Genomic DNA, 55,279 nt, shown 5'->3' on the forward strand with positions numbered 1-55,279 from the left:
GCATCGCCGGCTCCGAGGGCGACCACGAGGAGGGCGGCCTCGGCGAAATCCGGGATCTCAAGGCGGGGCTCACCTACCTCCGCTCCGAGCACCCGGATCTTCCGCTGGGTGTGTGGGGCACGTCCATGGGCGGCTTCGTCACCCTCGCGAGCCTCGACTATCTCGACGCGGACACCATGCCCGCCGCCGTGGTCGCCACGAGTTCGTATACCGATTTTCCTTCCATTTTCGCTGATACCGCGATTGCCTACGGCCTCACCGAGAGCCAGCGCACCGCCGTGGAAGAAGGAATCACCGAAGAACTCGGCGAGCGCTACGGCGAGTACACCACCGCCAGCGCCCTGCACGCCGTCCAGCACACGGACACCAAGCTCATGCTCGCCTACGCCGAAGGCGACGTCCAAGTCCCCTCGCGCCACTCCAAGGAACTCATCGCCGCCGCCCGCGCCGCGGGCAAGGACCCTGAAGTCTTCGCCGTCGAAGGCAAGGAACACTTCATCGTCCCCGCCAACGAAGAAGGTCTCACCGAGTACGTCGGCGACACCTCCTACGGCCGCGCCGTCGCTGACTTCTTTGCACGCAACCTGCGCCGATAACGCACCTTCCTTAAACCTAAACTCATCCCGCGCACCAACGAGGGCCGCACAGCGCAACGAAGATATGCCGAGCTACAGCAGCGGGTTGTACCGCAGACTGTTGCGCCGCGGCTCGCATTCCGTTGCAATGCGAATAGACCGCGCCACGCGTCCCTCATCGCGCGCCTTATAGAGCGGATCCACAATCCGGTCCCGCAGATTCCACGGGGAAATCGTATTGATGTAAATCTTCGTGCCGCCCTCAAAGCCCGCGAGCGTGGACACGCGCAGCTTGATCATCACGCGCCACGGCGCCGGCGTCGCGGTGGACGGCGGACGGTGGTGCCACTCCTCGTTACACGCGACCTGCGGCCCCACAGCCACGTGCGCGGCATGGATGAGGTCGCTCATCGCGTCGCGTTCCTCGCTCGACTGCAGCCACGGCTCACACGTCGCGGACTTGGAGTAGATCTCCAGCGTCGGATAGCGGTGGCCAAAACCGGCAAAGAGCACGGCGTGGTCGTTCTCAGCGATGATGAGGTTGTGCTGCATCGCGTAGTCCACGGCCCACTCGTTGTACATGTTGGGATGCGCACGCAGAATCTCGAGCTCATGGCCTGCCGCCATGCCGCGGTCATCGATGGCCACGAGCTGCTTGTGCAGGTGGTCAAAGGACGCACCCGCCGGCGCCAACCAGTTCTGGAACGCAACGACATACGACGCATACCGATTGTGCTCATACAGGTCGCGCATACTATCGGCCGTAAACTGCACGAACAACCGGTGTTCTTCCGGCGTAAGCGTGCCCGAAGACGCCAGCCGGTCATCCGTCGTCGCACCCGGCACATAGTGATTGCGTCCCACGATGACGTCGTGTCCGCCGCCAAAGAAACAGTGCGACTGCGCCAGCAACGCCTCGTCGTCCGCGTCCGGCTGTCCGGAGGCCGCGCGCTTCGTCCGCACCGTGCGAAGAACATGCTCGCGCCCCGCCGGATCTGCGAGATAGGCATCCATGCGCGCCTGTGTCGCCGCGTCGAGCTGGTAGCCGTAGTTCTGCTCCCAGTAGTCGAAGGAGACAATCTCAAAAAGGTTCGGCACGCGCCGGAACAGCGGCTCCGTCGCATCGAGCGCCCCCGCCGACGCACCGCGCAGAATCTCCCCAGTAGCCAGAATGCGGGATTTCTCCGGCGGCGTCTCCAGCCGGCGCTCCGCACAAAACGCACACGTTGCCACGTGCGCCTGCGCGTCAATATCGTGTACGGCAGACGCAGGCGTCGAGAAAGGCCGGTTTCCACGGCCCGGCACGGTCCATACCTCGGTGCCGGAGAAGGGATTGAGTTGTTTGACGGTGCCGTCCGCCATGCGCAGAATGGGCTCGGGGCGGCTGTAGAGGGACTGGGTCATACCGTTTAGACTATCGCGCCTCTACACTGGTGTCCCATGCAGCACGAGTATTTTGAGGTCGACGTTTTCGCCACTGCACCTTTCAGCGGTAACCCCCTGGGCGTCATCACGGGCGCAGATTCGCTCACCACCGCGCAGATGCAGAAAATCGCCAACTGGACGAATTTTTCAGAGACCACCTTCTTGCTCGAGCCCCACCATCCAGAGGCTGACTACCGCGTGCGCATTTTCACTCCCACAGAGGAGTTCGACTTCGCCGGCCACCCCACGCTAGGCACCGCCCGCGTCTTCAGCGAACTCACCGGCACACGCCGCGCCCTTGTCCAGGAATGCGGCGTGGGCTTGGTCCACCTGCGCGAGGAGGGCGGCGTCTATTCCTTCGCCACCCCGCCTCTGCGCCGCGAAGGCGCTCTGAGCCCCGAAGAGCTCGAGGAGACGTGCCGCTTCCTTAACATCACTCCCGCCGACGTCGTCGATTCCGGCTGGGTCGACAACGGCCCCGGCTGGCGGCTCATCCAGCTTGCCGATGCAGCCTCCGTCCGCGCCCTGCAGCCGTCCCCCATCCCCGGGGTCAAGGTCGGCGTCGTGGGCCTCGAAGCTCCCGGAAGCGAGACCGCCTATGAGGTTCGCGCATTCACGTCCGCATTCGAAGACCCCGTCACCGGCTCGTTCAACGGCGGCGCCGCGCAGTTCCTCCGCGGCCGCGGCCTCGTGCCCAATACCTATGTCGCGGCGCAAGGCTCGCAGCTCGGTCGCGCCGGCCGCGTCCACATCCATGACGACGGCACCGATATCTGGGTCGGCGGCGCAGTCGCCATCCGCGTGCGCGGCACGCTGGAATCCTAAGGAGCACCATGCACCCCTCCATCGAGCACAGCTACGCCAGAGCACTTCCGGACCTCGTCGCGGCCGCGCGCGGCGAAAGCCATCCCGACGCCCGTCTCGTGCTGCTCAACGAGGAACTCGCCACCGAGCTCGGCTTCGACGCGGAGTGGCTGCGTTCGCCCGAGGGCATCGAGTTTCTCCTCGGCCACGGCGAAGAGTCCTACGCCATGGCGTACGCGGGCTACCAATTCGGCCAGTTCAATCCCCGCATGGGCGATGGCCGCGCACTGCTTCTCGGCGAGGTCGTCGACGGCGACGGCGCCCGTTGGGATCTCCACGCCAAAGGCACCGGTCGCACGCCGTTTTCTCGTCCGGGCTCGGACGGCCGCGGCACGCTGCGTTCCATGCTGCGCGAATACCTCGTCTCCTCGGCGCTTCACGCACTTGGCGTGCCTACCACCCGACCGCTGGCGGTACTCTCCACCGGTCGCAAGATTCAACGCCAGATGGTCGAGCCCGCCGGCGTCATCGTGCGCGTCGCCGCCAGCCATATCCGTGTGGGCACGGTCCACTACGCGCAGATGGTCGGTGAAGACACGCTGCGCGCCCTCGCCAACGTTGCTATCGAGCGCCACTATCCCGACCTTGCCGCAGGCGACTACACGGGACTCTACGAATCAGTCATGGCATCCCAAATCCGTACCGTCGCCGCGTGGCAGCGCCTCGGCTTCCTCCACGGCGTCATGAACACGGATAACACGACGCTTACCGGCGAGACCATCGACTTCGGCCCTTGCGCCTTCGTCGAAACCTTCGATCACGACACGGTGTACTCCTCCATCGACACGCAGGGCCGCTACCGCTTCGGCCACCAGCCCGGCATCCTCGGATGGAACCTCGCGCGCCTCGCCGAGTCCATGCTGCCGCTCTTCGACGCCGATCCCAACGAGGCCGTCTCCTTCGCGCAGGAGACCATCAACGGTTTCTACAACGCCTTCGAGACCGAACACCACGCTCAACTCGCCCAGGCGCTCGGTCTCAAACCGGAGACCTCCCGCGAGTTCACCACGGATCTCCTCGCCGCGCTCCCCGGTCACGACCTCACGCAGACTCTCGCCGCACTCCGCTACGGCCGCGATGTTCCGGCCGGAGCCTTGGCAGAATGGCAGCAGCGCTACGCCGCGGCAGCCCCCGCCGCGCCCTCGGAGACCGGACCACGCGTCCCGGTTGTTATTCCCCGCAACCTCGCCGTCGAAGCCGCGCTGCGCGACGCGCCTACCGACATGAGCCAGTTTCTCCGATTGCTCGATGCCGTCACGCATCCATTCACGCCGAACGACGAGTTCGAGGCGCCCAGCGCCCCCGCACAGCTGGAGATGTACCGCACCTACTGCGGAACCTAAACGGGCTCCAGCAGAAGACGCACGTATCGTCCCCGAACCTCCGGCGACGCCTACACGACGATACCCCGTATCTCATAAGATTTTCTTCCTCTATTACCGCGAATCGGCGAGAACAACTACGCGAATCGGCGAAGGAATAGTCGCAAAACGGCGAAAGCGGTACCGCGAATCGGCGAAGGAATAGTCGCAAAACGGCGAAGACTATCACTTTGAATCGCATTTTGCACTAAAATACGAGCTCATGAGCGGTTACGTCATCCAACGCAATATCATGCCCCGGGCGAAGGAAATCCTCGCTTTTAGCCCCGTGACTGTTATCTCGGGCGGACGTCAGACGGGCAAGAGCACCCTCGCCCAAGAGCTCGTACGAGATACCGATGCAGTCGTCGCCAATCTCGACGTTGAGGCGTACCGCGAGGCCGCAGATGCTGATCCTGACGGATTCATTCGCCAGTTCAGCGACCGGCCCCTCGTCATCGACGAGATCCAACGCGTTCCGAAGCTCTTTCTCGCCATCAAGGCGGCCGTCGACGCTGACCGTCGGCCGGGACGCTTCGTCGTGACTGGGTCGTCCAACTTCTTTAGCCTGTCCGGGACCGAGGAAAGCCTCGCAGGACGAGCCATCACCATCCCCATGCGCGGACTCAGCCAAGGCGAGCTACGCGGTATCACTGACGATTTTGCAGCATGGGCATGGAAGCTGCCGGAGAATCCGTCGCCACAGCTCGACCTCCCGGAACTCAGCCGTCGTGACTATCTCACTACCGTCGTGCAGAGCAGCTTCCCGGAGATCCACAATGCACCCGCCGCCCTGGCTGAGGCCTGGCTCGACGCCTATGTCGAGAGGGTGACCAACCTTGATGCACGCCTGGTCCGCCGAGTTCAGCACCCCGACCGTTTGGGGCGATTGTTGCGACTGCTCGCCGCGGAACCAGCCATGGAGTTTGTCGCAGCCAAAGCCGGTCGCAGTCTCGGCGTTCCGGCACGCAGCATCCCCGCGTACTTAGACACGCTTCGCGATGTCTATCTCATCGACGAACTGGATCCCTGGGGACGCAACCTCTCGTCACGCGTGGCGGGGCGAAAGAAGGTGATGTTTAACGACACCGCGATCGCGAGCATCCTGACCGGCACGGACGTGGAAAGCCTTGAATACGACATCGCGGGGCAGCTCACCGGCGGCCTCGTTGAGAATTTCGTTGCCACCGAATTAGCGAAACAACGCGCCTGGTCTTCGGTGAAATTCAATATCATGCACTACCGACATCGCGATGGCGAAGAGGTCGACCTCATCCTGGAAAACCGCCGCCACCAGATCGTCGCCATCGAAGTGAAGACGACCACCACCGTTCGTGCCCAGCATGTACGCAACCTTCGTTCGGTGAGGGACAAGGTAGGTGACGCATTTATCGCAGGAATTGTGCTCTACACGGGCACAAAAACACTGCCGTTCGGCGACAATATCTGGGCCGTGCCGATCAATGCTCTCTGGGAAACCGGAGAGGCCCACTCCCCGACCGAGGGTTAAAGCTCGGCCGCGGTTTAGAGTCCCTCGCGCGCGTTGGACTCGGCAGTCATCTCCGCGAGCACGCCCTCGATGTTGAGATTGACTACCGGATGAGTGGCCGGGTCTTCGGCTGCCAAGTCGCCTTGGATACGGCGGACGTAGTCCACGTCCTTATCGCCGCGACCGGAGAGAGCGACCAAGATGTTCATCTCCTCGCCGGTCTCCTCGCACTGCTGGGCGAGCTTGAGAGTATACGCCAGCGCGTGCGAGGACTCGAGCGCCGGGATGATGCCCTCGTAGCGTGAGAACATGCGGAAGGCATCGAGGGCCTCCGCGTCCGTGACGGCCGGGTACGCCGCGCGGCCGGTGTCCTTGAGGTAGGAGTGTTCCGGGCCGATACCCGGGTAGTCCAGGCCCGCAGACACCGAATGCGGATGCAGGATCTCGCCGTCCTTGAGCAACGCATACGAGCAAGATCCGTGCAGGATGCCCACCACACCCTTGTTGAGCGGCGCGCCGTGCTTGTCCGTGTCAAGGCCCTCGCCTGCCGGCTCGACACCGATGAGGCGGACATTGTCGTTGCCTGCATACTGCTCGCCGTCCTCCATGCCGAGCAGGTACTCGGCGAAGGTGCCAATGGCGTTGGAGCCGCCTCCGGCGCAGGCCACGACGGCATCGGGAAGCGCGCCGGTGCGCTCAAGCATCTGCGGACGCGACTCGCGGGACCAGGCGGGGTGAAGAAAAATGACCAACGGCCCCCTCGCCGAAGCGAAAAGGGCCGTGTATCCAGCGCGAGGATTTACTGCTCGAGCTTGAGGGTCTTCTGGGTGTACTCCCACATCTCGTCGTAAAGCTTGACGTTCTTGGCGAGCGTCTCACCGTAGGACGGGATCATCTCCTGCAGCTTCGGGCCCCACTGGATCATGTGCTCACCGAAGCAACGCTCGATGAGTTCGACCATGACGGCCGGGGCGATGGAAGCTCCCGGGGAAGCGCCGAGCAGGCCGGCGATGTTGCCCTCCGGGTTGTTGATGAGCGTCGTGCCGAACTCGAGGGAACCGAAGCGCGGTGCAGCGGCCGGCTTGATGACCTGGACGCGCTGGCCAGCGATGACGGTCTCCCAGTCAGCCGAGTCTGCAGACGGGACGTACTCCTTAAGGGTCTCAACGCGCTGCTCGAAGTCCTTGAGGACCTCGGAAACCAGGTACTTGGTAAGGCCGAACTCCTGGGCGGCAACGCCGAGGTAGGACGGGATGTTGTCCGGACGTATGGACTTGAACAGGTCGAGGTAGGAACCCTTCTTCAGGAACTTCGGCGACCAACCACCGTACGGACCGAACAGCAGGCCCTTCTCGCCGTCGATGACGCGGGTGTCGAGGTGCGGCACGGACATCGGCGGAGCGCCCACAGCAGCCTTGCCGTAGACCTTGGCCTGGTGCTGGGAGATGAGCTCCGAGTTCTTGGCGCGCAGCCACAGACCAGAGACCGGGAAGCCAGCGTAGCCAGCAACTTCCTTGACGCCTGCCTTGCGCAGCAGGTCGAGGGCGTAGCCGCCTGCGCCGACGAAGACGAACTTCGCACGGATGACGGAGTAATCACCGGTGTGCACGTTCTTGGCGTACACCTTCCAGTTCGCACCATCGCGCTTGATGTCGATGACCTCGGAACCGTAGCGGATTTCGGTGCCGGATGCCTTGGCAGCAGTAAAGAACTGCTTCGCCAGGGCACCGAAGTTCACGTCGGTACCGGCATCGGTCCAGGAGATGGCGACCTTCTTAGAGTTGAAGTCGCGGCCCTTTGACATGAGCGGCAGCTTCTCCTGGAAGACTGCGTCATCGTCGGAGAACTCCAGGCCCGGGAACATGTGGTTGTCCTTGAGCAGCTCGTAGCGGCGCTTCAGGTAATCGACCTGAATGGAGCCCTGAGCGAAGGACACGTGCGGAACCTGGTTGATGAAGGCCTTGGGATCCGTGAGGATGCCGTTGTTGAGCTGGTGTGCCCAGAACTGGCGGGAAACCTGGAACTTCTCGTTGACGCCGAAGGCCTTGGTCGCGTCAATGCGGCCGTTCTTCTCCGGGGTGTAGTTGAGCTCGCAGAGCGCGGAGTGGCCGGTACCGGCGTTGTTCCACGGAGAGGAGGACTCCAGAGCCGGACCGTCGAGGCGCTCGAACACCATCTGCGTCCAGCTCGGCTCTAGCTCACGGAGCATGGCGCCGAGGGTAGCGGACATGATGCCGCCGCCGACGAGGGCTACATCAACTTCTTCAGTGACCTGTGCGGTCTTCTTTGCGGAGGACACGGTGTTAAACCTCTTTGACTTTCGCTTGATCGTGCACGTCTTATAAAGCTGTGCGCTCATACCGCGCCGCGTGCAGGACCTAAGCTCTCCGATCAACCTGCGGTGTACGCATGTAAAGGCAGTCTCCTCGCGACTACCCAAGCCCACCAAAGACCTCAGTCACATCCGCGGCGCAAGCACTCAACGCATTACTTATCAACCTTACGCCTTTACCCACTCGCACAAATATCAGCCCAGCAGAACGCACGTACTGCCCATTTTGCGCACCATTCCCTACCCCCGTTCGTGCTCTCCAGCTCACGGCGTACCCTCAAGCGGCCCCACTCGGCTATGGATAAGCTGGTCCACATGAGCACTGAACTTCATTGGACCGAGGATATGCTGGGCCCCGACTTCACCCAGGCAACGCTTCCGCTGGGGCCGGACCCTGACGGCCAAGGCGATGTCTCCGCCACCCTCGTCGCCTACAAGCGTGACACCCCCGATTTCTCGCAGCGCCCTGCCCTCCTTTGGGTCCACGGCATGACGGACTATTTCTTTGATGCTCATGTCGCGCAGCATTATCAGGAGCTGGGCTACGCTTTCTATGCCGTCGACCTCCGCAAGTGTGGCCGCTCGCGCCGCGAGGGCCACACCTGGCACTACATTTCGGATCTCACGCTCTATTACCAGGATCTTGATGCCGCTCTCGCGGCCATCCCTAACTCCCGCGTCGTCCCCATGGGTCACTCCACGGGTGGGCTCATTTGCGCGCTGTGGCTCGACGCCGAACACCCTGAGCAGGTTCCTGGTCTTATCCTCAACGGTCCCTGGCTCGACATGATGAGCGTGCCCCGCCCGGTGGTCAAGGCGCTCTCCCCTGTCATCGACCGCGCTGGCAAACGCTTTCCGATGCTCGCCTTCCCCGGCGGTAACCTCACAGCCTTCGGCGATTCCATGCATGCCAGCAAGTATGGCGAGTGGGACTACGACCTCACCCTCAAGCCGCTGGGCGGTCACCGCAAGTACGTAGGCTGGCTGCGCGCCATCTTCGGTGGCTTTGCAAAGCTGCACCGCGGCGTCGACGTAGGCGTTCCCTACCTCACTATCTGCTCGACTCGCTCCATCCTGGGCAAGCCCTACTCGGAGGAAATCAACTACGTCGACTGCGTCGTCGACGTCACCCAAACCATGCACTGGGCACCCACCCTCGGCAAGGAGTGCACGCTGCGTCCCATCCATGGCGCACGCCACGAGGCTTTCGCCTCCCGCCCCGAAATCCGTCCCGAAGTCTTCCGCACGGTCGATGATTGGCTCGCCACCCATCTCCCGGCCGAGCCGACGCCCAGTCACTAGCCATCCATCGCCGACGTCCGCATCCGGCACAACCCAATCAGAAATAAAGATGTAGTCTGGGCTGTTTCCGCGAATATGCACGCCACGTAACAGCAGCGACAGTCTCCATTGCCGTTCAGCGGTCACATAGTTACTTCCGCGAATCCGGCCAGCAGGCTTAGGTAAAATACACAACTTATTCCTATATATATTAAAGGAGAATACATTGAACACCTCGAATACCAGCTCCCCCGCAACTCCGTCGGCGCATTACGACCTCATCATCATCGGTACGGGCTCGGGAAATTCCATCCCCACCCCGGAGTACGACGATGTCTCCATCGCCATTATCGAGGAAGGCACGTTCGGCGGTACCTGCCTCAACGTCGGCTGCATCCCCACCAAGATGTATGTCTATGCCGCAGACGTCGCCCTTGCTGCACGCGAGGCAGGTCGTCTCGGACTCGATGCTCAGGTCAATAGCGTGGACTGGGACTCCATCGTTGACCGCGTCTTTACCAACCGCATCGACCGCATCGCGCAGGGCGGCGAAGCCTACCGCCGCGGCGACGAGACCCCGAACATCACGGTCTATGACCAGCACGCCCGTTTCGTCGGCCCGAAGACCATCGAGGTCGGCGGCGAAGTCATCACCGGCGACCAGATCGTCATCGCCGCGGGCTCTCGCCCCACCATTCCGCCGGTCTACCGCAACTCTGGCGTGAAGTTCTACACCAACGAAGATGTCATGCGCATGCCCACACAGCCAAAGAGCCTCATCATCGTCGGCGGCGGCTACATCGCGATGGAGTTTGCCCACGTCTTCGACGGCCTGGGCACCAAGGTCACCATCGTCAACCGCTCAGAAAAGCTCTTGCGCTTCCTCGATGAAGACCTTGTCACCCGTTTCAACGCCATCGCCCGGGAGCGCTTCGATATCCGCATCGGCAACGGCACTCTCCTCGAACAAACCGAGAACGGCGTCAAGCTCACCCTCGACAACGGCGAGACCGTTGAGGCCGACGCCATCCTCGTCGCCACCGGTCGCACCCCCAACGGCGATCTCATGGACGTGGACACCGCCGGCATTGAAATGCACGAGGACGGTCGCATCAAGGTCGACGAGTACGGACGCACTACCGCCGAGGGCGTGTGGGCCCTGGGCGACGTCTCGTCGCCTTATATGCTCAAGCACGTCGCTAACGCTGAGACCCGTGCCATCTCGCACAACCTCCTGCACCACGACGACCTTCGCCCGATGCCGCACGAGCACGTCCCGTCTGCAATCTTCACTCACCCGCAAATCGCCACCGTAGGCATGACCGAGGCTCAGGCTCGCGAGGCTGGCTACGACGTCACCGTCAAGGTCCAGAACTACGGCGACGTTGCCTACGGCTGGGCAATGGAGGACCACACCGGAATTGTGAAGCTCATCGCAGAACGCACCACCGGCAAACTCCTTGGCGCGCACTACTTCGGCCCTCAGGCATCCACGCTCATCCAGCAAATGATTACTGTGATGACATATGACCTCGATCTTCGCGACTTCGCGCGTAACCAGTACTGGATCCATCCGGCCCTTGCCGAGGTGACCGAGAACGCGATTTTAAGCCTCGAATTTGCCTAATTAGCGTTACGTGACATAAATCACCCCCACCCCCTCTTGCCTAGTCACATGAGTAACATTCGTTACCTAACCTTGGGATTTAGAGAACGTCGCTGCCATGAACTTGACAGGATTATGGGGTGGATTTTTGCTTAACAGGCACTTAAACGCGCCGCCCGACGTGCATATTCAGAATCGAACAGCTAGAGTTCCCCAATGACACCGGCTCAAGCCGTAACACCGGCGACCGCGTGTTTCTGGAATTCCCCTGGGAATCCAATAACACTTAGGTTTCCACCTGGAAGCCTTGCAAGTACGACATTTAAGGACATTTGATATGCGTATCCGCAATGCAGCCATCGCCGGCGCAACCGCTCTCGCAGTCGCTTTCGGCGGCACCACCGTTGCTTCCGCTGAGGACACCGCCGCTCCGAAGCAGGAGCAGTCCTCCACCGCTAACGGCTCCTCCACCTCGGACAACAAGGGTGAGTCCACCCCGGACGAGAAGGATGCCGCAAAGGGCGCTTCCCTCTCCTCCAAGATCAACACCGGCCTGAAGCTCGAGGGCGACAAGGAAGCTGACGGCCAGAAGATCTTCGGCTCCTCCAAGGACCTGTCTGAGCAGCCGAAGTGGGCCAAGGTCCTGTACGGCACCACCATCGCCACCGCTATTGCCACCCTCATCGGCATGGTTGTCGGCCCGCTGGCTAACTTCGTTCAGTTCGGTCCCTTCTCCCGCTAAACGCAGCTCACCGGCTCACACCACTTTCGAAAGGTAAAACACACAATGCGTAACTTCCGCACCGCAGCCGTTGCTGCTGCCACCGCCGTCACCGTCGCTTTCGGCGGCACCGCTATCGCTTCCGCTGAGACGGGCGAGAAGCCGGCCAACAACGAGACCATCACCGAGAACCAGGACGTCACCAAGGACGCTACCGCCTCCGAGATTTTTGATGCTCTCTCCTCCAAGGACGAGAACTACCCGACTGGGTCCTCTAAGGTTGGCGCTGTCACCGACAACAAGGTAAAAGCCAAGGGTACTGACCTCTTCGGCAAAGAGGTTAATGACGAGGCTAACCCGCAGTGGTCCAAGATCTGGCGCGACGGCACCTACGCCCTCATCGGCACCACCATTGCTGGCGCCCTGATCGCTGCCTACAACTTCGCTGTGTACAACCACATCCTGCCGAACCACATCCTTGACCCGATCTTCAACCGCTAAGCCACTCGCTTAGACGAAGACGTCTGGATGAAGACCCGCACATTGTGCGGGTCTTCTTTTTGTCTTGATTCACCCAAATTTCATTCAGGCAGATAAATGGGGCTAACGCAGTAAATATTTATCTACCTGTAGGCGAATTGTTACCCCCATGCCCCTTTGCTGTGCGTAATGCTCTATACTTGCTAGCGCAACATCGACCGTCCGTTACATTTCCGTAATCGGACTCGAGATGCTCGAGAATCTCTTCGTGAGATTCACACATGGGTTTCCTTCCCCCGGAAGCCGCGCACAGACAACTCTTAAGGATTTTTGATATGCGTATTCGCAAGGCCGCCATCGCTGGCGCAACCGCCCTCGCCGTCGCTTTCTCCGGCGCTTCCATCGCCACTGCGGCTGAGGCTCCTTCTGACCAGAACACCACCTCCTCCAACCAGACCGAGAACAAGGGTGGCTCCTCCAAGATCGGCGACGCTCTGGACGCCGACACGAACGCCGATGGCCGTAAAATCTTCGGCCAGGACGCCGACGTTTCGTCCCAGCCGGCTTGGGCACAGGCTCTGTACGGCATCGGAATCGCTTCCGCCGTCGTCACCGTCATCGGTGGCCTCGTCGGTCCGGCCCTGAACTTCATCAAGTTCGGCCCCATCAAGTTCTAGTAACGGCCTTACAGCCCCTACCAAAATCTTTTTGAAAGGTATTCACTTCAATGCGTAACTTCCGCACTGCCGCCGTTGCTCTTGCAACCGCCACCACCGTCGCTTTCGGCGGCGTTTCCGCTGCTACCGCTGCCGAGACCGAGAACACCGGCGCTCTGTCTGCTGCCGCTAAGGGCGCTTCCTCCGAGGGCGAGGGTTCGCTGTCCTCCAAGGCTGGCGATGCTACCGACAAAGACACCCCTGCCAACGGCCGCGACCTGCTCGGCTCTTCCGTCGACGACGATAAGAACCCGCAGTGGGCTCAGCTGTGGCGCGACACCACCTACGTCGGTGTTGCCGCTGCTGCTGTCTCCGTTGCCGTCGCAACCTACAACTTCGCTGTGTACAACGGCGTTATCCCTGACTACGTTGCTCAGGCAATGAACGGTCAGCTGAAGTTCTAATGTAGAACCTTCACGCCTTCAAGCGCTCCGCACTGCGGGGCGCTTTTTCATCTCTCAAATAGGACTGAGCTTAAGGCGTAGGGATGAACAGTAGGCACAGAGAAGCGCCCGTTCCACCGCACAGTGGTGGGACGGGCGCTTCTGTTCGCTCTGTGAGTCGCTATGAGGTTCGTTGAGCGACTGTTTCGATTAGTCTTCGTCGGGAAGAGTGAGGATTTCCGGCTCGCCCTCTTCCTGGATGACGAGGGTGTGCTCGAACTGAGCGGTGAACTTTCCGTCCTTGTTCTGGACGGTCCAGTCGTTATCCCAGATCTCGTAGTCGAGGCCTCCGAGGTTAATCATCGGCTCGATGGTGAGCGTCATGCCCGGCTCCAGTACGTTTCGGTAGGCCATGGAGTCGTAATGCAGGACAACGAGGCCGTTGTGGAACGTGGGCCCCACACCGTGGCCGGTGAAGTCGGTAACGACGTTGTAGCCGAAGCGGTGTGCGTAGGACTCGATAACGCGGCCGATGACGTTAATCTCGCGACCAGCCTTGGCGACCTTGATGCCGCGCATCATAGCTTCCTTGGTGCGTTCGACAAGCAGCCGGTGCTCTTCGGAGACGTTGCCAGCGAGGAAGGTGGCGTTGGTGTCGCCGTGGACGCCGTTCTTGTAGGCGGTGACGTCAATGTTGACGATGTCGCCGTCCTCGATGACGGTCGTGTCCGGAATGCCGTGGCACACGATCTCATTCAAGGAGACGCAGCAGGACTTCGGGAAGTTCATGTAGCCCAGGGTCGACGGGTAAGCACCATGGTCGCACATGTACTCGTGCGCAATGCGGTCGATCTCGTCGGTGGTCACGCCGGGGGCGACAGCCTTGCCCGCTTCTTTGAGGGCGTTGGCGGCAATCTTGGACGACTCGCGCATGGCCTCGATGACCTCAGGGGTCTGAACGAAAGGTTCGCCGATGTTTTCTTGGACCGAGTCCTTCCACACGTACTCGGGACGCTCGATAGAGTCAGGGACGGTGCGAACGGGGGTGGGCTTTCCTGGGGTAAGTTTTGCGCGATTGCTCATGCCGTCTATGGTAGTCCCCCACCCTGTCACCCCGGCGGTCGGGCTGGGCGGCGGCGATGAGGGGCATCGGCAAGCTACTCGGCGCCGCCGGTGGCGACCTGCTCGGGGTCCTGCTGAGTGCGCAGTTCGTCAAGACGCTTGAAGAAGCTGTCCGTGATGGCGACGGAGGTCTCGGAACCGCCGCCGAGGACGACGAGGGTGGCAAAGGCAATGTCATCATCGCGGAAGCCGGTGAACCACGCGTGGGAACCGCCGTTGATTTCGGCCTCACCGGTCTTGCCATAGATGGTGCCGCCAGCGCCCATGCCGCGTGCGGTACCGGACGTGACCGTGGCGCGCATGAGGGTGCGAAGGTTGTCGATGACGACGGGTGACGGGCCATCGGGGTTCTCCGAGGCGGTCGTCTTCTGCCCCGCGATGAGGGTCGGAGTGGGACGCACGCCTGCGGCGACGGTGGACGAAGCCAGAACCATGCCGAAGGGGCTCACGAGGTCCGCGCCCTGGCCGTAGCCGGCTTCGGTGCGCTCCAGTGGAGTCTCGCCCTCGGGGATGGAGCCGGTAATCGTGGTCAATCCAGGAATGTCGTAGTCGAGGCCCAGACCGAAGCGGGAGCCTTCCTCCTTGAGTTCGCCCTCACCGAGGTCGGTCGAGATGTTCGCGAAGGTCGTATTGCAGGACTGCGCAAAGGCTTCTTCGAGCGGAACGCTGCCCAGGGAGAAGCCGTTGTCGTTCGTGACGGTGCGCCCGTAGAGCTCCATCGTGCCGGGGCACGGGACGATAGAGCCGGAGTTGAGGCCTTGCTTATCCACGCCGGCGGAGGCGGTGATGATCTTGAACACGGAGCCGGGCGGGAACTGACCGGACAGGGCCAGGTCCCCTTTCTTATCGGCGGCATCGGTCTGCGCGACGGCAAGAATTTCGCCGGTGGAGGGACGCATGGCGACAAGCATGGCCTCGGAGTCCGCGCGGAGATCCACGGCTTGCTCCGCGGCGCGCTGGACGTTGTAATCAATACCCACGCGGATGGCGGGCGACGGGGTGGCGTCGTGGAATTCGACGTCGCTGAGTGAAGCGCCGTTCTCGTTAACGACGGCGATGCGCCAGCCATTCGTGCCGTCCAGCTTGTCCGCGACGATGGAACGCACACGGGACATGATGTCGGTGGCAAAGCCCGTCTCTTTGGTGATGAGCGCCGGCTCTTCATTGAAGCGGACTCCGGGAAGGTTTGCGCCTTGGATGGCGTTGCGGTCTCCCTCGTTGTAGAGACCCACGGAGTAGGTCTCCCCTGCCTCTTCAAGGTTCGTGGCGAGCTCGCCCGCGTCCTGGTTGACGAGGGGCGCGAGCTGGCCCGCGAGCGCGCGCATATCGCCGGAGGAGGTGTCGACGAGAAGGCGGTATTGAACGCCCGGGCTCATAAGCTCGACGCCGTCGGAACTCACGACGGAGGCTCGGTCGGCGACAACGGGGCGCAGCTCGAGGTGCTGGTGGGCGCCGAGCTTGGGGTGCAGCGCCGTGGATTCCCAATTAACGGTCCACGTTTTATCGACCTTGGTGAGTACGGCCTTGGCGTCGTAGGTGAGTTCGCGGTCCTTGGGCAGGTCCCACGTCACGGAGTAGTTGGCGGTAGCGACGGAGTCTTGTTGGTCGATAGAGGTGAGCTCAACGTCGAGGCCCTCGGCTTGGAGGCCGGAGTACGTTTCCCCGTACTGTTCCGCGGCAATGTCAGGGTCGTCGACGACGCTTTTGAGTGCGTCGACGTCGTGGTTTTCAAGCGCCGCAATGAAGTCCTCAGCGACCGGATCCGCCGCGACCGGTTTGGGCGTACACGCAGCCAGCGAGGTGCCCATAATCCCCGCTACGCAAAGAAAAGCCGACGTCCGTTTCATGTCTTTCAACACTACTGGGACGGCGGCACAACGCGGGTTAGGCGCGCGGTTTAGCGGGTAACGCGAACCTCGGCCTTGGCGCCTTCGACAGCCTCAAGGCCCTGCTCATCGGCAATGCGCATGGCTTCTTCGATGAGGGTTTCCACAATCTGGGACTCAGGTACGGTCTTGACCACTTCGCCCTTGACGAAGATCTGGCCCTTGCCGTTGCCAGAAGCAACACCAAGGTCAGCGTCGCGGGCCTCGCCCGGACCGTTGACGACGCAGCCCATGACGGCCACGCGGATGGGGAACTCCATGCCCTCGAGGCCAGCGGTGACTTCCTCGGCGAGCTTGTACACGTCGACCTGGGCGCGGCCGCAGGACGGGCAAGAGACGATCTCCAGCTTGCGCGGGCGCAGGTTGAGCGACTGCAGGATCTGGTCACCGACCTTAATCTCCTCGACCGGGTCTGCGGACAGGGAGACGCGGATGGTGTCGCCGATGCCCTGCGAGAGCAGAGCGCCGAAGGCGACGGAGGACTTGATGGTGCCCATGAACTTCGGGCCAGCCTCGGTCACGCCGAGGTGGAGCGGGTAGTCCGTCTTCTCTGCGAGCTGGCGGTAGGCCTCGACCATGAGGACCGGATCCGAGTGCTTGACGGAGATGGCCAGATCGCCAAAGCCGTGCTCCTCGAACAGGCCAGCCTCCCAGATGGCGGACTCGACGAGGGCCTCCGGGGTGGCCTTGCCGTACTTTTCGAGCAGGCGCTTGTCCAGGGAGCCACCGTTGACGCCGATGCGGATCGGGATACCAGCGTCAGAAGCCGCCTTAGCGACCTCCTTAACGCGGCCGTCGAACTCCTTGATGTTGCCCGGGTTAACGCGGATAGCAGCGCAGCCAGCGTCGATAGCCTGGAAGATGTACTTCGGCTGGAAGTGGATGTCCGCAATGACCGGGATGGGCGACTTCTTCGCGATGGCAGGCAGAGCGTCCGCGTCCACGGTCTTCGGGCAGGCGACGCGCACGATATCACAGCCGGAAGCCGTGAGCTGAGCGATCTGCTGGAGGGTCGCATTGACGTCATGAGTCTTGGTGGTCGTCATCGACTGCACCGAGATCGGGTGCTCGGAGCCAACGCCCACGGGGCCGACGAAGAGCTGACGCGTTTTACGACGCGGCGCCAAAGTCGGGGCAGGTCCGTCCGGCATTCCGAGTCCGATGGGGGTTGACATACGTTCTCCTATTTACTGGAAAAAAGATGGGTACACGGGGGTTTAGATGCAAACCACTCTACGCTATCCATACAGTCTAATGACTATGGCAAATGGGCAGAGCTGGAGGTTCTGAGTTTCACCATCGGTGCAGTCAGTGACACGTCCTACACCACGTGGCGTTTAGCCAAAGAGACGAATCGGGTTCACCACATCCGCGATGATGACGAGCGCGCCGAAGGTCATGAGAATGGCCGCCATGACGTAGGTGACCGGCATGAGGCGCGTGTAGTCGGCCGGACCCTTGGCTGCCAGGCCGCGGGCGCGGCGCAGGGCGTCGCGGATTTTCTCGTACGCGATCACCGCAATGTGGCCGCCGTCGAAGGGCGGCAACGGGATGAGGTTAAACAGCGCAAGGAAGTAGTTGAGCGAGGCCAGCATCATGAAGAAGGAGGACCACAGGCTATTCTCCACGAGCTCGCCGCCCACGCGGGAGGCACCGACGACGGACATGGGCGAATCATCGGCGCGGTTGTGGCCGAAGATGGACGCGACGATGCCGGGGACCTTCTCCGGCATGTGGATGATGGCGTCGACGGCGGACTTGGCCAGGTACCACGAGTAATCCGCGGTCGCCGGGACAGCGGTGGCGGCATTGTATTTCTTGACGATATCGAGCGGCGCGTTGGTGAGACCGATGGAGCCGGCCTCGACCGTCTGCCCGTCCGTGGTGAGACGCTTGACGGTGTCGAGGTGGACTTCAAAGTCGCGGGGCTGGCCGTCGCGTTCGACGGTGAGCGTGACGGTCTCCCCCGGCTTGGCGATGACCGCCTCGCGCAGTGCGTTGAAGTCCGCAAGCTCCTCACCGTCGAGGGCGACGATGATATCGCCGGGCTCAACGCCGGCCGCGCCGGCAGGACCGGTGCCGGTGCAGTCTTCGTAGGTGCTTTCGTCGATCTGGTCGGCGGAGCACACCACCTCGCCGACTTTGGGACGCACGTCCGCGTGGACGTCGGGCAGGCCTGTGGTCACGGCGACGCAGAAAAGAATAGAGAAGCCCAGCACGATGTTGACGAGGATGCCGGCGGCCATGACGAGGACGCGCTGCCAGGCTGGCTTCTTGTACATCGCATACGGCTCTTCCTCGTCGGTGAGGAATTCGTCGTTGGCGGTCATGCCCGCGATGTCGCAAAAGCCGCCCACGGGCAGGGCCGCGAATCCGTACTCGGTGCGGCCTTTCTTCTTCGCCCATATCTTGGGGCCGAAACCGATGTAGTAGCGGCGTACCCACATGCCAAACGAACGGGCGGTGAGCATATGGCCCGCCTCGTGCAGGGCGATGGTGATGCCGATGCCTAGGGCGAAGAGAAGAATGCCCAGAATATAGGCCATAGGTGAAGTGTCCTAGCGTGCGATCTGTTCAATTCGCGCGTCCGCCTTGGCGCGCGCCTCGCGCTCCACGGCGAGGATGTCATCGACGCTAGAGAGTACACCAGCCAACTGAGAATACTGGCCCATCACGTGCGCGACTGTGTCCACTATCTCTGGGAAGTGGATGCGACCAGCAAGGAAGGCGGCGGCGGCCTGCTCGTTCGCCGCGTTGTAGACCACGCCTGAGCTGTTTTGTGCGGCCTCGCGGGCGAGCTGGACGGCCGGGAAGGCGGCATCGTCAAGCGGCTCAAAGTGCCAGTCCAAAACCTGGCTGAAGTCGAGCTGCGGTTGCGCGTCCGGCACACGTCGCGGCCAGTAGAGCGCGTGGGAAATGGGAAGCTTCATCGACGGCGGAGAGGCCTGCGCGATGGTGGCGCCGTCCACAAACGTCGCCATGGAATGAATGATGGACTGCGGGTGGACGGTGACGTCAATGCGCTCGGGCTCGATGTCGAAGAGCAGGGTGGCCTCGATGAGCTCCAGGCCCTTATTGATCATCGTCGCGGAGTTCAGCGTATTCATCTGCCCCATGGACCACGTGGGGTGCTTCGCGGCCTGCTCAGGCGTGACGTCCCACATCTGCTCGCGGGTCCAGCCACGGAAGGGGCCTCCCGATGCCGTCAGCACCAGCTTGTCGAGTTCGCCACGCTCGCCGGAGCGCAGGCACTGCGCCATGGCGGAGTGCTCCGAGTCCACCGGAATAATCTGGCCCGGCTTGGCCAGGTTGATGGCCAGCTTTCCGCCGGCGACGAGGGATTCCTTGTTGGCGAGGGCGAGGTACTCCCCCATCTCGATGGTCGCGAGGGTGGCTGCAAGCCCCATGGAGCCCACGAGTCCGTTGAGGACCGTGTCGGCTTCCACCTCACGGGTGAGCCGCTCCGCGGCGTCTGGCCCCTCGAGGACCGCGCCGCCAAGAGCCGCGCTCACCTTATCCGCGGCGTGCGTGTTGGCGACGGCGACGTGGTTAGCCGAAAGGTTGAGGGCCTTCGCCTGATCGATGACGAGGTCCGGGTGTCCGCCGCCAGCAGCGATGCCGACGACGACAAACTTATCGGGATTATCCGCGATGACTTCCAAAGCCTGGGTGCCAATGGAACCTGTGGAGCCGAGGATAAGGACGCGTTGTGCAGTCTCTGGCGCATGCTGCGCTGCAATGTCGGGATGAGTCACGAGCCCCTACTGTAGTAGGTCGCTCGGGACGCCCCTCCACCCACGCGGGTGTGACGTAGTTTACTTCCTCGCGTGGAGCTCGAAATCTCGGGGGTAAGTGCCACGTTCCGGCGGGCCATGGACTATTCTATTGGGGACAAATAGGCACGTACACGCGAAGGAGAACAAGTGTCTTCCCACAAAGTGACCTCTGAGGTCTACAACGGCGTTTCCACCGACGACGTCCCGTCTGCAGCGTTCGGCTGGTCCAAGACCCCGCGCAGCGGCATCCAGATTGCCGGTTGGTTCTCCGTCTTCATGCTCTTGATGTTCAACTTCGGTAACCACAAGGGCCACGTGGAGACCATCTTCCTTATTCTTTTGGCTGTCGTTATTGCGCTTCTGCTGCTCATCCACCTCTTCCAGCCGAAGCTCGCCAACGTGCGAACCCTTACCGCCCGCAACCAGCCGCTCGGCCACGCCGAGCCGGAGTGGGCATACGAACAGAAGACCCTGGGCCACACCTACGCCGAGCTGACCGATGATGAGCTTCGTGCCCTCAACATCGACCCGGCCCGCGTAACCCACCTGCGCGCCGTTACCGAGGGCAAGCACGCCGCTCACTAAGCGCTGCTGCTTCTCACGGCTTTAAGCCTCCGCCTGGTGCGGAGGCTTTCGTTGTTTTCGCGCTACGTACTCTGCGTGACCGCCCCCTCTCCCCACGACGTGCACATGAGGTGCATTGAGGTCAAGTCCTGGGGAGTCAAGAAATTGCGCGTCGTGGTGGTCCACCTTGGCCATCGCAAGAACTTCTATTCTGGATTTTCACCTTCAGCCGAAGGTTATTCGCCATTGCGCTATCACGACACGTACGTGCGCACCTTCGCATAGATCTCCGGCATCTGAGCGTCGACGCGGCGGGAGGCCAGCCACAGCGCAAGGACGTAGATGGCGGCGGGGACGACGAGTCCGACGGCGGCGCCAGCGAACTTGAGACCGGAGTCGGCGCCGAGGATCACCATGATGATGCCCGGAGCGGCGGGTAGCCAACCGAAGAAGAAGCACACGATTGCAGCGATGAAGGCACCGGCGGAGTATCCGGACTTATCCGTCCATGGGTTGGTGCCGGGCGGAGAGACGGGATACGGGTTGAACGCGGAGAGCAGCGCGGCGAAGCTGCCGGAGGAGAGCACCATGCCCACGGCAAGGGCTGCTATGCAGGCGGCGAAGGCGCGGTCCGGTGCCAGGAGGAGAAGGACGACCGCGCCGAGCGCGATGACCACGGCGGTGGTTGTGAGGTGCGCCCAGTGCCGCGCGCGGAAGAGGACCGAGGCGCGCACGGGGGCGAGCATCTTCACCCACAGGGAAGGTCCGTCGTAACCACAGTCGTTGATGGCCACGATGCCGCCGAGAACACCCAGGTAGCCCACGAAGAAGTACCCGAGGACCTCCTCGCCGCGCCAGAGCTGGTACAAGGCGAAGGCGAGGAAGACGGGCAGCATGACGAGCGTCATGGTGAGCCGCGAGTCGCGGAAGAAGTAGCGCAGGGAACGAGAGTACTCCATCCACGCGGGGCTGCGGTAGGCCAGACCGCCGAGCGAAAGGGCCGTGACACCCTCGGCGCGTGGGGCGGCGCTCGGGGCGTTGCCGTGGACGGGGCTTTCGAAGGTTTGGCGCGCGGTGAGGTCCCAGCCCCAGGCGAGGAGGGCGAGGGTCACCAGGCCGATGAGCAGCTGCGCCAGCGCCGGGGCGAGGGCACCGTCGGCCAGCGAGGCCACCCATCCGGTGAGCGCGGACAGCGGCGTCCAGGCGAGGACCCCGCCCACGGTGCCCAGCGGCACGATGTTGTTCAGGATGCCCTGCAGGTTCGTGAAGATGAAGAGGAGCGCCACGCCGCCCAGGCCCATGACGAGGTTCGCCTTGTCCTTGCTCAGCGCGGCCGAGCCGAGGGCGCCCACGAGGTCTGCGGCAAAGACTGTGAGCGCGAGCGAGAACGCCATGGAGACTACGAACGCGGCCGCGAGCAGGGGACGGCCGTGCGTGGTGAGAAAGACCGCGCCGCCCACGGCGAAGATGACAGTGAAGAGGGTCGCAATGATGGAGCGGGTGGTGAGAAACAGGGACCACGCGAGCGCGGGGCGTACCTCGCGGTAACTCAGCGGGAAAGTCCCCAGTTCGGCAGGGGTGAGCTGCTTCTCCCCCGCCGGCATCATGACGGACAGCAGAATATACATGGCGACGCCGAGACCGTTGATGACGGTGAGGACGTGAAAGCTGTGGGTAGCATCGGCAAAATCCATGTAGCCCGCCAGGCTGAGCGAGACCAGGCCGAGAAGTCCGTAAAACCCGATGAGGAAGGCCAGGATGAACTGCTGCGGGTTGGAGTGCAGCGCGCGGGTCCACAATGTGCGGCGAAGTGTGATGAGGGTGCGGGTCATCGCGAGCACTCCCCCAGCCAGTCGAGCGAGGCCTCGTCGAAGTCGCCGCCACCCACGAGGTCCACGAAGACGTCGGTGAGGCTGCGCCCGTCGCGCACCTCGTCCACGTGACCGGACGCGACGACGCGACCTTGGTCGATGATCGCCACGTGATCACACAGTCCCTCCACGAGGCTCATGACGTGGGAAGATAACACGACGGTGCCACCGCGTGCAGCAAAGGAACGCAGCATCTGTTGGATAAGGCGTCCGGAGACAGGGTCAACGGCCTCGAGCGGCTCGTCCAGGACGAGCACCTCCGGCGAATGGAGCAGTGCGCCGGCGAGCAAGATCTTCTTCGTCATGCCGGCCGAGTAATCGGCGATGGGCTTGGAGGCGGCATCGGAAAGCCCGAGAGCCTGGAGGAGCTGCGCGGCGCGGCGGGTGGACTCCTCCTCCGGGAGGCGGCGCAGAGCACCCAAGTAGTAGAGATATTCCGCGCCGGTAAGCCGGTCGAAGACGGGAGCGCCGTCCATGAGCAAGCCGACGGCGGCCTTGGCGGGCAGTGGATCCTCCCAGACGGAGTGCCCCGCGATAAAGGACGCGCCGTGGTCCGGGCGCAACAAGCCGCACGCCATGGTGAGCATGGTGGTCTTGCCTGCGCCGTTGGGCCCCACCACGCCGTACATGGCGCCGCGGGGGACGTCGAGGCTCAAGCCTTGGACAGCGGGGCGGCCGTCAAAGGCCTTGGCGAGGTCGCGCACCGCAAAGGCGCACTCGCGCGGGTCGGGTACTAAAGCAGAAAGGTGTGGAGACGTCATGTCTCCACACCTTAACTAAAAATGGTCTGCTTTACGCGGACTCGCGCTCGTCGGCGGCGAGCTGGCCGCAGGCCGCGGCGATCTCGTCGCCCTTGGTGTCGCGCACCGTGCACGGCACGCCCTGCGCGATGACCCGGCGGACGAACTCGTCCTGGCGGGCCTTCGGTGCTGCGTCCCATTCGGAACCCGGGGTCGGGTTAAGCGGAATGACGTTGACGTGGACCTTGGAGCCCAGCGCCTGGTGCAGCTTGCGGCCGAGCATGTCCGCGCGGAAGCCCTGGTCATTCTTATCGCGGATGAGCGCGTATTCAATGGAGACGCGGCGGCCTGACTTGTCGGCGTAGTAACGCGCGGCGTCGAGGACCTCGGAGACCGGCCAGCGGTTGTTCACCGGCACGAGGCTATCGCGCAGCTCATCATCCGGCGTGTGGAGCGAGACAGCCAGGGTGCAGGCCAGCCCCTCGTCCGCGAACTTGCGGATGGCCGGCGCCAGACCCACCGTGGACACGGTGACGTTGCGCTGGGAGAGGCCAAAGCCTTCGCCGTCCTGGCCGGTGATCTGGCGTACCGCGTGCATCACGCGCTTGTAGTTGGCCAGCGGCTCGCCCATGCCCATGAACACGACGTTGGACAGGCGACCGCCCTCGGCCTCCATCTGCGCGGACGCGTTACGGAATTGCTCCACGATCTCCGCGGTGGACAGGTTGCGGTCGAGGCCGCCCTGGCCGGTGGCACAGAACGGGCAGGCCATGCCGCAGCCCGCCTGGGACGAAATGCACAGGGTGGCGCGGCCCGGGTAGCGCATAAGCACGGACTCGAGCAGCGTGCCATCGTGGAGGCGCCACAGGGACTTCGTGGTCGAGCCATCGTCCGTCGAGGTCTGGCGGATGGGCGTCATGAGTTCCGGAAAGAGGGCTTCCTGCACGGCCGCACGCTTCTCGGCCGGGATATCCGTCATCTTCTCAACGTCGTTGGTGAGGTGCTGGTAGTAATGCTTCGCCAGCTGCTTGGCGCGGAACTTGGGCAGTCCCAGCTCGGCGAGCTTCGCAACGCGCTCGTCGACAGTAAAGTCCGCAAAGTGCTTCGGCGGCAAGCCACGCCGCGGGGCGGAGAAATTCAGTTTCAAAGGTTCAGCCATGGTGCTCGCTATTGTCCCACTCTCGGCGCTCAACGGCTAATTAAAAGGAACCTAAAGTGATGAAGTCAACGCCGCGCCGGTATCTTGGTATCCATGACTTCCAAGGACCCCCGTAACGTTCAGCCCGACCCCTCCGCTGAGCTTGCCGATGCCCCCTCCGCTACGCCCGACTCCACCCCAGCGTCTGCTCCCGCTCCGGTTCCTGCCGCTCAGGACTCGTTCTCTGCGGAGGACCGCGTCGCCTTCGCCGAGTTTCAAAAGGAGCAGTCCAAGGTGAAGGGGTCCTTTGCTGCCAGCACGTGGGCCGCGCTCATCGTGGGCTTCCTGCTGCTAATTCTGCTCATCATCTTTATCTTGCAGAATCAGCAGCCGGCCGAGCTCAACTTCTTCAATTGGTCCGGCCAGCTGCCCGCAGGCATCGCGTTCCTCATCTTCGCCATCGCCGGCGCGCTCATCATGGCGCTTGTGGGCGGCTGGCGCATGTTCGAGCTGCGCCGCCAGGTGCGCAAGCAGGCCCAGCGCCACTAACGCTTCACCGCATAATGAAAAGCCGCGTCCTCGTGGACGCGGCTTTTGTGTGCGTGGTGGCTACGGCAACGGCACGAAGCCGGTGGCGAGGGCGTTCATCGCCACCCAGGTCACCATGGCCGACGGCAACATGCCGTCGAGGCGGTCCATGAGTCCGCCGTGGCCGGGCAGGATATGCGACATGTCCTTGATGCCCAGCTCGCGCTTAAATTGGGATTCCACGAGATCACCCAGCGTCGCGCAAAAGACGAGCAGCAAGCCCATGATGGCGCCGACCCAGGCGTCGTGATGGAGCAAGAGCTTCACCGCCAGCGCGCCGGTGAGCGTGCCAAAGACGATGGAGCCCACGAAGCCCTCCCAGGACTTCTTCGGCGAGACAGCCGGGGCCATGGGATGCGAGCCGAACATAACGCCAGCGACGTAACCACCGGTATCGGACGCGACGACGCAGAGCATAAAGACGATAATCGACGCGGCACCCGAGGCCAATGGCGTATCGATGTACGACAACATCGCCGCGAACGAGCCGAAGAGTGGAATCCACGTGAGCACGAACAACCCGACGGACATATCGCGCAGGTAGTTAATGGGCGGACGGTGCCGACCGTTGTGGAAGAGTCGGCCAAACATGAGCGCCAGGACGCTCAACACGTAGACCGCCACGAGGCCTGACGCCCCTGCCACCCACGAGGCCCAAATCATGGCCTGGCACAAAACAATCAGCAACGTGCGCGGCACTTGGTAGGAATGCTCACGCAGTCGCGTGGTGACCTCCCACATGGAAAATCCCAGCGCGGCCGCCACCACGATATACCACGCGAGCGGACCCGCCCACACGGCAAAGACGACGAGTGCGCCCAACCCCACGCCCACGCCGATGGCTGCCGGTAGGTTGCGGCCGGCGCCATTCTTCGGCTTAGGCAGGTGGCGATTCTGGGAGGCGGTATCGGGCACGACCAGACATCCTTTCGCGGGGTAGGGCATGAAACGAGCCGCCGAAGCGTGAATGCGTCCGACGGCTTGTTGTGTACATGTGGTGCGGAGGGTCTAGACCTCCATCAACTCGTCTTCCTTAGCGGCGACGAGCTTGTCCACCTGGTCGATGTAGGAGGCGGTGATCTTCTCCATCTCCTTTTCTGCGGCGACGACCTCGTCCTCGCCCGCGTCGCCATCCTTCTGCAGCTTCTTCAGCTGCTCCATGGCCTTGCGGCGCAAGTTACGGATGGCCACCTTGCCATCCTCGCCCTTGGACTTGGCGAGCTTGACCATGTCACGGCGACGCTCCTCGGTCAGCTGCGGAATGGTCACACGCAGAACCTGACCGTCGTTGGTCGGGTTGACGCCCAGGTCCGAGTTACGGATAGCGTTCTCGATCTCGTTCATCATGGACTGCTCGTAGGGCTTGATGAGCAGCATTCGTGGCTCCGGAACCGAGATGGTCGCCATCTGGGTAATGGGGGTCATCACGCCGTAGTACTCGGCCACGAGACCGTTGAACATGGCCGGGTTGGCACGGCCTGTGCGGATGGTCACCAACTGCTCGCGGGTGTGCTCCACCGAGGCGGTCATGTGCTCTTCGGCGTCGAGCTGAATCTCATCAATCATGAGGAAGAATGTTCCTTCTGTGTGTCGTAGGTGCTGGGTAGAAAATCTAGCAGGTTTTTCGCCGCTTGCGGGTCATATTCCCCGGCGGGGCTTACTTCGACTGAACGAGGGTACCGATAGGCTCGCCCTTGACGGCGCGCTCGATATTGCCCTCAGTGAGCAGGTTGAAGACCAGGATGGGCATGTTGTTGTCCATGCACAGGCTAAACGCGGTGGCGTCTGCAACCTTCAGGCCCTTCTCGATGACCTCGCGCGGCGTGATTTCCGTGTAGAGCTCCGCGTCCGGGTTGGTGCGCGGGTCGTCCGAATAGACACCGTCCACGGCCTTGGCGAGGAAAAGGACCTCGGCGCCAATCTCCAAGGCACGCTGTGCCGCGGTCGTGTCCGTGGAGAAGTACGGCATACCCATGCCAGCGCCGAAGATAACCACGCGGCCCTTCTCCAGGTGGCGGTCAGCGCGCAGCGGCAGGTACGGCTCCGCGATCTGCGCCATGTTGATGGCGGTCTGCACGCGGCAATCCACGCCCTGCTGCTGCAGGAAGTCCTGGAGGGCCAGGCAGTTCATAACGGTGCCGAGCATGCCCATGTAGTCCGAGCGCGCACGGTCCATGCCGCGCTGGGAGAGCTCCGCGCCACGGAAGAAGTTGCCGCCACCGATGACCACGGCGACCTCGGTACCCTGCTTGGAAATGTCCGCGATCTGGCGGGCGACGTTTTCGACGACGTCCGGATCGATGCCGACCTTGCCGCCGCCAAACATTTCACCACCCAGCTTGAGCATCACTCGCTTGTACGCAGTTCGCTTGGAATCCGGGGTAGTCACCTGGAGACGTCCTTCCACTTAAAGGGGCACAATTTTCTCCGACCATCTTACCTGTTAGGACGCCCCGCTACCTAACACCGCGCCTCGCCGGCGGCACGCAAAAGCCCACGTCCCCGCGGAAGCGGAGCGTGGGCTGATTTTCGAGCGAAAGTTCGCCCTCACGCAGCAGCAGTAACCCTGCCGCGGGAGTGAGACTTAGGCACCGATCTCGAAACGCTTGAAGGCGGTGATGGTGGTGCCAGCCTCGTCAAGAACCTGCTTGACGGTCTTCTTGTGGTCCTCCAGTGCGGCCTGCTCGAGCAGGACAACGTTCTTGAAGAAGCCACCCAGGCGGCCTTCCACGATCTTCGGGATAGCCTTCTCCGGCTTACCCTCTTCGCGGGTGGTGGCCTCAGCGATTTCGCGCTCCTTCTCGACGACCTCAGCCGGAACCTCTTCGCGGGTGAGGTACTCAGCCTTCATCGCGGCGATCTGCAGAGCAGCCTGGTGTGCGGACTCAGCGTTGCCCTCGTAGGCAACGAGAACGCCCACTGCCGGCGGCAGGTCTGCGGAACGCTGGTGGAGGTAGACGGCGACGTTGTCGCCCTCGATGGTGGCAGCGCGGGCAGCCTGCAGCTTCTCACCGGTCTTTGCGGACTCTTCGGTCACAATGTCGGCGACGGTCTTGCCGTCGATCTCGAGAGCATTGAGCTCCTCAGCGGAGTTGACCTTAGCCTCGCCTGCGGCCTCAGCGATCTTGGCTGCGAAGGACTTGAAGGCGTCGTTCTTTGCCACGAAGTCGGTCTCGCAGTTGATCTCGACCATGGTGTTGCCGGAGACGGCGATGAGCCCCTCAGAAGCCTCGCGGTCCGCACGCTTGGAGACGGACTTTGCGCCCTTGATGCGCAGGATCTCAACAGCCTTGTCGTAGTCGCCGTTGGACTCTTCCAGGGCCTTCTTGCAATCGAGCATGCCAGAGCCGGTAGCTTCGCGCAGGGCCTTGACGTCTGCAGCAGTGTAGTTCGCCATAGTTGGGGCGATCCTCCTTGTTGATCAAACAATGTTCGTTGAAACAGCGTAGTCGACGCACGCGCCGCGCGCCGCTCTAGGGGGCTAGAAAAATGCCCCCGCGCCGTCGAAATACCGTGCCACGGCTCCACACGCGCGCGATGCACGTGAGACACGTCGTGTCACGACAAACCCCCGTGGCCTTAGTCGGCACAACGGGGGTTTAAAAGTCAGCCACAGAAATTAATCTGTATTACTCAGCGGACTCGGCAGAAGCCGGGTCGGATGCAGCAGCGGCCTCAGCCGCGTCGCGCTGCTCCTTTTCTGCGGAGTCGCCAGCGGCTTCCTTGGCAGCGGCAAGCTGGCGCTCTTCGCGAGCCTTCTTGCCCTCTTCCACAGCGGTGGAGATGATGCCGGTGAGCAGCTTGGTGGCGCGGATGGCGTCGTCGTTGCCCGGGATCGGGAAGTCGACCTCGTCCGGATCGCAGTTGGTGTCGAGGATGGCAACAACCGGGATGTTGAGCTTGTGAGCTTCCTTGACCGCGATGTGCTCCTTGTTGGTGTCAACAATCCACAGGGCGGACGGAGCCTTGGACATGTCAGAGATGCCGCCCAGGACGCGCTCCAGCTTGGTGCGCTCGCGGGTGAGCATGAGAACTTCCTTCTTGGTGCGGCCCTTGTAGCCGTCCTCAGCGGCGTCCATGGCCTGAAGCTCCTTCATGCGCTTCAGACGCTTGGACACGGTCTGGAAGTTGGTGAGCATGCCGCCCAGCCAGCGGTGGTTGACGTACGGCATACCCACGCGGGTAGCTTCCTCAGCCACGGCTTCCTGAGCCTGCTTCTTCGTACCCACGAACAGGATGGTGCCGCCGTGTGCGACGGTCTCCTTGACGAACTCGAAAGCCTCGTCAATGTAAGTCAGCGTCTGCTGCAGGTCGATGATGTAGATACCATTACGGTCAGTGAAGATGAAACGACGCATCTTCGGATTCCAGCGACGGGTCTGGTGACCGAAGTGGACACCGGCGTCGAGGAGCTCGCGCATGGTTACAACTGCCATGATTCGCTCGCTTTCTATTTTCTTTAGGTTTTCCAATACGGGTTGTGCGGGCTTTTATCCCACACCCTGGCTGCAAGTCCTAGCTGTCAACACCCAAGTCATGAACAGATTCGGGACCACGTTGACTGCGTCATTGTTCTTGCCGCGCGTAGTCAATGAGTCCAAAGGACACACTGCTGCCGGATAGCTTATATGCTTCGCCACGCTTTGCCAAAACGGCGCGCACGCGAACTGCCTGCAAAATCCCACCAACACAACCTAGCGCTCTGCCCCAAAATCCGGCATGGTGGAGACCATGAAACTCTCTCGCCTCATTTTTAGTTCTCTCCTTATTACTGCAACCACTTTCGCCACAGGCGCTACGCTTCCGGCCGCCGCCGCACCATCGCCCACCGCCGCGCAGCCCTCCGCCCGCGGCTATTCGCCACCCGTTCCACTCCGCGTTATCCGCGCCTTCGATAATCCGGACCACAATTGGCTGCCGGGACACCGCGGCGTCGATCTTGCGGCAGACGTTGGCCAGCCCATTGCCGCCGCGGGCCCCGGGACCGTCGCCTTCGCAGGCGTTGTCGCCGGCACCCCGTCGGTTTCCGTCGAGCACGCGGACGGACTGCGCACCACTTACTCCCCCGTCTACGCCCACGTCCAGGTCGGGCAGACAGTCGCCGCCGGAGACGTACTCGGCACGCTCGCGCCTACCTTCGACGGCTATCCCGGCCTGCATTGGGGCGCACTCGACGGCCCGGATTCTTATCTCAATCCACTCGAGCTTCTTGATGCCCCCACGATCCGCCTGAAGCCCGTCTAGGTCTGCGTCCTTAAGCCCGCGGGTGCGCCTGCTCGTAAATCTTCTTCAGGCGTGCCGCGGAGACGTGGGTATAGACCTGCGTTGTCTGGAGCGAGGCGTGTCCCAGCACTTCCTGGACCACGCGGAGGTCGGCGCCGCCCTCGAGCAGGTGTGTCGCCGCCGAGTGCCGCAGCCCGTGTGGTGTTAGTCCCGTCGTCCCGGTGACCTGGCTGGCGCGCTCCACAACGCGGCGCACCTGACGCTGGTCGATCCTCTTGCCGCGCGTGCCGAGAAAAAGCGCGTTCTCGTCTGCTGCGGGTGGAAACTCGCCGCGCACGTCGAGCCACGCGGCAATCGCGTCTGCGGCGGCATGTCCGAAGGGCACGACGCGTTGCTTATTGCCTTTACCGGTCACGCGCGCGGTGCGGCGTGACAAATCGACATCACCCGCATTAAGCCCGGTGAGCTCCGCGACGCGCATGCCCGTAGCGTAGAGCAGCTCGAGCATCGCGCTGTCGCGCAGGAAGTGCTTCTCGTCCGGAGACACAGCATTGCCCATAAGCTCCCCTGCCTCGTCCTGGGCGAGAACCTTGGGCAGGTGGCGGCCCACCTTAGGCGTGACGAGCCGCGCGGCGACATCCGCGGCGAGGTAGCCCTCGCGCGCCGCCCACGTGGAGAAAGCACGCGCGGCCGCGGTGCGCCGAGCGAGCGTGGCACGGGACTTCCCCGCCGCCACGGCATCGCCCAGCCACGCACGCAGGGCGTCGAGCGTGAAATGTGCGAAGTCCGGCACGCGCGCGGCCAGGTCGCGCAGATCCGAGCGGTAGCCGCGGATGGTGGCCTCGGATCGGCCGAGCACTAGACGTTGGTACTCGGCAAAATCCTCGATGGCCTGCTCAAGCTGACCGCCCGGCGTGTTACTCATGGGGCCAGAGTATACCCGTGGTTAGTCCACGTCGAGGCGCTGCCACTGTCCGCCGCGGCGCACGACCAGCCCCTGCTTCTCCAAGGTGACGAGCAGATGGATGGTAAGCGGCAGCCGCAGCCCCGCCTCGCGTGCGATGTCTTGGGCGCTCGCCGTCTCGTCGACCGGCGTCGAGCCGAAAACTTGCAGCTCGTTACGGGACAGCCGCTGCGTCTTCGAGGGCGCGTAGACGAGTTCCAACTGCGCTTCCTCGTCGACGGCACCGACCTGCTCGAGGAGTTCGCGCACACCGTCGGGGCTCATGACGAGCTGCGCGCGATGTTCCTGGATGCGCTTGTGACATCCCACCGAGCCTGGCCCCGTAATCGGTCCGGGCACCACCATCGCGACACGGCCAAGCGCCTCCGTCCAGTTGAGCGTATTGAGCGCTCCCGAACGAAAGGCCGCCTCGATGCACACCGCGCCCGATGTGAGTGCCGCGACCAAACGATTGCGGGTTAAGAACCGATGGCGCTGCGGCTTCGAGCCCGGCGCGAATTCAGTGAGGATGGTCCCGCCGCGGTCCACGATCCGCTCGTAGAGCTTTGCGTTGCGCGCGGGATACGGCTCGTCGATGCCGCACGCGGCGACCACCGCGGTGATACCGCCATGTTCGAGCGCCTGCTCATGTGCAACGGTGTCGACACCCATCGCACCACCCGAAACAATCGTCCACTGGTGTGGCACGAGTCCGGAAACCATGAGGCGCGTCGCGTCAAAGCCGTAGCGGGTAATCGCGCGCGTGCCCACGACAGCGACGGCCTGGCTAACGACCTCGCCCACCGGAGCACCGCGGACCCACAGGCAATGGGGCGCGACGGCGGCCTTGTCGAAGTCCGCGGGGGCATCGGCAAGCCCCGCCGCATAGAAGCCGAAGGCGGAGTTGAACTGCGCGGCCGGCCACTCGGGACTCTCCGGCGTGATGAGCCGTGCGCCCACTTTCTCCGCGGCCGCGATGTCCTCGTCCTGGCGCAGCCAGTCCCGGCGCGCCGAGGTCTCGTCGCGCAGCGCACCCAGCCAGTCCGCCTGGTGATAAATGCCGTGCGCAATGTGCTCCGGGGTGTAGTCCTGAAGCAGCGCGGCCAGCGTGCGCGACGGACCTTCCACCACGCGGTTGAGGTAGACCCACGCCTGCAGCGGCGTATCCAACTTAAGCTCGGTCATGCCGCCACCTCCTCGCGAACGGCGTCGCCGCGAAGATCAAGGGCGGAGGATACGTGTTCGATGGTCGGGCGATCCTGCCCCGCCAGATCCGCGAGCGTCCACGAGAGCTTGAGCGTGCGGTCCACGCCACGCTGGCTTAGCTCTCCCGTCGCGAGGTACGCGCGCAGGAGCTCCATCGCGTCGTCCTCCGCGGGAAAGCGCCGACGCAGGAGGGCGGAGGGCATGCCCGCGTTGGTGTGGACCTGGAGACCGGCCGCCTGCCAACGCGCACGAGAACGCTCGCGCGCGGCGGCGACGCGGTCCGCGATAGCCGCCGAGGTCTCCTCCCCGTCCGCGTGGAGCTGTGCTGAACGGCCCGAGAGCCGCAGGACCATGTCGAGACGGTCGCGCAACGGACCGGAAAGGTTGGACAGGTAGGCCTGCCGCTGTCCCGGCGTGCACGTGCACCGCGCCGGGTCCTCGGCGGCACAACGGCATGGGTTCGCAGCAAGCACGAGTTGGAAGCGCGCCGGGTAGACGACCTCCCGGCGCGAGCGCACGAGCCTCACCTCGCCTTCCTCGAGTGGGGCACGCAAGCCATCGAGGGCGCCGGCGGCGACCTCGGAGGCCTCGTCGAGGAAGAGCACGCCATGGTGCGCGAGCGAGACCGCGCCGGGCCGCGGGCGCCCTGAGCCGCCGCCGAGCAAGGAGGCGCGGGTAATGGAGGAATGCGGCGCGACGAAGGGCGCGGCCTCCACGACGCGTCCCGGCGAGCCCGCGATGGAGTGAATGGCGGTGGCTTCCAGGGACTGCTCCGTGGTGAGCGGCGGCAAAATGGACGGCAAGCGAGCAGCAATCATGGACTTGCCCGCGCCAGGCGGGCCGAGCATGAGCAGATGGTGCCCACCGGCGGCAGCGACCTCGGCCGCATGCTTGGCCGCATGCTGTCCCGCGATATCGCTCATGCAGGGCGCCGGCCCAGCCTCGGGGCGCGTGGGCTGCGCCAGCGACCCCGCGCGAGGCAGGAGGCGACGGCCACACGCCCAGCCGAAGGCATCGGCAAGCGTGCGCGCAACATAGACGGGCATGTCGGGCACGAGTGCGGCCTCCGCCGCGTTGCCAGGCGGGATGACGAGCGACTCGAAGCCGTGGTTTTGCGCGGCGAGCAGCGCAGGAATAACGCCGGGCACGGGACGCACCGTGCCGTCGAGGCCCAGCTCCCCGAGGAAGAGCGTTGTCTCCAGACGGCGCACGATATCGCCGGAGAGCCCGAAGCCGCCTAGCTCTTCTTCCTGTTCCGTCAGCCCCGCGGTGAGAATGGCGAGTGCAATGGGCAGATCGAAGTGCGCGCCGGACTTGGGCAGGCTCGCGGGCGCCATGGACACGATGATCTTCGTCTTTGGCCACGGCAGCGTGCTATTAGACACGGCGGTGCGAATCCGCGAGCGCGCCTCGCTGATTCCGGTATCGGCCATACCCACGATCTGAATGCCGGGCAGGCCCACCCCGATATTCGCCTCGACGTGGACCGGATGCGCGAGCACGCCGTCGAGGGCCGTCGTCGCAGCCTTACCCAGCGCCATGTTCGACTCCTGCGTAATAGTCCACGTCAAAGTCGTCGCCGCGAGCGGTGAGCGCGAGGACGTCAAAGCGCACGTCGGCGAGCGGCCGGGCCCCGGCGAGCCACTGCTGCGCGGCCTTGCGCATGCGCTTGAGCTTGCGCGGGGTGACAGCCTCCGCCACGCCGAAGGCCGGCGTGGAACGCGTCTTTACCTCCACGAAGACGATGGTGCCGTCCTTCTCACGGACAATGAGGTCTAATTCGCCGCACGCGTAAGCGACGTTGCATCCCAGCACCGTCGCGCCCCGAGCGCAATAAAAGCGGGCGGCCCAGCTTTCCCCGCGCCGGGCCAGGTGCGTACGAGCCTGAGTTTTCGTTTGCATGTGTCTGTCTCCTAGTTAGTTACGGACCGCAGTACTACGGCCTCGTACCTAGCCAAGCGGCAGATACACCACAACGACAAGGGGCCGCCTCGCGGGCGGCCCCGATTCTGTGGATAACGTAGTTCACGATATGAGTTATCCACAGAGAGATTGTTCAACACATTGACAGGTCTCATGCCGGTGTGAATGGCACCGGCACGAACGCGCCTAATCCGGCATGATGAAGTCCGGTTTATCGAGCTCCTCGATATTGACGTCCTTGTACGTAATGACGCGGACGTAACGGACGAAACGCGCGGAGCGGTACATGTCCCACACCCAGGCATCAGACATGCGGACCTCGTAGTAGACGTCCGAGCCGGAGGTGTGCGGGATGAGCTCGACGGCGTTGGCAAGGTAGAAGCGGCGCTCGGTCTCCACGACATAAGAGAATTGGCTCACCACATCGCGGTATTCGCGGTAGAGGGACAGCTCGACTTCGGCCTCGTAGTTGTCCAGTTCCTCAGCGCTCATCGTTGCTCCTTGAGAAAGTTACCTCGTTCTTACAGGCTTTAAACTCTAGCGCCCCGTTACGCCCGCGCCACGTTGCCACGCGCGAGAAATTCCGCCTGCGCTCGGGCCACGTTCGCATAGCTCATGCGGTGCTCCGGCGTGGCGCCCAGCTTTCCGATGGCCCCCTCGTGTGCCTTGGTCCCGTAGCCCTTATGCCTCGCAAGCCCATAGCCTGGGTAACGCTCGTCGAGGTCCACCATAATGTGGTCACGGCTCACCTTGGCCAGCACGCTCGCCGCGGCGATACACCGCGCGGCGGCGTCGCCGCCTACCATCGGGAGCTGGGGCACGGGCAGACCGGGGACCTTGAGGGCATCGGTAAGCACATAACGCGGGCGCACCTCGAGGCGCGCGACGGCGCGGCGCATGCCGGAGACGTTGGCATGCTGAATGCCCCAGTAGTCGATGTCTGAGGCCTCGATGTGGACGACCGACCACGCAAGCGCCTTCGCCTTGATGATAGGAAAGAGCTTCTCGCGTGCGGCGGGCGTGAGCTTCTTCGAGTCCGTGAGCGTCGCCAGCTCCGGGATAATCCGCTGGGGTAGCACACACGCAGCGATGGTGATAGGACCGCAGCACGCGCCGCGGCCGGCTTCGTCTACGCCTGCGACGGGCCCCAAGCCGGCTTGGGCGAGCGCGACCTCGTAGGTGCGCTGCTGTTTAAGCGTGCGCATGCTCAACGGTGCCGATGCGGCTCAACGGCATGACGATGGCACGAACCTTGCCGCGCACGTTGTCGACCGGAATGGTGCCTTGCTCCGCGTCACCCAAGTGCGCGCGGGAATCTGCGGAGTTCGTGCGGTTATCTCCCATGACCCAGATGTGGTCCTCGGGTACTGTGACCGGTCCGAAGTAATCGCCGCCGCAGGCCAGCGAGCCCGTCTCCGGCGAAATAGGATTCTGCGGGGGCTGAAGCACGTACGGCTCCGTGCGCGCCTGGCCATCAACCATGATGCCGGGGTCCCCCGCCTGGCACGAGACCGTCTGGCCTTCGGTCGCGATGACGCGCTTGACGAGGATATTCGCGTCGCCCTGAATAAGGCCCGCCGCGGCGAAGAGGTTCTGCAGGCCGCGAATAAACACGTTATGCGATCGCTGCAGCTCATACGTCGTGTTCCACGAGGGCTCGCCTTCGAAGACGACGACATCCCCGGGCTTGGGATCTGCGAAGTAGTAGCTCACTTTTTCCACCGCGATGCGGTCCCCGTTGCAGCCCTGGCACCCGTGGAGCGTCGGTTCCATGGACCCCGACGGGATAACGTAGATGCGTCCGATGAGCGCCGATCCCACCGCCAACAGTACGAAGGCGGCGAGCATGGTTTTCAGCAGCCATGAGGCGTCATCCCGCACGGATTGCCCCAGCGTAATGCGCTGAGGTTCGCGCGGCAGGCGGTGAGTGTCAGCCCTGGATGTCGATGGCATCAACGCCGCCAATGCGCGTGAACGGGAAGAAGATGAAGGAAACCTTGCCGCGAATATTCTCCTCCGGGATCGTGCCCTGGTATTCGTCTTGCATGTGGTAACGCGAATCAAGCGAGTTCGTGCGGTTATCGCCCATCACCCAATAGTTGCCCTCCGGCACGGTGATAGGACCGAAGTACGGGCCGCCGCACTCCTCCGAGCCGTTCGACTCATCGACGGGGTACGTGGGCGGGTTCTGGATATAGGACTGATCGATAGGCTTGCCGTCGACCATAACGGCCGGGTCGCCCGCCTGGCACGAGACCGTCTGGCCACCCGTCGCAATGACGCGCTTGACCAGCGTGTTCTCATCCGGTGGCGTCAGCGAGACGTAGGACAGTGCGTCCTGAACCTTGTGGATGGTCGGGTTATCCGAGCGCGGCGAGGTATACGCGCCATTCCACGAGTCCGTGCCCTTGAAGACCACAACATCGCCCGGCTCCGGATGCTTATCCCCGTAGTAGCTGACCTTCTCGACGAAGATGCGGTCGCCCGTGCATCCCTGGCAGCCATGCAGCGTCGGCTCCATGGACGCGGACGGAATGACGTACTGGCGGCCGATAGTGTTTTGCACCAAACCCACCACCGCGAGCACCGCGACGACGATGAGCAGAGTCTCTACCAGCCACGGCAGCTGCTTCTTCTGCTTCTTCTCGTTCTTCGATCTGGTCTCATCCGGCACACCCGGCACGTGCGAGTCACCGGATGCGGGTACAGCATTATTAGTCACGGGCTAAAGCCTACAACACGACTCGCCGCGTACTGCAGATCCCTCGGATGCCCAAGTCTCGCCGTCGGCTACGCATCGAGTCAGCGGACACCTAGCGCTCCCGCAGCACTCCCCGCGCGACCTCAAGCAGCCACTCGTCCGCCCAGTCGCGGCCTAGCTTGCCGTCGACGTAGAAGCCCTGCTCGAAGTAGGACACGTGCGTATAGCCGAAGTCGCCGGCGACGCGCAGCGAGTTGATGGTTCCTTGGTTGGCTGGATCCGCCATCGCCGCATCCAATCCCGCCGCGTGTTGAAGCTGCGCGACGAGCTGCGTCGTGACCTGCTTCGCCGCACGCTGGCGCAGCTGCGTGGGCGTGTCCAGCTGCGGCGCGAGTCCCAAGTGATAGGCCTGCCAGTAGACGGATTCGGCGGCATCGACGGCCTTGAAGCCCTCGACTGCTACGTCGAACTAGGCGCCGACCTCGGGGCTTATCGAGTTCAGCGGCTCGGACGCGACCTCGAGCACCGGGATGAGATAGTCCGACATCGCGCCCTCATACGCAAGGTTGGGCAACGCCGCGATGAGCCCGATACCCACGAGCTGCTCAATAGATAGTCCCGGGTGCGTATGCGACTCGAGAATCAGGTAGTACTGGGACAACTCCGCCACGGTCGCCACGAGTGTGGGCACCTGGAGGACGGACGCACCCGACTCGGCCAAGGCCGCGCCCACATCTTTGCCCTCTGACATCCCGGCGAGGAAGCGCTCCACCACGCGGGGCGTCAACGTATCCGAGGGGCCCTCCTATTCGACGCGATTGGCGTAGTCCGCGATATCGCGCACGATGGTATCCGAGGGCGTCGCACATGCCATGTCCGTGTTATTGCACAGGGAGACAACCTTGCCCTCCATGCCTGCGAAGTTTCCGGGGCGCTGGCCGGTCATGCCCTCGCGACCAGCGCTCACGCCCGTCCCGCCGTCGAGGATGATCTCGCCATTCGCCGCGCGTGTGCCCGCGGGCACCGGACCGTAGAGCTTCGCGGGTCGTGCAGGTGGGGCGCCGAGCCGTGCGCGGCCGGGGTCGGCAACAAGGATGACCGCGGCGACATCGTCAGGCGTTACGCCCTTCACGCGGCCGGCGGAAATCTCTGCGGCGATATCACCGGCGACCGAGGCACCCTGGGAGTAGCCAATCACCATGTAGCGCGTGGAAGGGCACGCACGCTCGACGTACTCGAGCTCGCGGCGCGCGTCCTCGACGCCTGCACGCACGGATTCACCATAGGTCGCGGCTTCTGAACCCAGCGCGTTGGGTTGGAAAGCGCTGAATCGGCCGAGGGAGGCCGGATATTGGATATTCGTACCGCTCACATCATCTGCGCCGAGACGAATCTGGAGCGTATCTACGGGATTCCACCCGCTGAAGTCGAGCCCCACCGGCTCCGCGGTGTAATACCGCGCGCTAAATCCCGTGCCGGCCGCCTGCAGAACGTGAATGGCCGTGCACTGGCGTGCGACCGCGCGCGGGGCCGCATGCACCGAAAGCACGGCAATCACAGCGACCAGAAGGCAGGCAAGCACAGAGCGGAGAGCAGAGAGCGTCACGAGGGAATTCTAAGCCGTGCCGTGTAGCCCCGCATAAAACGGCGGAACCGCCCCGCTCCAGCACAGGAGACGAGGCGGTAACAGCGCGCTAGAACTAGCGGCGCTCCTTGATGCGAGCCTTCTTGCCGCGCAGGTCGCGCAGGTAGTACAGCTTCGCACGGCGGACACGGCCACGGCGAACGACCTCGATGGAGGCGATGTTCGGGGAGTGCACCGGGAAGGTACGCTCGACGCCGATACCGAAGGAAACCTTACGGACGGTGAAGGTCTCGCGGATGCCAGCGCCCTGACGGCGGATGCAGACACCCTTGAACAGCTGGGTACGCTCGGTGGTGCCCTCGATGACCTTGACGTTGACGTCAAGGGTATCGCCCGGGCGGAAGTTCGGGATGTCCTCGCGCAGCGAGGCCTTGTCCAGCAGATCAATCTTGTTGGTCATTGATTTTCCTTTTCAATTTAAGACAGAGGACCCAAGCGCTTCCTCAGGGAAGCTGACCGGTTCGTGCCTGTTACATAGAACAGCCATCTATTGTTCCATAACCCCTGCACCCAAACAAAATCTCTCAAATCGCTGACAAACCCGAGGCCTTGTGTTTAGTCTAGGACTCGCACTTATCCCCACGGGAGCCCGCATGGAAGCGGGCTGAGATGGCCGCTGGAACCGCGGCCGCACCGTTCGAACCTGTCTGGTTAGCACCAGCGAAGGAAGAGAGGTCAGGCCCATGTCGGCTACCCATGAGCAAGAAATCCACCCCAAGCACTCCTACTCGCCGATCCGTGAGAAGGGTCTCGAGGTCCCGGAAACCGAAATCCAACTCGACGACTCCCCCACCGGCCCCAACGAGTCTTTCCGCATCTACCGCACCCGCGGCCCGGAATGCGATCCCACGCAAGGGCTTCCGCCCCTGCGACAAGCATGGATCGAAGAGCGTAACGACACCGAAGAATACGAGGGCCGCGCACGCGATCTCGCTGACGACGGCAAGTCTGCCCAGAAGCGTGGTGCCGCGTCCCAGGAATGGAAGGGCACAAAGCCCACGCCACGTAGGGGGACCAAACGCGTCACCCAAATGCACTACGCCCGCCAGGGCATTATCACCAAGGAAATGGAATTCGTCGCCCTGCGCGAGCACTGCGATCCAGAGTTCGTCCGCTCCGAGGTCGCCCGCGGGCGCGCCATCATCCCCAACAACATCAACCACCCCGAGTCCGAGCCCATGATCATCGGCCGGAAGTTCCTCACCAAGATCAACGCCAACATCGGCAACTCGGCGGTCACAAGCTCCATCGAGGAAGAAGTGTCAAAGCTGCGCTGGGCCACTCGCTGGGGCGCAGACACCGTCATGGATCTCTCCACGGGCGACGATATCCACACGACCCGCGAGTGGATCCTGCGCAACTCCCCCGTCCCCATTGGCACGGTGCCCATCTACCAGGCACTGGAAAAGGTAAACGGCATCGCGGAGGACCTCACCTGGGAGATCTTCCGTGACACCGTCATCGAGCAATGCGAACAGGGCGTGGACTACATGACCATCCACGCCGGCGTGTTGCTTCCCTACATTCCGCTTACCACCGAGCGCGTCACCGGCATCGTCAGCCGCGGCGGTTCCATCATGGCCGGCTGGTGCCTCGCCCACCACAAGGAGTCCTTCCTCTACGAGAACTTCGACGAGCTCTGCGAGATCTTCTCCCGCTACGACGTCGCCTTCTCCCTCGGCGACGGCCTGCGCCCCGGCTGCCTCGCGGACGCCAACGACACCGCGCAGTTTGCGGAGCTGAAGACCATCGGCGAGCTCACCCGTCGCGCCTGGGAGTACGACGTCCAGGTCATGGTCGAGGGCCCCGGCCACGTCCCGCTCAACATGATTCAGGAGAACAACGAGTTGGAGCAGGACTGGGCTTCCGATGCCCCCTTCTATACCCTCGGTCCCCTCGTCACCGATATCGCGCCCGGCTACGACCACATCACCTCGGCCATCGGTGCGGCCCACATCGCGATGGGCGGCACGGCGATGCTCTGCTACGTCACGCCGAAGGAGCACCTCGGCCTGCCCAACCGCGACGACGTGAAGACCGGCGTCATTACGTATAAGCTGGCGGCCCATGCCGCCGATGTCGCCAAGGGGCACCCCGGCGCCCGCGCCTGGGACGACGCGATGAGCAAGGCCCGCTTCGAGTTCCGCTGGCACGACCAGTTCGCGCTCTCCCTCGATCCGGATACCGCGCAGGCCTACCACGACGAAACCCTGCCGGCCGAGCCTGCGAAGACGGCCCACTTCTGTTCCATGTGCGGCCCGAAGTTCTGCTCCATGCGCATCAGCCAGGACATTCGCGACACCTTCGGCGCGAAGCTCGGCATGCCCACCATGCCTGCGCCCGCTGGCGCGTCCGCAGAAGCAGCAGGAGAAGCCCTCAAAGCCGCCGAGTTCCGCGCCGCCGGCTCCGAAATCTACCAGGAGGTTTAATCCATGCGCGCCGATCTGCGCTGTTACTTTGTGACAGGTTCCGAGCCTTCCGATGCCCTCGCCCGCCGCGCCGCCGCAGCTGCTTCAGGTGGGGCCGGGGTCATCCAAGTACGTTCGAAGCCCATTTCGGCGCGCGACCTCTATGACCTCGGCGCGGCTGTGTCCACCGCCGTCCACGCCGCGAACCCAGGCACCGCCGTCGTCATCGACGACCGAGTCGACGTCGCCCTCGCCCTGCGCGAGGCGGGCTTCCCCGTCGCCGGTGTCCACCTGGGCCAGGACGATCTCTCCGTCCGCGCGGCCCGCGAGCTCCTCGGCCCCGACGCACTCATCGGGCTCACGACCGGCACCCTGTCCCTCATCGAGGACGCCAACCAGTACGCGGACGTCCTCGACTACGTCGGCTGCGGTCCTTTCCGTGCCACCCCCACGAAGGACTCCGGCCGGCCACCGCTGGGACTCGCGGGCTATCCCGCCATCGTCGCCGCGTCGCAGCTGCCCGTCATCGCTATCGGCGACGTCACCGTCGACGACGCGGCCGACCTCGCCGCCACCGGCGTCGCGGGCGTCGCCGTCGTGCGCGGCATCATGCATGCCGACGATCCGGCCGCCTATTGCACGCGGATCCGCGCCGCCTTCGAGGAGCGCGCATGAGCCACGTCGTCATCGCCGGCGCCGGAATCGTCGGCCTCACCACCGCCGTCGAGCTCGCGAACGCCGGCCACAACGTCACGGTTCTTGATCCCGCGCCTGCCTCCGGCGCCACGCACCACGCCGGCGGCATGCTTGCTCCCGCCGCCGAGGTCGTCTATCAGCAAGACCCGCTCTTCCCACTCATGCAGGCGGCCGGCGCCTGGCACCCGCGGCTCATCGAACTCGTCGCCGCGCACACGGACCTGCCCACCGGCTACCGCGCCGAGGGCACCCTCGTCGTCGCCGCGGACCGCGCGGACGCGCAACACCTCTCCGAACTGCTCGACTACCAGACCGCCCACGGCATGGAGGTCGAACGCATTACGACCCGAGCCGCCCGTTCCATGGAGCCCGCGCTCTCCCCGCGTCTCGCCGGTGCCGTCTCCATCCCCGGCGACACGCAGCTCTTCCCGCGGATGTTCGCCGCGGCCGCCCTCGACGCCGCGCGCAATCTCGGCGTCGACGTCCGCACCGAGCGTGTCACCCGTATCACCCCAGACGGCGCGGTCACCACCGACCAAGGCACCCACCAGGCTGACACTGTGGTGCTCGCAGCCGGACTCGGCGTCGCCCACATCAACGGCTGGTACGAGGACACGAACCCGCTTCAGCTGCGTCCCGTCTATGGCGACATTCTGCGCCTCCGCGTACCCGTCTCTCTCCAGCCGCTTGTCACTCGCGTTGTCCGCGGCTTCGTCGAGGACCGCCCCATCTACGTCATCCCCCGCGTCGACGGCCCCATCGCAGTGGGAGCGACGACCCGCGAAGACAGCCTCCCCCGCCGCGTCGGCAGCGTCTACGACCTGCTCCGCGACGCCATCCGCGTCGTCCCCGGCCTCGAGGAATGCGAGCTCCTCGAAGTCACCACCGGCGCCCGCCCCGGCACGCCCGACGATCTCCCCTACCTCGGGCGCCTCCCGCACGCGCCACAGATCATCGTCTCCACCGGCTACTTCCGGCACGGCATCCTGCTGTCTGCTTTCGCTGCTCGCACGACCCGCGAGCTCATCGAAGAGCAGACTCTCACTCTCGACCTCACCGCCTGCGATCCGCTCCGGCATAAGGACTAACCATGCATATCACCCTCAATGGCTCCCCATACGAGACCAACGCCACAACACTCGCCGAGCTCATCACCGAACTCGGCGCGCCCGAAGACGGCACTGCCGCCGCTATCAATGCCCGCGTCGTGCCCAAGTCGGGGTGGCACACAGCGCTCGAGCCCGGCGCGACCGTCGACTTACTCACCGCCGTCCAAGGAGGCTAAGAATGCTCACCATCGCTGATAAGAACTTCGACTCCCACCTCATCATGGGTACCGGCGGCGCCACGAGCTTCGACGCCCTCGAGTCCGCGCTCGCGGCTTCGGGCACGCAGCTCACCACCGTCGCCATGCGCCGCTTCAACCCTCACGCCGGCGGCGAGTCCGTCTTCGGGCTGATCAAGCGACTGGGTATCACACCGCTGCCCAATACGGCGGGCTGCCGCACGGCCCGCGACGCCGTGCTCACGGCACAGCTCGCCCGGGAGGCGCTCGGCACGAACTGGGTGAAGGTCGAAGTCATCACGGACGAGCACACGCTGCTTCCCGATATCGTGGAGACCCTCGACGCCACCGAGCTCCTCGTCGCGGAGGGCTTCACAGTCCTCGCGTACACCAGCGACGACCCGGCCGCAGCACAGCGCCTCGAGGACGCCGGCGCCGCCGCAGTGATGCCGCTCGGCGCGCCCATCGGCACGGGCCTAGGCATCCTCAACCCGCACAATATCGAGCTCATCTGCTCCCGCGCGTCCGTACCCGTCCTCATCGACGCTGGTATTGGCACAGCTTCCGATGCCGCCCGCGCCATGGAGCTCGGCTGCTCCGGTGTCCTCCTCGCCAGCGCCGTCAACCGCTGCCAGGATCCGACGGCCATGGCGAACGCCATGCGCCTCGCAGTTGAATCCGGCCTTCTTGCGCGCGACGCTGGCCGCATTCCGAAGCGCGAACATGCCCAAGCTTCCTCCACCTTCGAGGGCTTCGCGTCGTGGCAAGAGGCGGTTCTGTGACGCCCTTATCTCCGGAGGAAGAACGTCGGACCGCCCGCCAAACCCTGCTCATCGGTCGCGACGCGCAGCAACGACTCCACAACGCACACGTCCTCGTCGTGGGCGCTGGCGGCCTGGGCTGCCCGGCACTGCAGCAGCTGGTAGCAGGAGGCATCGGCAAGCTCACGCTCATCGATGACGACGTCGTGGATCTGACAAACATCCACCGGCAGATACTCTTTGGTGCCGCAGACGTTGGTCACCCCAAGGCGGAGGTCGCAGCCGCCCGAGTACGCGACCTCCAGCCCGGCGTACAGATCGACGCGCGACGCGAGCGTCTCACTTCAGACAACGCGCTCGACCTCGTCGCCGTGGCAGACCTCGTCCTCGACGGCAGTGACACCTATGCAACGAAGTATCTGGTCGCGGACGCCTGCGAGATGACGTCGACCCCGCTCGTCTGGGGCACAGTCCTGCGCTTCCACGGCGACGTCGCGCTCTTCCATTCCGGCGCCGACACCCCGGACGGTCGTGGCGTGGGCCTGCGCGACCTCCTCCCCTCCCCGCCGTCAGACACCGCGACGTGCGAGACCGCCGGCGTCCTCGGCGCGACGACATCCGTCGTGGGCGGACTCATGGCGACCACGGCCTTAGGGTTTCTCTCTGAACTCGACGCACCGGTCGGACGGGTGACGAGCTACGACGCGTTCCCACCGCTATTCCGCACGCTCACCGTGGGCGCAGACCCGGCGCGCCCACTCGTCACCCACCTGCCGGAAGCACAGAAGACTAGCGCTATCGCGCGATGGCCCAGCGCGGTTCTCGATATCCGCGAATACGAGGAGCGACTCTTGGTTGAGCTCACGCCCCCGCCCGGCACACGTCTCGTTGAGCTGCCGCTCTCCCGCATCCACGACGACGCCCACGTCGCCAACGCCCTCCGAGAGCTCGACGCCGACGACGTGGGAGTCCTGTGTGCTCTGGGCAAGAAGTCCGCCGCTTTCGCACTGCGTTACGAGGAGCTTGCGAACACGTGCGGCACGCACCTGCACAACATCGACGGCGGAGCTCGTGTCCTCGGTTCCTAGCTAAACCAGTGGCATGTCTATCGAGCTCAAGTCTTGGTCGGTGACCGACTATCTCGACAGCCCTGAAACCATCGCAGCTCACCGAGATCGTGAAGCCGCTCGCGCCGTCGGGCTGACCCTGCGCGTCGACACGATGGAGGACTAGCCAGCGATTTCCTCGCGGAGTGTCTGCTCCAACGTCGTCGTGTCGTGGCCGATGAGCTGAGACAGGGTCTCGGACGGGCCGTCGAGGCCGCCCTGGGCCACGGCGGTGTCCATGCCGAGCAGGAAGCCCATGGTGCCTTCGTCGACGCCTTCGGCCTCGAGCTTGGCGCGGTGACCATCCTCGTCGGACTCGAGGAACTCGATTTGCTGGCCCGAGACGTCAGCGACGGTCTGGGCGAATTCGAGTGCGGTCCAGGCGGTCTGGCCGCCCAGCTCGAGGGTTTCGCCTCGGTGCTCATCCGTCGTGGCGAGAACAGCGAGCGCCTCCGCGTAGTCCTTGCGGGAAGCGGATGCGATCGTGCCGTCGCCGGAGTGGGCAAAGTGTGCACCGCGGGCGACGACGAGCTGGTAAGCGTCGAGGTAGTTCTCGTTGTACCAGTTGTTGCGGGCAATCGTCGCGGTAATCGGCGAAGCAGCGAGACGCTCCTCCGTCGCCTTGTGCTCCGGCGCGACGAAGAGCGGAGAGTTACCCGCGCGGGTCGCCGAGGTGTAGATGATCTCCTTCACGCCGGCCTTCTCGGCTGCGTCGATGACGTTGGCGTGCTGCTGCTCGCGCTGGCCCATCTCGGAGCCGGAGATGAAGATGAGGGTCTCGACGCCATCGAGTGCGGCGTCGAGGGTCGCCGAGTCGTTGTAGTCCACGACAGCGGTCTGCAGACCCACGTCGGCGAGTGCCTGCAGCTTGCCCTCGTGACGGCCCATGCCGCGGATATCGCCGGGCTGCACGCCACGATTCATGAGTGCGACGACGGTGAGCGCGCCGAGCTGGCCGGTGGCGCCGGTCATGCCGATGGTGGTCATGGAAAACTCCTTACAGTTAGTGTGTTTTCCACGACTCTACCCCGCTTTAATCTTGAAGCGGCGAGCTAGCGGCCAAAGCCGGCGTTGCGGAGGGCATCGGCAAGCGAGCCGCCGCCCTGGTTGCCACGGGACTGCTTATTGCCGCCCTTGCTCTTCGGGCCGCCTTGGCGGCCCCCGCCGCGCTTTTTCGGCGCAGGCTGACCCGGCTCGTCATTGAGGCGCAGCGACAAACCGATGCGCTGACGCTCGACGTCGACCTCCATGACCTTAACCTTGACGACTTGGCCGGAGCGAACGACCTCATGCGGGTCCGAGATAAACTTGTCGCTCATCGCGGAGACGTGGACGAGGCCGTCCTGGTGGACTCCCACGTCAACGAAGGCGCCGAAGGCCGCGACGTTGGTGACGGTGCCCTCGAGGATCATGCCCGGCTTCAGGTCGGAGACCTTCTCGACGCCCTCCTTGAAGGACGCGGTCTTGAACTCCGGGCGCGGGTCGCGGCCGGGTTTGTCGAGCTCCGCAATGATATCGGTGACGGTGGGCACGCCGAAGGTCTCGTCCGCGAAATCCGCGGGCTTGAGCTTGGTGAGGACGGCGGAGTTGCCGATGAGTTCGCCAACTCCCAGGCCGGTGGACTCAGCGATGCGAGCGACGACCGGGTAGGCCTCCGGGTGGACGGCGGAGGCATCAAGCGGATCCGTGCCGCCGGTAATGCGGAGGAAGCCGGCGGCCTGCTCAAACGCCTTGGGTCCGAGTCGCGGGACCTTCTTGAGTTCCTTGCGCGAAGCAAAGGAACCGTTCTCGTCACGGTAAGCAACGATATTGCCCGCGATGGTGGAGTTCACGCCGGCGACGCGCTCAAGCAGCGGGACCGAGGCCGTGTTGAGGTCCACGCCCACGCCGTTGACAGCGTCCTCGACCACACCGTCCAGGGTGCGAGCAAGCGCGGTCTGGTTCACGTCGTGCTGGTACTGCCCCACGCCGATAGCCTTGGGGTCGATCTTGACGAGCTCCGCGAGCGGGTCCTGGAGGCGACGGGCGATGGACACAGCGCCGCGGAGGGAAACGTCCATGTCCGGGAACTCGTCGGCGGCCAGTTGCGAGGCGGAGTACACGGAGGCGCCGGACTCGGAGACCACGACGGGTGTGGGGCGCTTGCCGCCGGCCTTCGCGATGAGGTCCGCGACTTCGTTGGCCATCTTCTCGGACTCACGGGACGCGGTGCCGTTGCCCACGGCCATGAGATCGACGGCGTGCGTCGCGCAGAGCCCGGCGAGGGTCTGCACGGCGTCGTTCCAGCGGTTCTGCGGCTGGTGCGGATACACAATCGCGGTGTCGAGCACCTTGCCGGTGGGGTCCACGACCGCGCACTTCACGCCGTTGCGGTAGCCCGGGTCGATGCCCAGGGTCGCGCGCTGGCCGGCGGGGGCAGCAAGCAGGACGTCGCGCAGGTTCGTGGCGAAGACCTTGAGCGCGCCATCTTCAGCGATTTCTTTGAGGCGCATGCGCACGTCGAGGCCAGACGAGATGTAGAGCTTAGTGCGCCAGCCCCAATGGACGGCGTCGGACAGCCACTTTGAGTCCTTGACATCCAAGTCAAAGCGGTCGGCAATGAGCCCTTCGTATTGGGTATCGTCGCCCGCGTCGAGGTTGAGCTGCAGGATGCCTTCGCTCTCACCGCGCAGGAGCGCGAGGATTCGGTGGGACGGAAGCTTGTCGAAAGGCTCGGAGAACTCGAAGTAATCCTTGAACTTCGCGCCTTCTTGCTCCTTGCCCGCAACGACGCCGGCTGTCATGGTGCCGTCGGTAAACATCTTCTCGCGGACCTCGCCGACGAGGTCCGCGTCGAGTGCGAAACGGTCAATGAGGATGGCACGGGCGCCCTCGAGGGCCTTCTTCGTGTCTTCGAAGCCCTCGGTCTTGTAGTGTTCCGCCAGCTCGGCCGGGTCCGCGGTCGGATTCTCGATCAGCTTATCGGTGAGCGGCTCGAGGCCGGCCTCGCGCGCGATGTCCGCCTTGGTCTTGCGGCGCTTTTTGTACGGCAGGTACAGGTCCTCCAGGCGCGCCTTGGTCTCGCAGCCGCGGATGAGCGCCTTGAGGTCGTCCGTGAGCTTGCCCTGCTCCTCGATGGCGGCAAGCACCGTCTCTTTGCGCTCCTCGAGTTCACGCAGGTACGTCGCACGCTCCTCGATGGTGCGCAGCTGACTGTCGTCGAGCCCGCCGGTGACTTCCTTGCGATAACGCGCAATAAACGGCACGGTATTGCCCTCGGCGAGCAGCTTGAGCGCTGCCTCGATTTGGGACTCGCGTACCCCGATTTCTTGTGCAATGGTAGCTGCAATCATTCGCCTGATTCTACCGGTCGCTTTAGACTCGATCTGTATGAGGGATTGCATCGTCATCGGCGGCGGCCAAGCCGGACTCGCGACCGCGTACTACCTGCGCCGAGCTGGAATCGAACCGCTCATTCTCGACGATCAGAACGGCCCCGGCGCGGCGTGGCGCCATGTGTGGCCGTCCATGACGCTATTTAGCTTGGCGAGCTTTTCTAATCTGCCGGGCATGCCTATGCCGCACTATGACGGTTTCCCGCCAGCCAGTCACGTCATTGCATACCTAGAGAAATACGAAGAGCGCTACGGCTTTGAGGTGCACCGGCCCGTACACGTGTCCTCCTTGTCGTGGACTGGTTGCTCCTATGCGCTGGAGACCTCCGTAGGCGCAATGGAGGCGCGCACCGTCGTCGCAGCGACGGGCACGTGGTCCGCGCCGTACGTGCCCTTCGTCCCCGGCGCCTTCGACGGGTCCCAATGGCATTCGGCCCGCTACCCCGGATCTAAGCCTTTTGAGGGCACGCGCGTCGCCGTCGTCGGCGCGAAGAACTCAGGCGCGCAGATCGCAGCGGAGCTCACCCGCGTCGCTGAAGTGACGTGGTACACCCGCCACGAGCCGCGGTGGATGGCGGATGATGTGGACGGGCGCGTGCTTTTTGAGGACGCACACCGCCGCGCCATTGTGCTGATGCGCGGCGAGCCGGATCCCGGGCCAGGCCCTACCGGGGACATCGTCATGCTGCCAGAGATCCTCGAAGCGCGTGATTCCGGCAGGTTGAAAGCGACACCGATGTTCGACTCCCTCGACCGGGTCAAGGCAGATCACTTGATTTGGTGCACCGGGTTCCGTCCGGCGCTGCGCGCGCTGCGGGCTGTCCTTGACTCTTCGAGCGGCACGCCAGTGCCGCTCCATCCGGGTCTCTTTCTCGTGGGCTACGGCGACATCGTGGGCCCGGGCGCCGCGACGATAACCGGCGTAGGTCCGTATGCCAAGCGCGCAGCGGCCGGAGTTAAAGAGCTTCTGAACGACTAGGCTAAACGCCCTTTCCCCACCATAACTTCGAAATTCTGACAGATTTTCGGAGTTAGGGTGGGGAAAGCGCTGGGGCTCGGCATGCTACAGGCACTGCGCCTTGCCGGGACGCGTATCAAAGGCATCATCCGCGAGGTGGCCCTCGTTGGAAGTGCCGTACCAGAGCGTGTTCTCCGGCAGGGCCGCGACGACGGCCTGCGTCAACGCGCGCGGGGCAAGTTCTGTCTCCACATTGAGGGTGAGGCGGTACGTGCCTTGGGTAATCGGCATGGAGTCGTACTTCGCAGTGTATTCGGACACCAGGATGTTCTCCGGGGTGCAGGCGGACTCGACGAGGGTACATGACTCACGCTCGACGGTCGTCTCGGGAGCGAGGGCCGCAGCGAGGTCGAGGCCCGCGATGTCCTGCGGCGACATGAGCACGGTGAGATCAGTACTAGCCTTCAAACCCAAGTTCCTTTAAGTAAGCGCGGTCTTTCTTGTCCAACGCCACGCCTTCCAGCAATTCGGGGCGGCGCTCCAGAGTTCGCTTGAGGGCTTGGTCGCGGTGCCAGCGGTCGACGAGCGCGTGGTTACCGGAGGTGAGCACTTCGGGAACCTCGAGCCCGCGCCATTCGCGGGGCTTGGTGTAACTTGGGCCCTCGAGCAGCCCATCGGAGAAGGAATCCTCTTCGTGCGAGCGTTTATTGCCCAGGACGCCCGGGATCAGGCGTACGACGGCCTCGGCGATGACGAGGACGGCAACTTCCCCACCGATGAGGACGTAGTCGCCAATGGAGACCTCGCGCACGCGGTACCGGTGCGCCGCATCATCGACGACGCGTTGATCGATGCCTTCGTAGCGTCCGCATGCGAAGACGATGTGCTCCTCGCGGGACCAGGCGCGGGCATCGGGCTGCACGAAAGGCTTTCCAGCGGGAGTTGGCACGATAAGCAGCGGCAACGACGGGTCTTCGCCTTCACGCACGTCACGACCCTCGTAGGGGGTTGCCTCAACGCCCTCAACATCGTCGTGCGTCGGACGAGCAAGGTGCGGAAGCGAGGACTCGAGTTCAGTGGCCGCGGCGGTCCCCGCGGCGACATCATCCAGCGCAGGGCCCCAGACCTCCGGCTTCATGACCATGCCAGGGCCGCCGCCAAACGGCGAGTCATCCACTGACTTGTGGACGTCCGTGGCCCAGCCGCGCAGGTCGTGGACGCCGACAGAAAGGCGACCTTGTTCGATCGCTTTGCCCAGCAGCGCGTGGCGCAGCGGGTCGAGATACTCGGGAAAGATGGTGACAACGTCGAGCCTCATAGATCGAACAGCCCCTCTGGCGGAGTGATGGTGCACGTGCCAGCCTCCAGGTCAATGTCGGGCACAATTTCCTCGACGAACGGGACCAAGACTTCCTTGCCACCGTCGAGAGTGAGCTCGAGGAGCGACTGCGCGGGGCCGTGCGTGACACCGGTGACCTCACCGACATCGGCACCGTTGTGAATGACGCGCAGGCCTTCGAGCTCGTGGTCGTAGAAGCCATCATCGTCCGGGTCTTCAAGCGGCGGCGCGAAGAACTGGGTGCCGCGCAGCGTATCCGCTGTCGTGCGGTCGTGAATCTCCTCGAAGAAGATAAGGAGTCGTCCCTTGTGTACGCGCACGGACTTCACCGTGAGCGTGTGTTCCTTTTTTCCTTGCGTGCCATGCAGGACCTCGCCCACGGCGTACCGGATCTCCGGTTCGTCCGTGGTGGGCTCGACAACGAGTTCGCCCTTGATGCCGTGCGATTTGATGACGCGGCCGATGAGTAATTCCATGCCGCCTACTCTATAGGGTCAGGCTTTCGCTGCGACCAAGAACACCTACCAGGCGGTTGAGCGGGCCCGTAGGCTGGGCGCATGACAACCCCAGAGAACCCTTCCTCCCTGCCCATCAATGACGTGACGACCTTCGGCGACGCTGCGCATGAGGGCGGCGGACTCGTCTTCCTCGATTTCCTTGCGGAGGCGCCTGCTGCCGATGCCTCCCGCCCGCGACCCGCAGTCAAGCGTGTCCTCAGCGGACACCGCGCCAACCACATCGTCTTCACCTTCGTGCCCGGCCAGACCTTGCCGGATCATAAGGCGGCCCACCCCATCACCGTGCAAGTCCTCACAGGCTCTGTGCTCTTCGAGTGCGAAGGCGACACCCACGAACTGCACCCGGGTGTCGCAGTCCACCTGCCGGCCCACCTTCCGCATGCGGTGCGGCTGCCGAAAAACTCTGATCACGGCCAGGCGATCATGCTGCTCACCATGCACACGGGTGAATAAAGCCGATAAGAACTCGCGATAACACCCACTGGACCTGAGACACTTATAATCTATTTCTGTGAGTACGAAGCCTTATCACCACGGAAACCTCAAGGGCGAGTTGTTGCGCGTCGCCGAAGAGATCGGCCGCGAAGAAGGGCCCGAAGCGATCTCCATTCGCCAAGTCACCCGCCGCGTCGGTGTGTCCCCCACGGCGGCCTACCGTCACTACACGGACCAGGAGGAGCTCCTCAACGCCGTGTCCACCCGCGCGGTCGACGAGCTCATCGCGCGTCTCAACGTGGTCCTCACCGATCGCGAGAGCCGCCCCCTCGTTGCGGACCGCATGATGGCGTGTGCGTGGGTCTACTTCAACTTCGCGATGGAAGAGCCCCAAATGTTTCGTTGCATGCTCGCCGGACGTGGCTTGGACCTTCCCACCGTGATGGGCGGCAGCGGCGGTGATGAGGAGCATCTCGAGCCACACGTACAGGCGCTGCGGGAATTCTCCGAGTGTTTCCGCATCCATGCCCAGCGCACGGACGGCGTGAGCCACCTCCAGTACTTCATGCAGAACGCGCTCGCCGCGTGGTCCACGGTCCACGGCTTTACCGTGCTCTGTACGACCGGCCAGATGGCGGATCTGCCGCGTGAGATGAAGAACGAGCTCGCCCAAGGCGTCTTCGCCTCCGCCATGCGCGGCACAGACTTCACGGATGTCAACGACCCGTTCCGCAACTACCCCGACGGCAAGCCAGATTCGGACGACGATACCTAGGCCGTCGCGCCCATGACGTTGGAAGCAGTTCCACCCCAAGGCACCGAAAATTCATAGCCTGTCCACCCGAGTGGGCGGGCTATGTTTATGCCCATTCCCGCCGTCCGAAAGGACAGTGGAACTAGTCGCTGGCTTCGGTATGACCTATTCCTGTCCCTGTCTGACAATAATCCGGGGGTGTTCCTGCTCCAGGGCCGCATTGTATGGGGAAAACGCGTAAACCCCCGCAACCGCGAACGGTGACGGGGTAGCGCTTAAGCAGAATTACTCTGCGGACTCCTCAGCCGGAGCTTCCTCAGCAGCCTCAGCCTCAGCGGCAGCCTTGGCCTCAGCCTCGGCGGCGGCAGCAGCCTCAGCAGCAGCCTTAGCCTCAGCCTCTTCCTTGGCCTTGCGCTTCTTCTCGGTGATGGCCTCGAGGGTCGGGCCGTTGGCAGCCTCAGACAGGGCAGCGTTGAAGAGGTCAAGCTTGGACGGCTTCTCCTCGGCCACCTGAAGGGTGCCCTCGGCGCCCGGCAGGCCCTTGAACTTCTGCCAGTCACCGGTGACCTTCAGCAGAGCGAGTACCGGCTCGGTCGGCTGTGCGCCGACGCCCAGCCAGTACTGTGCGCGCTCGGAATCGATCTGAATGAGGGACGGCTGCTGCTTCGGGGAGTAGATGCCGATGTTCTCGATAGCCTTACCGGAACGACGGGTGCGGGCATCAGCGATGATTACGCGGTACTCAGGGGTGCGGATCTTACCGATACGCTGCAGCTTAATCTTAACGGCCATGATTGGCTCCTTTGCGTGTAGTCACTGGGCAGTACAGACACGCGAGCCGTGTGCTCGCGCCGGTTCAACCCTCGGATTTAGCCTGCGTGTGACATGCCCGCCGTCCGTAGGCGGTGGGGGCGTTACGCAGGATAAGTATCAAATTGTGCCGCCACATGCGTGGCAACCCGACATATATTACAGGCAACCAGGCCAATTCCGGAAATCACGTCGCGTCAGTTCCGGTTTTCATGCATGCGCCAGGTAACCTTACGGGCCGTACCTAGTTTATAGCTTCCCGTTTGCCTGCTCTTTCTTTCCCCGTCTCCTGCGACGGGATTATAGGAGGAGCACTAAGGACGAGGTCAGGACCCACCCACACCATGGCAGAATCAACACGAAATTTCCGCTACCGTTACGATCTTGATGGACTGCGCGGCATCGCGATCGGCCTCGTCGTCCTCTATCACGTCTTCGTGGGACGCGTCTCCGGCGGGGGGGACGTCTTCTTGTTGCTCTCTGGCTACTTCTTCCTGGGCTCCCAGCTACGCTACACGGAAAAGCCGAATGCCTCTTTTAACCCGTGGTGGCCGATCTGGCGCACGCTGCGCCGCCTGGTCCCGGCGCTTGCGCTCACGGTGGGTGCAACGTTCCTCCTCGTCAAGTTCTTCACCCCGCAACTGCTGCGCACGGAGCTCGTCCAGCAGATCACGGCGACGGTGTTTTACTACCAGAACTGGGAGCTGGCACGGCAGAACGCCGATTATGCGGCGGCATCGGCAAGCACCTCGCCGCTGCAGCACCTGTGGTCCATGGCCGTGCAGGGCCAGTTCTATGTCATGTCCATCGCGTTTGCGCTGGGCTTGGGGCTCCTCGTCCGCGCACTGGGCCGCCGCACCCTCACCGTGCAGAAGATCGCCGGCCCCATCCTCGTTATCGTCACGATCGCGTCCTTCGCATACGCCTGCCGCTTTGGTCTCTACGGCCCGGCCGCAAACTACTACTCCACCTGGTCGCGTGCGTGGGAGCTCACGCTCGGCGGTGTGCTCGCCATCTACGGTGCAAAGCTGGCCGTCCCCCAGCGTTTTTCCAACTTCTTTACGGGCTTCGGCCTCCTCGCGCTCATCTGCACGGGCGCGCTTATCGCGAATACGGCGGCCTACCCCGGTCCGCTGTCCTTGCTGCCGCTCGGCGGTGCCGTGCTCATCATCCTGGGCGGCGGCGGATCCCTGTCCCAGGCCATGGCCTCGAAGAAGGCACGCTGGCTCGGCGACGTCGCCTACCCGCTCTACCTGTGGCACTGGCCGCTGCTCATCCTGTCCACGGCGTACCTGGGCATGGAGCGCCCCACCTGGTGGCTGGGCGTTATCATCATCGCCATTTCGCTCGTCCTCGCGGATCTCACGCACCGCTTCCTCGAGCGTCCGCTGCGCCAGCGCCGCAAGCGCCCGACGCGCGACGATATGCCGGTCAATTCTGCGCTCGCCTCTCTGCGCACTACGGCCGGCGCCTGGCGCGGCGTGGGCGGCGTGCTTATGGGCGCAGCGACCATTGCGCTGCTTACTATTCAGCCCGTGTGGATGTCCCAGGTCCGCGACGGCGAGGGCCTCACCCTCGACCCCGCGCGCTACCCCGGCGCCATGGCGTTCAACGGCACCACGGCCCCAGAGGGTGTCACGGTCCAGCCGGATCCTATCCTCGTGGGCGGCATCATGCCTCCGACCTCGACCTCGCATTGCTTCGTGGCGAAGCAGGCGGATCCGAACTACTACAACACGGAACGCGTAGACGGAACGCCGTGCATCTTCGGCGACCAGGATGCGGACTTCAAGGTCTACCTCGTCGGCGGTTCCCACGCCGAGCAGTGGGCCTCGGGCCTAGACAAGCTTGGCCGCGAGATGCACTTCCAGCTCGTTCCGATCGTCCGCCAAGACTGCCCCATCGAGTTGGGCGATGACGTAACCGTCACCCCGGAGTGCAAGGCCTGGGCCGAGGGCGCCGTCGAGCAGATCGTCGATGGCGGTGCGGACCTCGTCATCTCCAACACCACGCGTCCACAGGACTTCTACGGTCACGGCCCCGACGTCGTGCCAGCCGGCTACGCCGCGTTCTGGGACTTCCTCGCGGAGCAGAACATTCCGTTCATGGGCCTGCGCGATAACCCGTGGGGCTTCGACGCCGCTGGCGTGGGCCGCGAGTTTGACGAGTGCTACGTCGCAACCCAGGACGTGGACGCGTGCAGCATGGACCGCAACCAGGTCTACGCCCCAGTGGACCCGGCCGCGATTGTGCTTGCGAAGTACAAGAACATGATC

Annotated in this window: 57 protein-coding genes, 1 pseudogene and 1 riboswitch (2 of these 59 only partly in view); of the genes and pseudogenes, 24 read left to right on the top strand and 34 right to left on the bottom strand. The window is 63.8% G+C overall.

Annotated elements, in window-relative coordinates; translation table 11 throughout:
• Positions 1-596, top strand: partial view of an alpha/beta hydrolase family protein gene (locus HMPREF2559_RS06160; RefSeq protein ID WP_083297792.1) — the 3' portion only. The gene continues 349 nt to the left of window position 1, outside the view; only the last 596 of its 945 coding nucleotides appear in the window; its start codon lies beyond the left edge, outside the window; the stop codon is at positions 594-596.
• A gap of 72 nt (positions 597-668) precedes the next feature.
• Here HMPREF2559_RS06160 and HMPREF2559_RS06165 read toward each other — a convergent pair whose 3' ends face one another.
• The gene (locus tag HMPREF2559_RS06165) at positions 669-1,979 is read right to left on the bottom strand and encodes a DUF4921 family protein (RefSeq protein ID WP_070539913.1); all 1,311 of its coding nucleotides are present in this window, start codon (positions 1,977-1,979) and stop codon (positions 669-671) included.
• Between the two features lie 36 nt (positions 1,980-2,015).
• Between HMPREF2559_RS06165 and HMPREF2559_RS06170 the strand changes: the two genes are divergently transcribed.
• The 3 genes from HMPREF2559_RS06170 to HMPREF2559_RS06180 all read left to right on the top strand — a co-directional run bounded on the left by HMPREF2559_RS06170 (position 2,016) and on the right by HMPREF2559_RS06180 (position 5,735).
• Positions 2,016-2,825 (top strand): PhzF family phenazine biosynthesis protein, encoded by an 810-nt coding sequence (locus HMPREF2559_RS06170; RefSeq protein WP_066512623.1) that lies wholly within the window; start codon positions 2,016-2,018, stop codon positions 2,823-2,825.
• Positions 2,826-2,833: 8 nt separating this feature from the next.
• Complete coding sequence (locus tag HMPREF2559_RS06175; RefSeq protein ID WP_066512625.1) at positions 2,834-4,207, top strand: protein adenylyltransferase SelO family protein; 1,374 nt, start codon at positions 2,834-2,836, stop codon at positions 4,205-4,207.
• A 241-nt stretch (positions 4,208-4,448) separates the two neighbouring features.
• A complete protein-coding gene (locus tag HMPREF2559_RS06180) occupies positions 4,449-5,735 on the top strand; it encodes an ATP-binding protein (RefSeq protein WP_070539916.1) in 1,287 nt (428 codons plus the stop codon).
• A gap of 14 nt (positions 5,736-5,749) precedes the next feature.
• Here the strand turns inward: HMPREF2559_RS06180 and HMPREF2559_RS06185 are convergent.
• Positions 5,750-6,490: pseudogene (locus tag HMPREF2559_RS06185) on the bottom strand (pyridoxal-phosphate dependent enzyme); the annotation flags it as partial.
• Between the two features lie 23 nt (positions 6,491-6,513).
• Entirely contained in the window at positions 6,514-8,013 is a 1,500-nt protein-coding gene (gene mqo, locus HMPREF2559_RS06190) for a malate dehydrogenase (quinone) (RefSeq protein WP_070539919.1), read from the bottom strand.
• A gap of 348 nt (positions 8,014-8,361) precedes the next feature.
• Here mqo and HMPREF2559_RS06195 point away from each other — a divergent pair, with 348 nt between their 5' ends.
• The 6 genes from HMPREF2559_RS06195 (at position 8,362) to HMPREF2559_RS06220 (ending at position 13,254) form a co-directional block, all read left to right on the top strand.
• Positions 8,362-9,348 (top strand): alpha/beta hydrolase, encoded by a 987-nt coding sequence (locus HMPREF2559_RS06195; RefSeq protein WP_066486767.1) that lies wholly within the window; start codon positions 8,362-8,364, stop codon positions 9,346-9,348.
• A gap of 205 nt (positions 9,349-9,553) precedes the next feature.
• On the top strand, positions 9,554-10,954 hold the full coding sequence (mtr, locus tag HMPREF2559_RS06200; protein ID WP_068801864.1) for a mycothione reductase: 1,401 nt from the start codon (positions 9,554-9,556) through the stop codon (positions 10,952-10,954).
• Positions 10,955-11,270: 316 nt separating this feature from the next.
• Positions 11,271-11,675, top strand: a complete 405-nt coding sequence (locus HMPREF2559_RS06205; RefSeq protein ID WP_066486773.1) for a hypothetical protein — start codon at positions 11,271-11,273, stop codon at positions 11,673-11,675.
• A gap of 45 nt (positions 11,676-11,720) precedes the next feature.
• Positions 11,721-12,155 carry a hypothetical protein gene (locus HMPREF2559_RS06210; RefSeq protein WP_066486776.1) on the top strand — a complete coding sequence of 145 codons (435 nt, stop codon included), beginning with the start codon at positions 11,721-11,723 and terminating at the stop codon, positions 12,153-12,155.
• Between the two features lie 314 nt (positions 12,156-12,469).
• Positions 12,470-12,811, top strand: a complete 342-nt coding sequence (locus HMPREF2559_RS06215; RefSeq protein WP_066512643.1) for a hypothetical protein — start codon at positions 12,470-12,472, stop codon at positions 12,809-12,811.
• Between the two features lie 50 nt (positions 12,812-12,861).
• Positions 12,862-13,254, top strand: coding sequence for a hypothetical protein (locus HMPREF2559_RS06220; protein ID WP_070539922.1), 393 nt, complete (start codon positions 12,862-12,864; stop codon positions 13,252-13,254).
• Positions 13,255-13,443: 189 nt separating this feature from the next.
• Here the strand turns inward: HMPREF2559_RS06220 and map are convergent, their stop codons facing one another.
• The 5 genes from map to dxr form a co-directional block, all read right to left on the bottom strand.
• A complete protein-coding gene (gene map, locus HMPREF2559_RS06225; protein ID WP_066486782.1) occupies positions 13,444-14,316 on the bottom strand; it encodes a type I methionyl aminopeptidase in 873 nt (290 codons plus the stop codon).
• Positions 14,317-14,390: 74 nt separating this feature from the next.
• Complete coding sequence (locus HMPREF2559_RS06230; protein ID WP_070539925.1) at positions 14,391-16,202, bottom strand: penicillin-binding transpeptidase domain-containing protein; 1,812 nt, start codon at positions 16,200-16,202, stop codon at positions 14,391-14,393.
• Positions 16,203-16,252: 50 nt separating this feature from the next.
• Positions 16,253-17,416 (bottom strand): flavodoxin-dependent (E)-4-hydroxy-3-methylbut-2-enyl-diphosphate synthase, encoded by a 1,164-nt coding sequence (gene ispG, locus HMPREF2559_RS06235; protein ID WP_066486788.1) that lies wholly within the window; start codon positions 17,414-17,416, stop codon positions 16,253-16,255.
• Between the two features lie 162 nt (positions 17,417-17,578).
• Entirely contained in the window at positions 17,579-18,787 is a 1,209-nt protein-coding gene (locus tag HMPREF2559_RS06240) for a M50 family metallopeptidase (protein ID WP_070539928.1), read from the bottom strand.
• 12 nt (positions 18,788-18,799) lie between these two features.
• Positions 18,800-19,981: a 1-deoxy-D-xylulose-5-phosphate reductoisomerase gene (gene dxr, locus HMPREF2559_RS06245; RefSeq protein ID WP_066512815.1), complete on the bottom strand. Its 1,182-nt coding sequence runs from the start codon at positions 19,979-19,981 to the stop codon at positions 18,800-18,802.
• A 183-nt stretch (positions 19,982-20,164) separates the two neighbouring features.
• Between dxr and HMPREF2559_RS06250 the strand changes: the two genes are divergently transcribed.
• The gene (locus HMPREF2559_RS06250; protein ID WP_066486797.1) at positions 20,165-20,602 is read left to right on the top strand and encodes a DUF2631 domain-containing protein; all 438 of its coding nucleotides are present in this window, start codon (positions 20,165-20,167) and stop codon (positions 20,600-20,602) included.
• Positions 20,603-20,835: 233 nt separating this feature from the next.
• Here the strand turns inward: HMPREF2559_RS06250 and HMPREF2559_RS06255 are convergent, their stop codons facing one another.
• From HMPREF2559_RS06255 to rlmN, 3 genes are read right to left on the bottom strand one after another with little or no spacing between them, the layout of a single operon-like run.
• Complete coding sequence (locus HMPREF2559_RS06255; RefSeq protein WP_070539931.1) at positions 20,836-22,413, bottom strand: hypothetical protein; 1,578 nt, start codon at positions 22,411-22,413, stop codon at positions 20,836-20,838.
• Complete coding sequence (locus tag HMPREF2559_RS06260) at positions 22,410-23,213, bottom strand: ABC transporter ATP-binding protein (protein WP_070539934.1); 804 nt, start codon at positions 23,211-23,213, stop codon at positions 22,410-22,412. The genes HMPREF2559_RS06255 and HMPREF2559_RS06260 overlap by 4 nt, the downstream gene beginning before the upstream one ends.
• A 31-nt stretch (positions 23,214-23,244) precedes the next feature.
• On the bottom strand, positions 23,245-24,351 hold the full coding sequence (gene rlmN, locus HMPREF2559_RS06265) for a dual-specificity RNA methyltransferase RlmN (RefSeq protein ID WP_066486812.1): 1,107 nt from the start codon (positions 24,349-24,351) through the stop codon (positions 23,245-23,247).
• 93 nt (positions 24,352-24,444) lie between these two features.
• Here rlmN and HMPREF2559_RS12425 point away from each other — a divergent pair, with 93 nt between their 5' ends.
• Positions 24,445-24,879: a LapA family protein gene (locus HMPREF2559_RS12425; RefSeq protein ID WP_066486815.1), complete on the top strand. Its 435-nt coding sequence runs from the start codon at positions 24,445-24,447 to the stop codon at positions 24,877-24,879.
• A gap of 60 nt (positions 24,880-24,939) precedes the next feature.
• Here HMPREF2559_RS12425 and HMPREF2559_RS06275 read toward each other — a convergent pair whose 3' ends face one another.
• The 5 genes from HMPREF2559_RS06275 to rpsB form a co-directional block, all read right to left on the bottom strand.
• A complete protein-coding gene (locus tag HMPREF2559_RS06275) occupies positions 24,940-25,833 on the bottom strand; it encodes a phosphatidate cytidylyltransferase (protein WP_181734552.1) in 894 nt (297 codons plus the stop codon).
• Between the two features lie 93 nt (positions 25,834-25,926).
• Entirely contained in the window at positions 25,927-26,484 is a 558-nt protein-coding gene (gene frr, locus HMPREF2559_RS06280; RefSeq protein ID WP_066486825.1) for a ribosome recycling factor, read from the bottom strand.
• 91 nt (positions 26,485-26,575) lie between these two features.
• The gene (pyrH, locus tag HMPREF2559_RS06285; RefSeq protein ID WP_066486831.1) at positions 26,576-27,265 is read right to left on the bottom strand and encodes a UMP kinase; all 690 of its coding nucleotides are present in this window, start codon (positions 27,263-27,265) and stop codon (positions 26,576-26,578) included.
• 237 nt (positions 27,266-27,502) lie between these two features.
• Positions 27,503-28,315 carry a translation elongation factor Ts gene (gene tsf, locus HMPREF2559_RS06290; protein WP_070539937.1) on the bottom strand — a complete coding sequence of 271 codons (813 nt, stop codon included), beginning with the start codon at positions 28,313-28,315 and terminating at the stop codon, positions 27,503-27,505.
• A gap of 232 nt (positions 28,316-28,547) precedes the next feature.
• Positions 28,548-29,354: a 30S ribosomal protein S2 gene (gene rpsB / locus HMPREF2559_RS06295; protein WP_066512658.1), complete on the bottom strand. Its 807-nt coding sequence runs from the start codon at positions 29,352-29,354 to the stop codon at positions 28,548-28,550.
• A 295-nt stretch (positions 29,355-29,649) separates the two neighbouring features.
• Between rpsB and HMPREF2559_RS06300 the strand changes: the two genes are divergently transcribed.
• Positions 29,650-30,162 carry a M23 family metallopeptidase gene (locus HMPREF2559_RS06300; protein ID WP_066487205.1) on the top strand — a complete coding sequence of 171 codons (513 nt, stop codon included), beginning with the start codon at positions 29,650-29,652 and terminating at the stop codon, positions 30,160-30,162.
• A 10-nt stretch (positions 30,163-30,172) separates the two neighbouring features.
• Here the strand turns inward: HMPREF2559_RS06300 and HMPREF2559_RS06305 are convergent, their stop codons facing one another.
• The 12 genes from HMPREF2559_RS06305 to rplS form a co-directional block, all read right to left on the bottom strand.
• Positions 30,173-31,066, bottom strand: coding sequence for a tyrosine recombinase XerC (locus tag HMPREF2559_RS06305; RefSeq protein WP_066486843.1), 894 nt, complete (start codon positions 31,064-31,066; stop codon positions 30,173-30,175).
• Positions 31,067-31,087: 21 nt separating this feature from the next.
• Entirely contained in the window at positions 31,088-32,269 is a 1,182-nt protein-coding gene (dprA, locus tag HMPREF2559_RS06310; RefSeq protein ID WP_066486844.1) for a DNA-processing protein DprA, read from the bottom strand.
• Positions 32,266-33,831, bottom strand: a complete 1,566-nt coding sequence (locus HMPREF2559_RS06315) for a YifB family Mg chelatase-like AAA ATPase (protein WP_066486848.1) — start codon at positions 33,829-33,831, stop codon at positions 32,266-32,268. The genes dprA and HMPREF2559_RS06315 overlap by 4 nt, the downstream gene beginning before the upstream one ends.
• Entirely contained in the window at positions 33,818-34,192 is a 375-nt protein-coding gene (locus HMPREF2559_RS06320; protein WP_066486856.1) for a YraN family protein, read from the bottom strand. The genes HMPREF2559_RS06315 and HMPREF2559_RS06320 overlap by 14 nt, the downstream gene beginning before the upstream one ends.
• A gap of 207 nt (positions 34,193-34,399) precedes the next feature.
• Positions 34,400-34,705 (bottom strand): DUF2469 domain-containing protein, encoded by a 306-nt coding sequence (locus tag HMPREF2559_RS06325; protein ID WP_066486858.1) that lies wholly within the window; start codon positions 34,703-34,705, stop codon positions 34,400-34,402.
• A 56-nt stretch (positions 34,706-34,761) separates the two neighbouring features.
• Complete coding sequence (locus HMPREF2559_RS06330; protein WP_066486864.1) at positions 34,762-35,418, bottom strand: ribonuclease HII; 657 nt, start codon at positions 35,416-35,418, stop codon at positions 34,762-34,764.
• Entirely contained in the window at positions 35,405-36,061 is a 657-nt protein-coding gene (gene lepB / locus HMPREF2559_RS06335; protein WP_230384067.1) for a signal peptidase I, read from the bottom strand. The genes HMPREF2559_RS06330 and lepB (HMPREF2559_RS06335) overlap by 14 nt, the downstream gene beginning before the upstream one ends.
• Positions 36,062-36,143: 82 nt before the next feature.
• Complete coding sequence (gene lepB / locus HMPREF2559_RS06340) at positions 36,144-36,896, bottom strand: signal peptidase I (protein ID WP_246818462.1); 753 nt, start codon at positions 36,894-36,896, stop codon at positions 36,144-36,146.
• 130 nt (positions 36,897-37,026) lie between these two features.
• Positions 37,027-37,314, bottom strand: a complete 288-nt coding sequence (locus HMPREF2559_RS06345; protein WP_066486871.1) for a hypothetical protein — start codon at positions 37,312-37,314, stop codon at positions 37,027-37,029.
• Between the two features lie 69 nt (positions 37,315-37,383).
• Positions 37,384-37,665 (bottom strand): hypothetical protein, encoded by a 282-nt coding sequence (locus HMPREF2559_RS06350; RefSeq protein WP_148138786.1) that lies wholly within the window; start codon positions 37,663-37,665, stop codon positions 37,384-37,386.
• Positions 37,666-37,719: 54 nt separating this feature from the next.
• Positions 37,720-38,520 (bottom strand): cutinase family protein, encoded by an 801-nt coding sequence (locus tag HMPREF2559_RS06355; protein ID WP_066486877.1) that lies wholly within the window; start codon positions 38,518-38,520, stop codon positions 37,720-37,722.
• A 94-nt stretch (positions 38,521-38,614) separates the two neighbouring features.
• The gene (gene rplS / locus HMPREF2559_RS06360; RefSeq protein WP_066486884.1) at positions 38,615-38,959 is read right to left on the bottom strand and encodes a 50S ribosomal protein L19; all 345 of its coding nucleotides are present in this window, start codon (positions 38,957-38,959) and stop codon (positions 38,615-38,617) included.
• A gap of 171 nt (positions 38,960-39,130) precedes the next feature.
• Positions 39,131-39,246, top strand: a riboswitch (TPP riboswitch).
• Between rplS and thiC the strand changes: the two genes are divergently transcribed.
• The 7 genes from thiC to HMPREF2559_RS13395 all read left to right on the top strand — a co-directional run bounded on the left by thiC (position 39,243) and on the right by HMPREF2559_RS13395 (position 44,942).
• On the top strand, positions 39,243-40,988 hold the full coding sequence (gene thiC, locus HMPREF2559_RS06365; RefSeq protein WP_066512683.1) for a phosphomethylpyrimidine synthase ThiC: 1,746 nt from the start codon (positions 39,243-39,245) through the stop codon (positions 40,986-40,988). (Overlaps the previous riboswitch by 4 nt.)
• Before the next feature lie 3 nt (positions 40,989-40,991).
• Positions 40,992-41,642, top strand: coding sequence for a thiamine phosphate synthase (locus tag HMPREF2559_RS06370; protein ID WP_066486889.1), 651 nt, complete (start codon positions 40,992-40,994; stop codon positions 41,640-41,642).
• Entirely contained in the window at positions 41,639-42,751 is a 1,113-nt protein-coding gene (gene thiO / locus HMPREF2559_RS06375; RefSeq protein WP_070539940.1) for a glycine oxidase ThiO, read from the top strand. The genes HMPREF2559_RS06370 and thiO overlap by 4 nt, the downstream gene beginning before the upstream one ends.
• 2 nt (positions 42,752-42,753) lie before the next feature.
• Positions 42,754-42,948 (top strand): sulfur carrier protein ThiS, encoded by a 195-nt coding sequence (gene thiS, locus HMPREF2559_RS06380; protein WP_066486896.1) that lies wholly within the window; start codon positions 42,754-42,756, stop codon positions 42,946-42,948.
• A 2-nt stretch (positions 42,949-42,950) separates the two neighbouring features.
• The gene (locus HMPREF2559_RS06385) at positions 42,951-43,730 is read left to right on the top strand and encodes a thiazole synthase (protein WP_066486900.1); all 780 of its coding nucleotides are present in this window, start codon (positions 42,951-42,953) and stop codon (positions 43,728-43,730) included.
• Positions 43,727-44,797 (top strand): ThiF family adenylyltransferase, encoded by a 1,071-nt coding sequence (locus HMPREF2559_RS06390; RefSeq protein WP_066486903.1) that lies wholly within the window; start codon positions 43,727-43,729, stop codon positions 44,795-44,797. The genes HMPREF2559_RS06385 and HMPREF2559_RS06390 overlap by 4 nt, the downstream gene beginning before the upstream one ends.
• 13 nt (positions 44,798-44,810) lie before the next feature.
• Positions 44,811-44,942 (top strand): hypothetical protein, encoded by a 132-nt coding sequence (locus HMPREF2559_RS13395; RefSeq protein WP_255356842.1) that lies wholly within the window; start codon positions 44,811-44,813, stop codon positions 44,940-44,942.
• On the opposite strand, the gene HMPREF2559_RS06395 is transcribed toward HMPREF2559_RS13395, so the two are convergent.
• Both HMPREF2559_RS06395 and HMPREF2559_RS06400 read right to left on the bottom strand, forming a co-directional pair.
• Positions 44,939-45,802, bottom strand: coding sequence for an NAD(P)H-binding protein (locus HMPREF2559_RS06395; protein WP_066486906.1), 864 nt, complete (start codon positions 45,800-45,802; stop codon positions 44,939-44,941). The two genes, HMPREF2559_RS13395 and HMPREF2559_RS06395, sit on opposite strands and share 4 nt — an antisense overlap.
• Before the next feature lie 65 nt (positions 45,803-45,867).
• Positions 45,868-48,147 (bottom strand): Tex family protein, encoded by a 2,280-nt coding sequence (locus HMPREF2559_RS06400; protein ID WP_066486921.1) that lies wholly within the window; start codon positions 48,145-48,147, stop codon positions 45,868-45,870.
• Between the two features lie 37 nt (positions 48,148-48,184).
• Between HMPREF2559_RS06400 and HMPREF2559_RS06405 the strand changes: the two genes are divergently transcribed.
• Positions 48,185-49,168, top strand: a complete 984-nt coding sequence (locus HMPREF2559_RS06405) for an FAD-dependent oxidoreductase (protein ID WP_070539943.1) — start codon at positions 48,185-48,187, stop codon at positions 49,166-49,168.
• Between the two features lie 84 nt (positions 49,169-49,252).
• On the opposite strand, the gene HMPREF2559_RS06410 is transcribed toward HMPREF2559_RS06405, so the two are convergent.
• Genes HMPREF2559_RS06410 through rimM form a run of 3 tightly spaced genes read right to left on the bottom strand, consistent with a single transcriptional unit; the run spans position 49,253 to position 50,962 of the window.
• On the bottom strand, positions 49,253-49,615 hold the full coding sequence (locus tag HMPREF2559_RS06410) for a hypothetical protein (RefSeq protein WP_066486932.1): 363 nt from the start codon (positions 49,613-49,615) through the stop codon (positions 49,253-49,255).
• The gene (gene trmD / locus HMPREF2559_RS06415; RefSeq protein ID WP_066486942.1) at positions 49,605-50,465 is read right to left on the bottom strand and encodes a tRNA (guanosine(37)-N1)-methyltransferase TrmD; all 861 of its coding nucleotides are present in this window, start codon (positions 50,463-50,465) and stop codon (positions 49,605-49,607) included. The genes HMPREF2559_RS06410 and trmD overlap by 11 nt, the downstream gene beginning before the upstream one ends.
• Positions 50,462-50,962, bottom strand: coding sequence for a ribosome maturation factor RimM (rimM, locus tag HMPREF2559_RS06420; RefSeq protein WP_066486958.1), 501 nt, complete (start codon positions 50,960-50,962; stop codon positions 50,462-50,464). Before rimM ends, trmD begins: the two co-directional genes overlap by 4 nt.
• 81 nt (positions 50,963-51,043) lie before the next feature.
• On the opposite strand from rimM, the gene HMPREF2559_RS06425 reads away from it, so the two are divergent.
• Entirely contained in the window at positions 51,044-51,457 is a 414-nt protein-coding gene (locus tag HMPREF2559_RS06425; protein ID WP_066486960.1) for a cupin domain-containing protein, read from the top strand.
• 58 nt (positions 51,458-51,515) lie between these two features.
• Positions 51,516-52,214, top strand: a complete 699-nt coding sequence (locus HMPREF2559_RS06430) for a TetR/AcrR family transcriptional regulator (RefSeq protein WP_082723196.1) — start codon at positions 51,516-51,518, stop codon at positions 52,212-52,214.
• A 264-nt stretch (positions 52,215-52,478) separates the two neighbouring features.
• On the opposite strand, the gene rpsP is transcribed toward HMPREF2559_RS06430, so the two are convergent.
• Positions 52,479-52,985, bottom strand: coding sequence for a 30S ribosomal protein S16 (rpsP, locus tag HMPREF2559_RS06435; RefSeq protein WP_066486968.1), 507 nt, complete (start codon positions 52,983-52,985; stop codon positions 52,479-52,481).
• Between the two features lie 362 nt (positions 52,986-53,347).
• On the opposite strand from rpsP, the gene HMPREF2559_RS06440 reads away from it, so the two are divergent.
• On the top strand, positions 53,348-55,279 hold the 5' portion of the coding sequence (locus tag HMPREF2559_RS06440) for an acyltransferase family protein (RefSeq protein WP_070539948.1). Its footprint extends 306 nt past the window's final position; 1,932 of the gene's 2,238 nt are visible here — the first part of the coding sequence; it begins with the start codon at positions 53,348-53,350; its stop codon lies off the right edge, out of view.

The organism is Corynebacterium sp. HMSC072G08 (assembly GCF_001809185.1).
Classification (GTDB): Bacteria; Actinomycetota; Actinomycetes; order Mycobacteriales; family Mycobacteriaceae; genus Corynebacterium; species Corynebacterium phoceense.

Excerpts from the sequence above, each read along its gene's own strand:
- HMPREF2559_RS06165 (WP_070539913.1), bottom strand. The coding sequence starts at position 1,979 with ATGACCCAGTCCCTCTACAGCCGCCCCGAGCCCATTCTGCGCATGGCG.
- HMPREF2559_RS06170 (WP_066512623.1), top strand. The coding sequence starts at position 2,016 with ATGCAGCACGAGTATTTTGAGGTCGACGTTTTCGCCACTGCACCTTTC.
- HMPREF2559_RS06175 (WP_066512625.1), top strand. The coding sequence starts at position 2,834 with ATGCACCCCTCCATCGAGCACAGCTACGCCAGAGCACTTCCGGACCTC.
- HMPREF2559_RS06180 (WP_070539916.1), top strand. The coding sequence starts at position 4,449 with ATGAGCGGTTACGTCATCCAACGCAATATCATGCCCCGGGCGAAGGAA.
- HMPREF2559_RS06195 (WP_066486767.1), top strand. The coding sequence starts at position 8,362 with ATGAGCACTGAACTTCATTGGACCGAGGATATGCTGGGCCCCGACTTC.
- HMPREF2559_RS06205 (WP_066486773.1), top strand. The coding sequence starts at position 11,271 with ATGCGTATCCGCAATGCAGCCATCGCCGGCGCAACCGCTCTCGCAGTC.
- HMPREF2559_RS06210 (WP_066486776.1), top strand. The coding sequence starts at position 11,721 with ATGCGTAACTTCCGCACCGCAGCCGTTGCTGCTGCCACCGCCGTCACC.
- HMPREF2559_RS06215 (WP_066512643.1), top strand. The coding sequence starts at position 12,470 with ATGCGTATTCGCAAGGCCGCCATCGCTGGCGCAACCGCCCTCGCCGTC.
- HMPREF2559_RS06220 (WP_070539922.1), top strand. The coding sequence starts at position 12,862 with ATGCGTAACTTCCGCACTGCCGCCGTTGCTCTTGCAACCGCCACCACC.
- map (WP_066486782.1), bottom strand. The coding sequence starts at position 14,316 with ATGAGCAATCGCGCAAAACTTACCCCAGGAAAGCCCACCCCCGTTCGC.
- HMPREF2559_RS06230 (WP_070539925.1), bottom strand. The coding sequence starts at position 16,202 with ATGAAACGGACGTCGGCTTTTCTTTGCGTAGCGGGGATTATGGGCACC.
- ispG (WP_066486788.1), bottom strand. The coding sequence starts at position 17,416 with ATGTCAACCCCCATCGGACTCGGAATGCCGGACGGACCTGCCCCGACT.
- HMPREF2559_RS06240 (WP_070539928.1), bottom strand. The coding sequence starts at position 18,787 with ATGGCCTATATTCTGGGCATTCTTCTCTTCGCCCTAGGCATCGGCATC.
- HMPREF2559_RS06255 (WP_070539931.1), bottom strand. The coding sequence starts at position 22,413 with ATGACCCGCACCCTCATCACACTTCGCCGCACATTGTGGACCCGCGCG.
- HMPREF2559_RS06260 (WP_070539934.1), bottom strand. The coding sequence starts at position 23,213 with ATGACGTCTCCACACCTTTCTGCTTTAGTACCCGACCCGCGCGAGTGC.
- rlmN (WP_066486812.1), bottom strand. The coding sequence starts at position 24,351 with ATGGCTGAACCTTTGAAACTGAATTTCTCCGCCCCGCGGCGTGGCTTG.
- HMPREF2559_RS12425 (WP_066486815.1), top strand. The coding sequence starts at position 24,445 with ATGACTTCCAAGGACCCCCGTAACGTTCAGCCCGACCCCTCCGCTGAG.
- frr (WP_066486825.1), bottom strand. The coding sequence starts at position 26,484 with ATGATTGATGAGATTCAGCTCGACGCCGAAGAGCACATGACCGCCTCG.
- pyrH (WP_066486831.1), bottom strand. The coding sequence starts at position 27,265 with ATGCTCAAGCTGGGTGGTGAAATGTTTGGCGGCGGCAAGGTCGGCATC.
- tsf (WP_070539937.1), bottom strand. The coding sequence starts at position 28,315 with ATGGCGAACTACACTGCTGCAGACGTCAAGGCCCTGCGCGAAGCTACC.
- rpsB (WP_066512658.1), bottom strand. The coding sequence starts at position 29,354 with ATGGCAGTTGTAACCATGCGCGAGCTCCTCGACGCCGGTGTCCACTTC.
- HMPREF2559_RS06300 (WP_066487205.1), top strand. The coding sequence starts at position 29,650 with ATGAAACTCTCTCGCCTCATTTTTAGTTCTCTCCTTATTACTGCAACC.
- HMPREF2559_RS06305 (WP_066486843.1), bottom strand. The coding sequence starts at position 31,066 with ATGAGTAACACGCCGGGCGGTCAGCTTGAGCAGGCCATCGAGGATTTT.
- dprA (WP_066486844.1), bottom strand. The coding sequence starts at position 32,269 with ATGACCGAGCTTAAGTTGGATACGCCGCTGCAGGCGTGGGTCTACCTC.
- HMPREF2559_RS06315 (WP_066486848.1), bottom strand. The coding sequence starts at position 33,831 with ATGGCGCTGGGTAAGGCTGCGACGACGGCCCTCGACGGCGTGCTCGCG.
- HMPREF2559_RS06320 (WP_066486856.1), bottom strand. The coding sequence starts at position 34,192 with ATGCAAACGAAAACTCAGGCTCGTACGCACCTGGCCCGGCGCGGGGAA.
- HMPREF2559_RS06325 (WP_066486858.1), bottom strand. The coding sequence starts at position 34,705 with ATGAGCGCTGAGGAACTGGACAACTACGAGGCCGAAGTCGAGCTGTCC.
- HMPREF2559_RS06330 (WP_066486864.1), bottom strand. The coding sequence starts at position 35,418 with ATGCGCACGCTTAAACAGCAGCGCACCTACGAGGTCGCGCTCGCCCAA.
- lepB (WP_230384067.1), bottom strand. The coding sequence starts at position 36,061 with ATGCTCGCCGCCTTCGTACTGTTGGCGGTGGGATCGGCGCTCATCGGA.
- HMPREF2559_RS06350 (WP_148138786.1), bottom strand. The coding sequence starts at position 37,665 with ATGTCAGAGGGCAAAGATGTGGGCGCGGCCTTGGCCGAGTCGGGTGCG.
- rplS (WP_066486884.1), bottom strand. The coding sequence starts at position 38,959 with ATGACCAACAAGATTGATCTGCTGGACAAGGCCTCGCTGCGCGAGGAC.
- thiC (WP_066512683.1), top strand. The coding sequence starts at position 39,243 with ATGTCGGCTACCCATGAGCAAGAAATCCACCCCAAGCACTCCTACTCG.
- HMPREF2559_RS06370 (WP_066486889.1), top strand. The coding sequence starts at position 40,992 with ATGCGCGCCGATCTGCGCTGTTACTTTGTGACAGGTTCCGAGCCTTCC.
- thiO (WP_070539940.1), top strand. The coding sequence starts at position 41,639 with ATGAGCCACGTCGTCATCGCCGGCGCCGGAATCGTCGGCCTCACCACC.
- thiS (WP_066486896.1), top strand. The coding sequence starts at position 42,754 with ATGCATATCACCCTCAATGGCTCCCCATACGAGACCAACGCCACAACA.
- HMPREF2559_RS06385 (WP_066486900.1), top strand. The coding sequence starts at position 42,951 with ATGCTCACCATCGCTGATAAGAACTTCGACTCCCACCTCATCATGGGT.
- HMPREF2559_RS13395 (WP_255356842.1), top strand. The coding sequence starts at position 44,811 with ATGTCTATCGAGCTCAAGTCTTGGTCGGTGACCGACTATCTCGACAGC.
- HMPREF2559_RS06395 (WP_066486906.1), bottom strand. The coding sequence starts at position 45,802 with ATGACCACCATCGGCATGACCGGCGCCACCGGCCAGCTCGGCGCGCTC.
- HMPREF2559_RS06400 (WP_066486921.1), bottom strand. The coding sequence starts at position 48,147 with ATGATTGCAGCTACCATTGCACAAGAAATCGGGGTACGCGAGTCCCAA.
- HMPREF2559_RS06405 (WP_070539943.1), top strand. The coding sequence starts at position 48,185 with ATGAGGGATTGCATCGTCATCGGCGGCGGCCAAGCCGGACTCGCGACC.
- trmD (WP_066486942.1), bottom strand. The coding sequence starts at position 50,465 with ATGAGGCTCGACGTTGTCACCATCTTTCCCGAGTATCTCGACCCGCTG.
- rimM (WP_066486958.1), bottom strand. The coding sequence starts at position 50,962 with ATGGAATTACTCATCGGCCGCGTCATCAAATCGCACGGCATCAAGGGC.
- HMPREF2559_RS06425 (WP_066486960.1), top strand. The coding sequence starts at position 51,044 with ATGACAACCCCAGAGAACCCTTCCTCCCTGCCCATCAATGACGTGACG.
- rpsP (WP_066486968.1), bottom strand. The coding sequence starts at position 52,985 with ATGGCCGTTAAGATTAAGCTGCAGCGTATCGGTAAGATCCGCACCCCT.